The 57,671-nt window shown below is 51.0% G+C and carries 51 protein-coding genes and 2 tRNA genes (2 of these 53 running past the window's edge); 22 read left to right on the forward strand and 31 right to left on the reverse strand.

Features of this window, described 5'->3' with window-relative positions; translation table 11 throughout:
* From JS578_03555 to JS578_03600, 10 genes are all read right to left on the reverse strand, one after another.
* On the reverse strand, positions 1-1,743 hold the 5' portion of the coding sequence (locus JS578_03555; GenBank protein ID QRX64340.1) for a family 20 glycosylhydrolase. Its footprint begins 648 nt before the window's first position; only the first 1,743 of its 2,391 coding nucleotides appear in the window; it begins with the start codon at positions 1,741-1,743; its stop codon lies beyond the left edge, outside the window.
* A 6-nt stretch (positions 1,744-1,749) separates the two neighbouring features.
* Entirely contained in the window at positions 1,750-3,309 is a 1,560-nt protein-coding gene (locus JS578_03560; GenBank protein ID QRX64341.1) for a family 20 glycosylhydrolase, read from the reverse strand.
* A gap of 1 nt (position 3,310) precedes the next feature.
* Positions 3,311-5,194, reverse strand: coding sequence for an alginate lyase family protein (locus JS578_03565; protein QRX64342.1), 1,884 nt, complete (start codon positions 5,192-5,194; stop codon positions 3,311-3,313).
* A 45-nt stretch (positions 5,195-5,239) separates the two neighbouring features.
* Positions 5,240-5,821, reverse strand: coding sequence for a fasciclin domain-containing protein (locus tag JS578_03570; protein QRX64343.1), 582 nt, complete (start codon positions 5,819-5,821; stop codon positions 5,240-5,242).
* Between the two features lie 21 nt (positions 5,822-5,842).
* Complete coding sequence (locus tag JS578_03575; protein ID QRX64344.1) at positions 5,843-7,222, reverse strand: RagB/SusD family nutrient uptake outer membrane protein; 1,380 nt, start codon at positions 7,220-7,222, stop codon at positions 5,843-5,845.
* A 12-nt stretch (positions 7,223-7,234) separates the two neighbouring features.
* Complete coding sequence (locus JS578_03580) at positions 7,235-10,351, reverse strand: TonB-dependent receptor (protein ID QRX64345.1); 3,117 nt, start codon at positions 10,349-10,351, stop codon at positions 7,235-7,237.
* A gap of 162 nt (positions 10,352-10,513) precedes the next feature.
* Positions 10,514-11,305, reverse strand: a complete 792-nt coding sequence (locus JS578_03585; GenBank protein ID QRX64346.1) for a glucosamine-6-phosphate deaminase — start codon at positions 11,303-11,305, stop codon at positions 10,514-10,516.
* Positions 11,286-12,476 (reverse strand): N-acetylglucosamine-6-phosphate deacetylase, encoded by a 1,191-nt coding sequence (gene nagA, locus JS578_03590; GenBank protein ID QRX64347.1) that lies wholly within the window; start codon positions 12,474-12,476, stop codon positions 11,286-11,288. Before nagA ends, JS578_03585 begins: the two co-directional genes overlap by 20 nt.
* A 69-nt stretch (positions 12,477-12,545) precedes the next feature.
* Positions 12,546-13,901, reverse strand: coding sequence for an MFS transporter (locus JS578_03595; GenBank protein ID QRX64348.1), 1,356 nt, complete (start codon positions 13,899-13,901; stop codon positions 12,546-12,548).
* A 147-nt stretch (positions 13,902-14,048) separates the two neighbouring features.
* Entirely contained in the window at positions 14,049-15,197 is a 1,149-nt protein-coding gene (locus tag JS578_03600) for a DNA-binding transcriptional regulator (protein ID QRX64349.1), read from the reverse strand.
* A gap of 311 nt (positions 15,198-15,508) precedes the next feature.
* Here JS578_03600 and JS578_03605 point away from each other — a divergent pair, with 311 nt between their 5' ends.
* Positions 15,509-16,207 carry a hypothetical protein gene (locus JS578_03605; GenBank protein ID QRX64350.1) on the forward strand — a complete coding sequence of 233 codons (699 nt, stop codon included), beginning with the start codon at positions 15,509-15,511 and terminating at the stop codon, positions 16,205-16,207.
* A 65-nt stretch (positions 16,208-16,272) separates the two neighbouring features.
* On the opposite strand, the gene JS578_03610 is transcribed toward JS578_03605, so the two are convergent.
* The 8 genes from JS578_03610 to JS578_03645 form a co-directional block, all read right to left on the reverse strand.
* Positions 16,273-16,635, reverse strand: a complete 363-nt coding sequence (locus JS578_03610) for a hypothetical protein (protein ID QRX64351.1) — start codon at positions 16,633-16,635, stop codon at positions 16,273-16,275.
* Between the two features lie 25 nt (positions 16,636-16,660).
* A complete protein-coding gene (locus tag JS578_03615) occupies positions 16,661-17,617 on the reverse strand; it encodes an HU family DNA-binding protein (protein ID QRX64352.1) in 957 nt (318 codons plus the stop codon).
* 56 nt (positions 17,618-17,673) lie between these two features.
* The gene (gene rimO, locus JS578_03620) at positions 17,674-18,972 is read right to left on the reverse strand and encodes a 30S ribosomal protein S12 methylthiotransferase RimO (protein ID QRX64353.1); all 1,299 of its coding nucleotides are present in this window, start codon (positions 18,970-18,972) and stop codon (positions 17,674-17,676) included.
* A 9-nt stretch (positions 18,973-18,981) separates the two neighbouring features.
* Positions 18,982-19,935, reverse strand: a complete 954-nt coding sequence (gene ftsY / locus JS578_03625; protein ID QRX64354.1) for a signal recognition particle-docking protein FtsY — start codon at positions 19,933-19,935, stop codon at positions 18,982-18,984.
* 152 nt (positions 19,936-20,087) lie between these two features.
* Entirely contained in the window at positions 20,088-20,249 is a 162-nt protein-coding gene (locus tag JS578_03630; GenBank protein QRX64355.1) for a DUF4295 domain-containing protein, read from the reverse strand.
* A 13-nt stretch (positions 20,250-20,262) separates the two neighbouring features.
* Positions 20,263-20,451 carry a 50S ribosomal protein L33 gene (rpmG, locus tag JS578_03635; GenBank protein ID QRX64356.1) on the reverse strand — a complete coding sequence of 63 codons (189 nt, stop codon included), beginning with the start codon at positions 20,449-20,451 and terminating at the stop codon, positions 20,263-20,265.
* Positions 20,452-20,470: 19 nt separating this feature from the next.
* Positions 20,471-20,710, reverse strand: coding sequence for a 50S ribosomal protein L28 (locus tag JS578_03640; protein QRX64357.1), 240 nt, complete (start codon positions 20,708-20,710; stop codon positions 20,471-20,473).
* Between the two features lie 194 nt (positions 20,711-20,904).
* Positions 20,905-21,444 carry a hypothetical protein gene (locus JS578_03645; protein QRX64358.1) on the reverse strand — a complete coding sequence of 180 codons (540 nt, stop codon included), beginning with the start codon at positions 21,442-21,444 and terminating at the stop codon, positions 20,905-20,907.
* Positions 21,445-21,601: 157 nt separating this feature from the next.
* Between JS578_03645 and JS578_03650 the strand changes: the two genes are divergently transcribed.
* The 7 genes from JS578_03650 (at position 21,602) to JS578_03680 (ending at position 25,500) form a co-directional block, all read left to right on the forward strand.
* The gene (locus JS578_03650; GenBank protein QRX64359.1) at positions 21,602-22,306 is read left to right on the forward strand and encodes a tetratricopeptide repeat protein; all 705 of its coding nucleotides are present in this window, start codon (positions 21,602-21,604) and stop codon (positions 22,304-22,306) included.
* 1 nt (position 22,307) lies between these two features.
* A complete protein-coding gene (locus tag JS578_03655; protein ID QRX64360.1) occupies positions 22,308-22,799 on the forward strand; it encodes a 6,7-dimethyl-8-ribityllumazine synthase in 492 nt (163 codons plus the stop codon).
* A gap of 28 nt (positions 22,800-22,827) precedes the next feature.
* Positions 22,828-22,910, forward strand: a tRNA-Tyr gene (locus JS578_03660).
* Positions 22,911-22,967: 57 nt separating this feature from the next.
* Positions 22,968-23,040, forward strand: a tRNA-Gly gene (locus tag JS578_03665).
* A 56-nt stretch (positions 23,041-23,096) separates the two neighbouring features.
* Positions 23,097-23,246 carry a hypothetical protein gene (locus tag JS578_03670; GenBank protein ID QRX64361.1) on the forward strand — a complete coding sequence of 50 codons (150 nt, stop codon included), beginning with the start codon at positions 23,097-23,099 and terminating at the stop codon, positions 23,244-23,246.
* A gap of 73 nt (positions 23,247-23,319) precedes the next feature.
* Entirely contained in the window at positions 23,320-24,231 is a 912-nt protein-coding gene (locus JS578_03675; GenBank protein ID QRX64362.1) for an IS982 family transposase, read from the forward strand.
* Between the two features lie 6 nt (positions 24,232-24,237).
* Positions 24,238-25,500 (forward strand): MATE family efflux transporter, encoded by a 1,263-nt coding sequence (locus tag JS578_03680; protein ID QRX64902.1) that lies wholly within the window; start codon positions 24,238-24,240, stop codon positions 25,498-25,500.
* Here the strand turns inward: JS578_03680 and JS578_03685 are convergent.
* From JS578_03685 to JS578_03725, 9 genes are all read right to left on the reverse strand, one after another.
* Complete coding sequence (locus JS578_03685) at positions 25,494-26,699, reverse strand: alanine dehydrogenase (GenBank protein QRX64363.1); 1,206 nt, start codon at positions 26,697-26,699, stop codon at positions 25,494-25,496. The two genes, JS578_03680 and JS578_03685, sit on opposite strands and share 7 nt — an antisense overlap.
* Positions 26,700-26,703: 4 nt before the next feature.
* Positions 26,704-27,240: a shikimate kinase gene (locus tag JS578_03690; GenBank protein ID QRX64364.1), complete on the reverse strand. Its 537-nt coding sequence runs from the start codon at positions 27,238-27,240 to the stop codon at positions 26,704-26,706.
* 102 nt (positions 27,241-27,342) lie between these two features.
* The gene (cls, locus tag JS578_03695; GenBank protein QRX64365.1) at positions 27,343-28,767 is read right to left on the reverse strand and encodes a cardiolipin synthase; all 1,425 of its coding nucleotides are present in this window, start codon (positions 28,765-28,767) and stop codon (positions 27,343-27,345) included.
* Between the two features lie 2 nt (positions 28,768-28,769).
* Complete coding sequence (rsgA, locus tag JS578_03700; GenBank protein QRX64366.1) at positions 28,770-29,732, reverse strand: ribosome small subunit-dependent GTPase A; 963 nt, start codon at positions 29,730-29,732, stop codon at positions 28,770-28,772.
* On the reverse strand, positions 29,732-30,289 hold the full coding sequence (gene frr / locus JS578_03705; protein ID QRX64367.1) for a ribosome recycling factor: 558 nt from the start codon (positions 30,287-30,289) through the stop codon (positions 29,732-29,734). The genes rsgA and frr overlap by 1 nt, the downstream gene beginning before the upstream one ends.
* 53 nt (positions 30,290-30,342) lie before the next feature.
* Positions 30,343-31,050, reverse strand: coding sequence for a UMP kinase (locus JS578_03710; GenBank protein QRX64368.1), 708 nt, complete (start codon positions 31,048-31,050; stop codon positions 30,343-30,345).
* A 41-nt stretch (positions 31,051-31,091) separates the two neighbouring features.
* On the reverse strand, positions 31,092-31,844 hold the full coding sequence (locus JS578_03715) for a biotin--[acetyl-CoA-carboxylase] ligase (protein QRX64369.1): 753 nt from the start codon (positions 31,842-31,844) through the stop codon (positions 31,092-31,094).
* Positions 31,825-32,190 carry an MmcQ/YjbR family DNA-binding protein gene (locus JS578_03720; GenBank protein QRX64370.1) on the reverse strand — a complete coding sequence of 122 codons (366 nt, stop codon included), beginning with the start codon at positions 32,188-32,190 and terminating at the stop codon, positions 31,825-31,827. Before JS578_03720 ends, JS578_03715 begins: the two co-directional genes overlap by 20 nt.
* Before the next feature lie 13 nt (positions 32,191-32,203).
* The gene (locus JS578_03725; GenBank protein QRX64371.1) at positions 32,204-32,563 is read right to left on the reverse strand and encodes a YraN family protein; all 360 of its coding nucleotides are present in this window, start codon (positions 32,561-32,563) and stop codon (positions 32,204-32,206) included.
* A gap of 167 nt (positions 32,564-32,730) precedes the next feature.
* Between JS578_03725 and JS578_03730 the strand changes: the two genes are divergently transcribed.
* From JS578_03730 to JS578_03750, 5 genes are all read left to right on the forward strand, one after another.
* Entirely contained in the window at positions 32,731-32,955 is a 225-nt protein-coding gene (locus tag JS578_03730) for a hypothetical protein (protein ID QRX64372.1), read from the forward strand.
* 4 nt (positions 32,956-32,959) lie between these two features.
* A complete protein-coding gene (locus JS578_03735; protein QRX64903.1) occupies positions 32,960-33,394 on the forward strand; it encodes a nucleoside deaminase in 435 nt (144 codons plus the stop codon).
* An 85-nt stretch (positions 33,395-33,479) separates the two neighbouring features.
* Positions 33,480-33,881, forward strand: a complete 402-nt coding sequence (locus JS578_03740; protein QRX64373.1) for a hypothetical protein — start codon at positions 33,480-33,482, stop codon at positions 33,879-33,881.
* 66 nt (positions 33,882-33,947) lie between these two features.
* Positions 33,948-34,538, forward strand: a complete 591-nt coding sequence (locus JS578_03745; GenBank protein QRX64374.1) for an HD domain-containing protein — start codon at positions 33,948-33,950, stop codon at positions 34,536-34,538.
* 125 nt (positions 34,539-34,663) lie between these two features.
* Positions 34,664-35,212: an NAD(P)H-dependent oxidoreductase gene (locus tag JS578_03750; GenBank protein ID QRX64375.1), complete on the forward strand. Its 549-nt coding sequence runs from the start codon at positions 34,664-34,666 to the stop codon at positions 35,210-35,212.
* Positions 35,213-35,487: 275 nt separating this feature from the next.
* On the opposite strand, the gene JS578_03755 is transcribed toward JS578_03750, so the two are convergent.
* The gene (locus JS578_03755; protein QRX64376.1) at positions 35,488-36,858 is read right to left on the reverse strand and encodes a Gfo/Idh/MocA family oxidoreductase; all 1,371 of its coding nucleotides are present in this window, start codon (positions 36,856-36,858) and stop codon (positions 35,488-35,490) included.
* A gap of 154 nt (positions 36,859-37,012) precedes the next feature.
* On the opposite strand from JS578_03755, the gene JS578_03760 reads away from it, so the two are divergent.
* Positions 37,013-38,719, forward strand: coding sequence for a sodium:alanine symporter family protein (locus JS578_03760; GenBank protein QRX64377.1), 1,707 nt, complete (start codon positions 37,013-37,015; stop codon positions 38,717-38,719).
* Here the strand turns inward: JS578_03760 and JS578_03765 are convergent.
* The gene (locus JS578_03765) at positions 38,706-39,491 is read right to left on the reverse strand and encodes an SDR family oxidoreductase (GenBank protein QRX64378.1); all 786 of its coding nucleotides are present in this window, start codon (positions 39,489-39,491) and stop codon (positions 38,706-38,708) included. The two genes, JS578_03760 and JS578_03765, sit on opposite strands and share 14 nt — an antisense overlap.
* A gap of 150 nt (positions 39,492-39,641) precedes the next feature.
* Here JS578_03765 and metG point away from each other — a divergent pair, with 150 nt between their 5' ends.
* The 4 genes from metG to JS578_03785 all read left to right on the forward strand — a co-directional run bounded on the left by metG (position 39,642) and on the right by JS578_03785 (position 45,997).
* Positions 39,642-41,684 carry a methionine--tRNA ligase gene (gene metG / locus JS578_03770; protein ID QRX64379.1) on the forward strand — a complete coding sequence of 681 codons (2,043 nt, stop codon included), beginning with the start codon at positions 39,642-39,644 and terminating at the stop codon, positions 41,682-41,684.
* A gap of 84 nt (positions 41,685-41,768) precedes the next feature.
* Complete coding sequence (locus tag JS578_03775) at positions 41,769-42,326, forward strand: hypothetical protein (protein ID QRX64380.1); 558 nt, start codon at positions 41,769-41,771, stop codon at positions 42,324-42,326.
* A gap of 150 nt (positions 42,327-42,476) precedes the next feature.
* Positions 42,477-44,978, forward strand: a complete 2,502-nt coding sequence (locus tag JS578_03780) for a hypothetical protein (protein ID QRX64381.1) — start codon at positions 42,477-42,479, stop codon at positions 44,976-44,978.
* A gap of 35 nt (positions 44,979-45,013) precedes the next feature.
* A complete protein-coding gene (locus tag JS578_03785; GenBank protein ID QRX64904.1) occupies positions 45,014-45,997 on the forward strand; it encodes a metallophosphoesterase family protein in 984 nt (327 codons plus the stop codon).
* Between the two features lie 20 nt (positions 45,998-46,017).
* Here the strand turns inward: JS578_03785 and JS578_03790 are convergent, their stop codons facing one another.
* Complete coding sequence (locus JS578_03790) at positions 46,018-48,894, reverse strand: PD-(D/E)XK nuclease family protein (protein ID QRX64382.1); 2,877 nt, start codon at positions 48,892-48,894, stop codon at positions 46,018-46,020.
* Between the two features lie 152 nt (positions 48,895-49,046).
* Here JS578_03790 and JS578_03795 point away from each other — a divergent pair, with 152 nt between their 5' ends.
* The 4 genes from JS578_03795 (at position 49,047) to JS578_03810 (ending at position 56,286) form a co-directional block, all read left to right on the forward strand.
* A complete protein-coding gene (locus JS578_03795) occupies positions 49,047-49,601 on the forward strand; it encodes an RNA polymerase sigma factor (GenBank protein QRX64383.1) in 555 nt (184 codons plus the stop codon).
* Between the two features lie 116 nt (positions 49,602-49,717).
* Positions 49,718-50,902: a FecR domain-containing protein gene (locus tag JS578_03800; GenBank protein QRX64384.1), complete on the forward strand. Its 1,185-nt coding sequence runs from the start codon at positions 49,718-49,720 to the stop codon at positions 50,900-50,902.
* A 134-nt stretch (positions 50,903-51,036) separates the two neighbouring features.
* Positions 51,037-54,534, forward strand: a complete 3,498-nt coding sequence (locus tag JS578_03805) for a TonB-dependent receptor (protein ID QRX64385.1) — start codon at positions 51,037-51,039, stop codon at positions 54,532-54,534.
* Between the two features lie 15 nt (positions 54,535-54,549).
* Positions 54,550-56,286: a RagB/SusD family nutrient uptake outer membrane protein gene (locus JS578_03810; GenBank protein ID QRX64386.1), complete on the forward strand. Its 1,737-nt coding sequence runs from the start codon at positions 54,550-54,552 to the stop codon at positions 56,284-56,286.
* Between the two features lie 181 nt (positions 56,287-56,467).
* Here JS578_03810 and gdhA read toward each other — a convergent pair whose 3' ends face one another.
* On the reverse strand, positions 56,468-57,671 hold the 3' portion of the coding sequence (gene gdhA, locus JS578_03815) for an NADP-specific glutamate dehydrogenase (protein QRX64387.1). 134 nt of this gene lie beyond the right edge of the window; the window shows 1,204 of its 1,338 coding nt (coding positions 135-1,338); its start codon lies beyond the right edge, outside the window; the stop codon is at positions 56,468-56,470.

The following is a 57,671-nucleotide window of genomic DNA, read 5'->3' on the forward strand; positions in this document are numbered from 1 at the left end:
ATCTTCGGGTGCCACCAATCCTCTGCCGGCCATGTTCGACTGTCCGGCCATGATGAAGATCCAGAGGTTCTTCTTCTCAGGCATCTGTTGCACCGGAACCTGTTGTTTTGGGAAGAACTGGGTGCGTAAATCGGTCGCCATATCTTCTGCATCGAGGTGAAAATGAATCCCCTCCAGGCGCCATCTTTTCTTCATCTCCACAAGCGATTCGCTAAAACGGCTGAACGCTTTACGATCGGCAGGGGTCCACCCTACTTCCGCATAGGCTGCCAAACGGGGAAAAACCTGGTTTTCCATCTGTGCCACGGTGGGGATCCACTCGCTCCACATCTGGGTACCCAGTCCGAGGATCAGGGAGTGATACATGGGGTCCAAGCCTTCCGGGATTGGGTCGAAGTGATATGACCTGGAAAGAGGCAACCGCTCATAGGTATAATCCAGATATGTGTCCCAATGGTTTGAATTCACCACACTGTATCCTTTCTGAACGGCATCACTGATCAGGTTGATGTCTCCTTTCCAGAAATGGACGATGGCAGAGGATGCCAGTTTCTGTTCTACTTTGGTTTCATCATCGCTCCGTTCACCATGGATATCATCGCCCATAATTTCGTTCCATCCCATCATGCGCTTACCGTTGCGGTCGATGAAGTTTGAAATCAGGTTGGTGAAATAGATCTGCAAGTCAACCGGTGAGTACAGATCGTTGGCACGCATGAACTGTTGCACTTTTTCAGACCTCTCCCAAGGGCCGAAGTTCACCTCATCCCCCCCAATGTGGATGATATCACCCGGAAAGAGCGCCATCACCTCTTCCAACACATCCTGCAGGAACTGCACCACCCTTGGATCGGAAATATTGAAAGAATCCTCCATCTTCCCAAAGATCACCGAGACATCGGTTGTGGTGCCCATAGATCCCAGCCAGGGGTAGGCTGCGATGGCCGCCATAGCGTGGCCCGGCATCTCTATTTCGGGTACGATGGTGATGTGCCTGTCGGCAGCATATTGAATGATCTCTTTGATCTCCTCCTGTGTATAAAAACCTTCGTGGGGCACTCCCGTTCTGCCTTCACTGCGTCGGGCCGTTTGCGTATCTTTTCTTTTTGCACCCACCTGGGTAAGAAGGGGATACTTTTTAATCTCAATGCGCCAACCCTGATCGTCCGTCAAGTGCCAGTGAAAGGTGTTCATCTTCAAGCGGGCCAACTCATCCAGCATTTTATAGATTGTTTCTTTACCCTTAAAGTGTCGCGCTTCATCGAGCATGAACGATCGCCATGGAAATCGCGGTTGATCAACAATCTCCACCCTGGCAATCTCTACCGCGTTTCGGCTTGATGATTCAAAATCGACCGGCAACAGTTGCCTGAGCGTCTGTATCCCATAAAAAATACCTGCAGGAGTAGCCGCACGGATGAGGATATCTTCACTGCCGGTTGAAAGCAGATACCCCTCCTCCCCCAATTGAGAGATAGAGGCATCATCGAGCTGCAGCTCGATTGTGGTGCAGGGGATGCCCTGGGGAGCGTTGTTGCTGAACCCTTTCTTCAGAATGTCAGCCAGGTAATTCGCCTCAAACCTGATCGCATCGGCAGCCTCGATGGTGAAGTTAGCCGACAAGGTGAGGTGCCCCTCCCCGGGGGTGATCTGGGCAGGATAAGGGATGATCTGAACCGGTGCAGACGGGGAGGCAAAAAGTATGACCGAGAGAAAAAGGAATATGAGCGTAAACTGTTTCATTTGCAATTATTTTTTACTTACTGCGACCATTCTGTGGTAGGTCTCCACAAGATCCAAGCGGCGAAACTGATTTTGTGCTTCAATTTCACGGTCGTGCAGAAACCCTTTTTGAAGCTTGCAAAACCGGTCGTCCAGCTCTTTTGAATGACGGATCAACGCTTCCATTTGGGGAAGAAGCTCTTTCGCGAGGTCGCGGTTGAAAGTGTCACTGTTGTATATCGCCTTCATCTCTTTGAATTCCAGATAGAACGCACGCAGGTCGATCATCAGCAAGAAGTGTGCGAACTCTTTCAGGTTGCTTTTCGGGGTCAACTGGTAGAGGATCGACCTGGCTTTAGCCGTTTCCTGCTGTAGATCGGCGATTGAGAGGCTCGTCACCGGTTTGCCTTCGCGAATCAACTCCTGAGGGATGAACAACGCCTCCTTGAATCGTTGGCTTTCTTCGCTGGAAAATCCGAACCTGTCAGATGCGTATTGCACGATGAATTCTTCCGGCTGAAGGGGTTCACGCTGTTTCAACGCTTCGGCATAGGAGGCAACCAGTATGCGAAAACCGGATAAAGGATAGTTGTTGCGTATCTGCAACATATCCATCACCTCGTAATTGACATCCCAGGTAAACCCGTACAAGCCGGATGTGGACCAGGAGGTCATCACCATCCCCGTATACCCGGCTTTGCGGGCATAGGGAATGAAATCCCGCTGGTTGTTGAAATGCTTTTCCCATTCGGTCAGATACCAGTTATCGGGATGGCTGCGAATGGCAGGTGACCCCCAGAATTGCAAGCCCTGATTTTGCAGCGCACCGATATCACCGAAGTGATCAGTCTTCCACCCGTAATTCCAATCGATGAAGATGGTCTCCTTGGGCAGTTCGCCTGCCGCATCGGGATGTTTGAGCAGGATATCGGCCCACATCACAGGTGTCTTGCCCATTTCAATGATGATGCCCGTGATCATCTTCATGTAATCGACGAACAACTTCGATTTCCCCTCTTTTGCGGCTTTCAGCGAACAATCGGCACAATGTCCGAGCAGATAGGTCTCATCCCCGCCGATATGAATGTATTGGGAGGGGTGCAAAGAGGCCATGTCGCGGAACAGCTCAGCAAACAGGAGGCTGTCGCCTTCAGTTTCGAGCGGACATATCTGCGAGATATCCTTCCTGTCTTCTTTGAGTTGAGCGTATCGCTCATTCCGCAAGATATACTCCACATGGCCAAAGCACTGTTGCAGGGGAATCACATCGATCCCCAGTGTGTTGCAATGGGCGATGAACTGCTTCACCTCATCGCGGGTATAGGCATATTGGTTGGAAATCACAGCATGATGCTGGTAGGGATAAGAGGCTTCCCATTCCATCACGAGGGTGTTGATACCGAAGTCGGCCAATTCCGTTGCAAAGGCATGCAGCGCCTCTGGGGTCATCACCTGAATGCGCAGATCGAGGTGAAATCCTTTCACATCGAAATCTTTGTGTTGTGCAGCTACACCGGATGGCTGTAATGCAAAAAACAGCAAGATCACAAAGAGTGTTTGGATGTTCAAATGGTGTGTATGTCTCATATTATTGTATGATTTCAAAGGGTTTGTCTGTTTGTTTGCCAAAAGCGGAGAATGGCACCCCTTTTTCATTGGCAAACAACAGGTGAACAGCTTGCTGATGCTTTGTTTTCAGCTGCAGGGCGGCTCCCTTGTCGGAGATGAATTTTTGCAGCATCACCTCCTGCTCATCCTGAGGGGTGAAAAGCATGAAGGAATGGAGGTCACCATCAGCCTTTATGGTATAAGTTGCCATGGGAGCTCTTTCCGTTTTCCCCTTCACGGCGATCAGTCCCTCACTGATTTGAAGATTGTCTACAAGGGTCAGATCTGCAGGAATACAGTGCATGGCTTCCTTGTTGTGGAGTGTGAGAATCTTCTCTCTGCTTACGGAGACATCGGTCCGGTCGAAGTGAAACAGGATCTCGTAGTCATGGCTCCCTACAGCCTTGAAATAATCGTAGAGCACCAGGTATTTTTGGTGCACCAACACCAGTGAGCGGAACCATTCTACCGATCCGTTCACCTCTTCCGATGCAGGGGAATGCATTCGGAGAAAGGTGTAGTCATGCTGTTGCTCAAAATCAACAATCTTGTTGTCGGTTTCTCTCTTGGCAGCCCAGAGGATGTCGGCAGAGGTGGCCGCATCTGATTTCCCGTCAATGATCACCGTGTTGTGTGCCTTCGTAGTCCGGTACCAGGACACAAGAAGGGGGTCATCGTAATTGCAGCAACCGCTGTCGCGCAACAAGGGCCTCCCTTTGTACCAGAAGTTGAAGGCGAGACGTCCGGCATGCATATGCGCACCGATAGACTTTGCAGGGTTGGCCAGCAGATACCAGTCCGCATCATCCCTGACAATCCCGATCTGTGTCTCTGCGAATAACTTGCTTCGGTTTTTTTGAGAAATGGGTTGTGAAAGGAGCGTCGAGAGTGTTGCGACAATCGGTGTTACAGGCATCTCGTAAGAATCATTCACCACAGGCATCGTATCATCGGGTTGTTTCACCATGAGAAGGTATTCCCGCATCTTATAGAGCAGCGATTCAATGCCGGCAGGAAGAGCGATGTTGTTTGCTGTGCAAAGGAGGTACGCATCTCTGAAGATATGAGCTTCAAAGGGATAATAACCAAACATCTGCTCCACGTTGCCCCCATCGGGGTAAAATGCATGGCGGATGTGGTGCTCCAGGATTCTTTGTGCCGTAGAGAGCAGTTCCCCGGCATGGGGCATGCCGGGAAAGAGTGCTCCCACATACAACATTGCCAGCGCACCGTGTGCCTGATGATTGAATTCGTTCAGTTTCTGTTCGCCGAAGTGTTCGAGTAGCACGGAGGAGTGGTTCTGCAGGATATCGGCGATGAACTCTTTATCGTTGCGGGAGAGTTGATCTTCCCCTAAGAAGTAGAGCCATGAGAGGTGGATGCAGCGCCATGCAATCTGCATGTCCGTCCAGTTGTATCTCGTTTTGCCATCTTGCGCTAGTTGAGAATTCTCACGGTACCATAAACGTGTGAATGAAAGCGCATAATCGAGATAATGTTTCTCTTTTGTGAGGTAATAGATTCTGGCAAAACTGGGAATGAAATACAAACGGGCAAGCCAGACACTCTTTTCGAGCTCAAGTTTTTCAAACCGGACCCAATCAATGGGATCGCCATAGACCTGTTGTAGTATTCCGTTTTGAATTTTCTCCACAATCAGAGCATCCTCTTCCGTGTTGAGAATCTCCATCTGGATGAATTTGCCACCCTGATCTTTTGGGATGTAATCGCCCACATCATACTGTCTCAGGTAATGGGTAAACGGAAAGGTACCGGTTTTGTCGCAGAGGTTGTGATCGGCGTTGATCAGATTCTCCTGATGAGGTACAAAAGGATATGCCTTATGGCTTAAGGCATATCCCATTGATCCGGTAAAAATAGTTTTTAAAAATGATCTTTTATCCATAATTTATTGACTCAGAAAGACAACATCATCCACCACGTGTAGGGTGCCATTGGTAGCTTCCAGGTTAGAGGTGATGATGGTCCACTGTTTCTTTGTTCCCTGGTTGATCAGCCCCTGATAATTGGTGCTTCGTGAAAGATACATGACACTACCGTTTTCTGTTTGGTAGGCAATTGGTTCATTCGGGTTCTTGAATTCGTCCGGGTTGGAGAAGTTTACTTTCCCCTTCACCAGATGATACTTCAGTGCACTTTGCAGTTGCTCCACCGGAATCTCCTGAACGGAAGCATACTTGTTGGCGGTGAGATATTTTTTCCAGGCATTGTTTCTGGGCAAAATGTAGGTGTATCCCTTCTCCTGGGAGTAATAATCCTGCATCTCAGCCCTGGTGATCGCTTCAGCCATTGTAGACATGATATCGCTCCTCTCCTGAATAAACTCCCACGCTGTCATATTCAAATTGGGGTTGGTGGGGCTGGGTTGGTACTCGAAGTTGTCTTGAATTTCACAACGGGTGAAAACAGTGATCAACAAGATTGTCATCATTGCCAACCTTATGTGAATGTTGGGTTGTATTTTTTTCATTGGTTCCACGGTTTAAATCTGTTAATTGTAATAGTCGTTTTGCACCAGGTTGGGATTCTTCCGCAAACTGTTGATAGAGATGGGCCATACCAAGTTTCGTTCGTCACTGAGACCGTTGATGGGTTGCATAGTAGCAATAGCTTTACCGGTACGCACCAGGTCAAACCAGCGGTGTCCTTCAAAGCAGAGTTCAATGGAACGCTCATGCAAGATGGCCGTTTCGAGGTCACCATACATCGCTTCTGCAGCGGCAACTGTTTCAAATTCAACCAATCCGGCGCGTCTCCTGATGGTGTTAAGCAACCCAAGAGCTACGAGTTGGTTCTGTTCGCCCCCTTTTTTGTTGAAGGCCTCGGCACGCAACAGCATGATATCTGCCAGACGCATCAACACGATGTTTTGTTTTGAAGGGGTGGGATCTTCGTCGTTGAGGCCCCTGCCCAGAAACTTCCAGATGGCCTTCGGATCGGTCAAGGTCACGTCATAGACATAGTCTATTCTTTTGTCCCCCTCCTCGTAAGAGGATTTGAACTTCTCCGAAGGGGTGAAGATCGCGTAAGAACCAATGGCGTATAATACACGCAGTGAGTTGGTTTCATTTTCATCGTAAGCTACCTCAAATATCGATTCAGCGGAGTAGCTGTTGGTGAAGATCTTACCCCAATCATCCATGTTTGTCACCAGTGCATAAAGCGGGTTGTTCAACACCAGTGAAGATGATCCAATGGCTTCGTCATACTTATGCTGCCACATGTAAACATGAGTGAGCAGTGCATTCGCAGATCCCTTTGTAAACATAATCCTGTCGCGGTCATTTCCGAACTTCTCACGACAGTTCTGTGCGGCATAGGTCAAATCTTCTTCAATGGCTGCAAGCACCAGTTGCTTGTCGGTTCTGGAGATGAAAATATCCTGTTCAATGGATTGATAGGGCTCGAGGATCAGTGGTACATCTCCCCATATTCTCACCAGATAGAAGTATGCCAGGGCTCTGAGCGCACGGGCCTCTCCCACAAGCTGTGTGCCTGTTTCGTTGTCCTCTTCAAAGATCTCAGGAATGTACTTGATGGCATAATTGGCCCGGTTGATCATGTCATAGAGCGACCCCCAATAGGCAGAAGCAATTGATTCGTCCAGGTTGTTCTGCAACAACTGCAAACCTTCACCCGACTGGGCAGTCTGAACATTGTCTGCCCTTCCTTCACCCCAATAGGCGAAGTTGGTTCTGAAAACCGACTGGGCTGCATCGTAAATGCCGTAAACTCCTGCCTGTGCATCGCTTGTAGTCTTGTAAAATCCGTCAGCCGAGAAGCTGCTTATAGGCTCCTTGTCAAGCAGATCACTACAAGAAAAGAACGAAATGGCAAGGATGATGAGCCCTATAAATTTGAAACTTTTCATAGTTGATTCTTTTTAAAAATTAATGTTCAATCCAAATACAAACGTACGGCTGTGTGGGTATGAGCCATCATCTACACCGACACGCAAACCACTGAATGAACTCACATCCGGGTCGTAGGCTGTATAGTGTGTCCAGGTAATGAGGTTCTCTCCCGTAACGTAGAGCTGCAACCCTTCGAGGAAGATTTTATCAGCCATTCTTTTTGGAAGATTGTAGGCCAGGGTTACATTCTTCAATCGCATGTAAGAGCCATCCTCAATCCAACGATCAGAGACACGAAGGTACTCATTTCTCAAAGGGTCGTTTCGAATGGGACGCGGAAAATCAGTGATGTCTCCCTGTTTTCTCCACCGGTGCAATGCATCGGTTGATACGTTGTTGTATGCGAAGACCCAGTTGCGCATCATATTCAGGTTGCTGTATATGTCATTTCCGTACGAGAATTGCAGGAAAAAATTCAGGGTGAAGTTCTTGTAGGCAAAATCATTGTTCAAGCCGCCGGTAAACAGGGGTTGTGCATTCCCGATGATCTGTTTATCCTGGTCGTCGATGATTTTGTCGCCATTCAGGTCATCCCATATGGGATCTCCCCCACGGAATACCTTTCCGTTGGCAGAACCATATTTCACCTGTTGTGTATTGTCCTCATCACGGGCATAGACGCCTAAGAACTTCCAGCCGTAGAATGTGCCAATTGGTTCATCCACCTTCAGGATATGGTATGTACCGTTTTGAATGAAACCATTGGTTAAGATATTCTCCGGGAGGCTGATAATTTTGTTTCTGTTCATCCCGATGTTGAAACTTGTGGACCACCTGAACTTACCGGTTAAGTTCTGTGTGGTTAGCGCAAACTCAAGTCCCCTGTTGCGAATTTCACCAATGTTCTGGCTGATGGAACCAAACCCGGTAGTCTCGGGGATGGGCACATTGAACAAGAGATCGGTGGTATTCTTCTGGTAGGCATCAGCTGTCAGGTAGATGCGTCCGTTGAAAAGTGAAAGGTCAATCCCTGCGTTGTACTGAGTAGTTGTTTCCCAGGAGAGGTTTTTATTGGGCATCGCCGTGGGTGTTGCACCGGAGTAATCGAGGTACTTGGCATTCAAACTGAACTCACCCTGTGACACATAATTGCCGATTGATTCATTCCCGGTCTGTCCCACGCTAAACCTCAGCTTTCCATCCTCGAGGTTCTTCATGTTTTTGAAGAGTGATTCATCGGAGAAGCGCCATGCAAACGATGCAGAGGGGAAAGTACCCCACTTCTTCTCCTTACCAAAGCGGGAGGAGCCGTCAGCTCTCATGGTAGCCTGTAAGAGGTATCTGCCAAGATAATCATAGCCTACACGTCCGAACACCGACATTAGGCTGTGCTCATAGGTTCCATTGACACTCTGGCCCGAAATAGTACCGGCACCATTCAGTGTGCGGATATTGTCGCTGGCAAAGAACTGGCCGTCTAAACCGGTAGTTTCAGTCTTCCATTCCTGCTGGCTAAACCCACCCAGGATTGAAAAGTTATGACGATCCTGAAAGGTACGGTTGTATGTCAAATAGTTTTCGTTGGCCCAGGTAAGATTCTGGGTGGCACGTACTGCACCGGAGTTCCATCCTGCTCTGTAATCAACTGTGGTGGGGTAGAATTCATCCTCTTTCATGGTGATGAAGTCAAGACTCACGTTCGTTTTGAATCGTAAATCCTTGAGAATCTCCCACTCAACATATTGATTTCCGATGATTCTGTTGGTTGTGTTCAAGTGGGTTGCCTCGTTGGCCAACCCCACCGGATTTCTTTTGCCATTGAAATAATTGATGGGTGAGCCATCAGGATAAGTGAGCGAATAGACAGGAGGTCTGACCAGAATGGATTGCACCAAGCTATGGTTTCCGGTACCCCCGGCATTGATTCTGTTGTTCTTACCGTGCGTAAAGGAGACACTGTATCCGGCATTCACTTTCTCCGTAATCTTAAAGTCGGTATTGAGCCTTGATGTGATTCTTTTGTAGTTAGAGTTGAGTAAGATACCATCCTGATCAAGGAAAGAACTGCTTAAAGAATATCTGGCAGCCTGATTCCCTCCGATAACCGATATGCTGGCCTGTTTCTGGAAAGCCGTACGGTACATCACCTCCTGCCAGTCCACATCACCGCTGTTCATGGGGTTAAGTGAGTCAATGGCAGTCCAGTGTGGTTCTGAGGGGTTCACCGCATTGTTGTATGCATCCAGGTTCTTGTAGGTATCAATGATGATGTCTCGCCACTGTGTGGCATTGAGCACACTCAGTTTCCTGGTGATGGTGCTGACACCGGTGTAGAGATTGACGTTGATCTGCGCCTTGCCTTCTTTCCCTCTTTTGGTGGTAATCAACACAACACCGTTCGCAGCTCTTGATCCGTAGATGGCCGTTGAAGAGCCATCCTTGAGGATCTCGATCGATTCGATGTCCTGAGGATTGATGTCGGCCAACGGGTTAAGACCATGTGAGTCGTATCCATTCAACTGAGACAGCGAGTTGGATTCTACCGGCACCCCATCAATCACATAGAGAGGTTCATTCCCGGAGTTCAAGGTAGATTGACCGCGTACCGTTACGGAAATCCCATCACCCGGGGCTCCGGAGTTGGAAACAACCTGTACGCCCGATGCACGCCCCTGGAGGGCAGACATCACATTCTTCACGGGGGTATTTTGCAGGCTTTCATTGCTGATGGTTGAGATGGAACCGGAAATATCTCTTTTTTTCATGCTTCCGTATCCAATCACCACCAGTTCATCGAGCTCACTCACCTCTTCAGTCAGCGTGACAATTAAATTGTTCAAAGGACCATTCACGACATGCTCATAGGGTGTGTAGCCCAGGAACGAGAATTCTAGTCGTGCGCCACTCGACAGGACAGAGATCATAAAATGCCCATCGATATCGGTCACCACACCATTGGTGGTTCCAATTTCTTTTACCGTAGCTCCCGGTATTGGTTCACCCAACTGGTCTGTAACCGTTCCGGAAACCTCAATTTTTTGTTGGTTTATTCCATTGACCTCAGGGGTTACTACCGGTTCATCGGCATAGAGTGAAGTCAGTGCGTGGGTCAACAGCAGCCCTAACAGGAGCAAACCTTTTTTCATTGGTGTCATCTTTAATTTCATAGGTTTCTTTTTTTATTCATTTCAGGTCATAGAAGTTAGATTGGTTTCTTGTTCGATTCTTAAATCATCACAAAGATACCTGCGCATAATTCGTAAAAATTACATAAAAACGTAATTAACCTCTCAAAAAGCGCAATCTTATCACAGATCAATCAACGACGCACTCTCCTTCTCCAGATAAAGGAATGCATTGTTTTTTGTTCTCAAGATGGTGGCCGGGCATGTTTCAGAGATGGGATACTTCAAAGTATTACGGATTGCCTCCGCTTTCAATTTGGTGGGCACAATACAAAACAGATAATCAGCTTTCAGGAGAGAGGGAATCGTAAGTGTAAAGGCTTTTTGAGGCACCTCCTCGAGATGCTTGAAACACTTGTCATTGACCTGCTGCTGACGGCTGGCATGATCCAGATTCACGATTTTCACCGGATAGGGATCATTGAAATCAGCCACCGGAGGATCATTGAAAGCAATGTGGCCGTTTTCGCCGATTCCAAGGCAGACAATGTCTACCTTATACTGATTTAGTTTATTGCCATAGCGATTGCATTCACCTTCAGGATCTGAGGTTGTTCCATCAATGTAATGCACACTTTTAAATGGAACTTTACCGAAGATGCGTTCTTTCAGGAAATTGCCGAACGCCTGAGGGGCATCTTTATCCAAACCAATGTACTCATCCATGTGGAATGCATTGATTCTATCCCAGGAAATGGAGGGGTCCATAACCAGATGTCTCAAAAAATCATCCTGAGAAGGAGCAGCCGCAAAGATCATGTTGACTTCATCCTTCTCCTTCAAAAGCTGTTTGATACAAGATGAGACATCGTTCGCTGCAGCCCTGCCCATTGTCTTTCTATCTTGAAAAACATTCACTTGTAATTGTTCTCTCATGAATGTTGAGAGCGGTGTGTTAGTTTTTGTAAATGACATTTCCTTCTACGATTGTGTGTGAAACATTAATATTCTCATCAAACAGTACCAGATCGGCATCCTTCCCTTTGGAGATTGATCCCTTGTGCTGATCCAGGCGCATGATGCGGGCCGGGGTGAGTGTCATCATGCGCACTGCTTCCACCAGCGGCACCCCGGCGACCTGCATCATGGTCCTTACCAGACGGTCAGTGGTAGCGACACTCCCGGCGAAAGCAGTCCGGTCGGGCAACTTGGCAACCCCATCTTCGATGATCACCCGCTGTCCTTTCTCCAGGCTTCCCAGGATAGACTCCCCGTCGGGCATGCCGGCGCCCCGCATGGAGTCGGTGCAGAGCGCTGTCCTGTCGGGCCCCTTGAACTTGTATACAAACTGCAACAACGATTTGGGAAGATGCACCCCATCGGCAATGATCTCCACATCCATCCCATCGATCAGGTAGGCTGCCTCCACCACGCCGGCATAGCGGAAAGCATTTCTGCGGGTAATGGTGGACATGCCGGAGTAGAGGTGGGTTGCAAGGGTAAAGCCGGCGTCGTATGCATCGAGCACCTCTTCGTAGATGGCATCGGAGTGCGCCACGGCGGTGAGGATATTGTGCTCCCTGAGCACTTTGGCGAATTGGAGCGCTCCCGGCAACTCGGGTGCCAGGCTCCAGCGTACGATATCGTCTGAAGCAGCCATGATGGCGTTGTATTCCTCAGGTTCCGGATTCCTCAGGTACTTGGGATCCTGTGCTCCCCGCTGGTTATAGGCAAAATAGGGGCCTTCGAGATGAAGCCCGAGAAACCTGGCTCCCTTGTTGTTCCGCTTCACCGCCTCCTTGTAGATCTTAAATGTCTTAAAGAGCTCTTCGGTCGTACTGGTTAGCGTTGTCGGCAGCAATGCCGTCGTACCGAACTGGGCATGCGTCTCGGCAGCACCCAGGTAGGCCTCTACCGTGCCATCCATGAAATCATGCCCACCCCCACCATGGGTGTGGATATCGATAAAACCGGATGAGAGATATTTGTTGGTTGCATCGATCACCACATCGGTATCGGCAGGGATAAATGCCCCCTTGTCCGTGATATCGGCAATGATGCCATTTTCGATCACAACAGTCAGGTTATCTACTATCTTGTCCGGGAAAATCACTTTCCCGTTTTGGATGATCAATCGATTTTTCATAAATAAAATTATTTGTGTGCCGGAGGCAATTCACAGGTAGTGAGCCATTGACACCATGAATGGACAATATTAAATGGTTGCGCTCTTCCAGGATTTGATTCGGTAACCCCAGGTGGCATACCATACGATGTAGGCGAAACAGGGAATCAGCACACCGTACGCATGTTTCATCGCCTCAAATGAGGAGAGAGATGCATTCATTTCTACGAATGCGTTGTAGGCAATCGGCATGATCGCGCTACCGCACAACGCCATCACCAGGAAGGCGGAACCAAGGTTGGTATGCTTGCCCAACCCGTTGATTGCCAACGGCCATATGCCGGCATAGAGCAATGCATTGGGCAGCCCCATCATCACGAGATACCAGAGCGAGATGTCGGTGGTCATACCGAATAGGTGAACGGTGCCGGCGGTGGTGATAATCAACACAGAGAGGATCAGGTTAATCAGAGAACTGACCAGAAGGGCATTCCGCTGTTTGATATATTTCGGGATCAATGCGATACCCAGGAAGTAGCCGAAGAAGGTCAACAGCATCGTGTAGGAGGGTATGTTTTGTGCCGGACCGGCAAGGCTTTCTCCCATTGTGCCGGCATACTGGATGCTGGTTCCCAGCGCGATCATCTGAGTACCGATGTGAAAGAACATCGCCAGCACACCCAGGATTAGCGCCGGGTACTGCAGGATATGCTTTTGTGAACTCTCATCCGCTGCAGAGCGTTTGTTTACAACAGAGGGATCCAGCTCAGGCAGCGGAGAGTATCGCACAATGATTCCGAAGAGAAACAGTGCGATGGCCAAGATCAGATAAGGGGTCATCACACCCTTTATCAACGTATCCAGAGTTGCCTCAAGTGATTCACCGGTGTAGACACCGGCTTCAATCTCCTTCATCAACACCCTGTCGGACTCCCTGATGACCACCGCGGCAAAGATCAGGTTGGCAATCACGCCTGCCAGCTTGTTACCGGTACCCACCATGCTCATTCTCTTGGCGGCACTATCGATGGGACCCACGATTGTCACGTAAGGGTTGGCAGCCGATTGCAGAATGGCCAGCCCCACACCCAGCAGGAAGAGCCCAAGCAGAAACAGCTGATAGGTTCTCCAGTAGGCGGCGGGAACAAAAAGTAACGCCCCCAGGGCCATGCACCAGAGTCCATACATCATCCCACGCTTGTATCCAATCTTGTTCAGTAGCATTGAAGAGGGTATCGCCATAATGAGATAAGCGATATAGAAAGCGAAGGTCACCAGATAAGACTGGAAGTTTGATAACTGAAGGGTCAATTGGAAGTAAGGAATCAGGATGGTGTTGACCCATGAAACCAATCCAAATATAAAGAAAAGGAGAGCCAGGATGATCATCGACTTGATCGTGGTACTTTTGTCCTGGACATGAGGAATCGGGTTAGGAGTGTTCATGTGAGCATTATTAAATCATTACAAAGCTATTTCTCTTGGCAATCGATTCTACAAAAATAGCCCACGGAGGATTGAATAATGCTTCAAAAACGTAATCCTGTTTTCAAAAAACGTTCAATTATAAAGAAAGCCATCCCTTATGGTGTTTCAACTCTTTTTCTTGCGGTATTCAGCAGGGGTTGCTCCTTTTATTTTTTTGAAAATTCGGGAGATGTTCTTGCAGTCGTTGAATCCGGACTCTAAAGCCAGATCGAACAGGGTTCGATTGGTAGTTAACAACAAATGGGCAAAATATTCAATTCTGCAGTTAAGTATAAACTGATAGATGGAGGTACCCATCTCCTCTTTGAATTTCACCTCCAGGTTTCGTCTTGAAAAGGGCACCATTTCAGAAAACGCTTCAATTTTAATCTCGGAGGTGAAATGGTCTTCAATGTAATTGACCACTTTTGATATATACTCGTTCGAAATATTGTATTTTTCGGTTGATCTTCTCAGTTCAAATCTTTTGGGTTCAATCACAACGTTAAATGGTTCAAGGCGCTCTCTGTTCATTAATCGATCGATCAATCTACCCACTTCATACCCTCCTTTCTCCACATCGAGCACGATGGAGGAGATGGGGGGATCTGAGAGATTGCAGATCAGTTCGTCGTTGTCAACGCCCAACAGCGATATCTCTTGAGGAATACGGATGTCATTGATCTTACAATTCTCTGAAACCTGGAGCGCAAAACTGTCGTCGCAGGCAAAAAGACCTATCGGTTTGGGGAGCGAAAGCAGCCATTCGTCGAGTCTCAGTAGCGCACTACTCCACTGATCACCATTCAGATTTTCACTCTCAAAATAGTAATAGTTGCCTCCTACCCTTTTCACTTCACGCATGAAACCTTCAGCCCTTTCGCGTGACCAAACGACATCCTTGTTTCCATAGAAGGCAAAATTTCTGAATCGTCTCTTGATAAAAAACCTGGCAGCCATCGTACCGGTACCAATATAATCACCTGTCAGGTTGGAGAAGTAAGGGCTTCGTTCCTTGTAATTTTGCAATACTATAGGTATTCCTAAACTCTCCAGCAAATTGGTTCCTTCATGGTCCCATCTTGCTACAACGGCATCTGCCTTCCAATCTTTCGCCCATTGAATGATCCCCTCTTTTCCGTAGAGTGTTTTATAATAATCTGGCAAACGATAGAATATCCAAGGTCCATGCTCCTTTGAATACTGAATCAACCCCTTGAGTATGCGACGGCTAAACTCACTTGAATAATCAACCAAAAGCAGGATCCTTTTCATGGTGAACACTCAATTAACGTTCTTTATATGGGAATTATCCTCAAATATACAACTAATACCTTATAATATAACTATTCACAAAACAATTGAGTGCAATTCAAGTTAAATTTTTCTTTTCTATGCATGATCTAATGAAATGAGTCAAATAAAATACAAACCGTTGCTGCTTAAATTGTATTTATTAACTGTTATTACAAAAAGATCAATTTATTTTATATTTTTGTGCATATAATGTTGCAATAAAAGTGAGCCTGAAACAGATATTCAATTCATACTGAACCCATCGTTATAACCATTTAAATTTTACGACAATGAAAAACTGTTTGTTTTTAGTTGCAATGACCTTTTTCATGCTGAATGTTCATGCGCAATCATTGAAACTTTCCCGCGACGTTTTTTTACCGGGTGAAGCAATTGAAATTGCGTTTACCGCTCCTACGACCTACGCATCGAATGCCTGGGTTGGAATTATTCCGTCCTCCGTTCCCCACGGGAGTGAAGTCGAAAACGATAAACATGACATTTCCTATGTTTATCTGAGCAAACGAAGTTCGGGAGTGTTGAAATTTACAGCTCCCAAGCAGACTGGCAGATTCGATTTCAGGATGCATGATACAGACAGTAACGGAAAAGAGGTGGCATTAGTGAGTTTCGAGGTGCGCAACCAAATTCCAACCACGGTCACTGTCGTGAAAGAATCGAATGTGGAAAACCCGGTTCTCTGGCTTGATGCGCTTCAGTTTACCCCCGGTCAGGAGATTAAACTGCATTATAAAACCCCCTCGTGGGTAAGGACGAATGCATGGATAGGGATTATTCCGGCTAACATTCCTCACGGAAGTGAAGCTGAAAATGACAGACATGATCTGAAATATCAGTATGTAAAGTCATCCGCTGACGGAGTACTGACTTTCAATGCGCCCTCAAATCCGGGCAACTACAGTTTCAGGATGCACGATTCGGATGCCAATGGAAAGGAAATTTCAAATATCGGATTTACAGTGAAATAACGGGGAAGGTTGCAAGTGGTTTATTTTGAAAAAAATCACCAAACAGGGCAGTCCCAGATTCCGCATCAGGATTGAAAGAGACTGTCGCCTTGCTGTTTTGCGCTTTGGACTGATGCGGGGTCTGCAGCATCAATCCCGTATTGCCGGGTGTCGGGAACGAGCAAGCTGATGCCGGCGGGAACACGATTGGGATCAGGAATGATGTGCTTGTTCTCAAGGTAGATGTAGACCCAGAATTCACGGTTGCCGAAGAGCCTCTCGGCCAGGATGCGCAGCGTTTCGCCCTTGCCCAGACGCACGGTCTCTATCTTTTTTTCAGGGGCAGGAGCTGGCGGCAAAGCTTCCTCCGGGGCTAGCGTATCGGAGGAAAGAATCTCTTGTTCCCGGATGCTGTTTGTTGCAGGTGCGACGACAGCAGGCGACTCCACTATGTTGGCAGCACTCAGCGACTCATCATTCTGTCGTGTCGCGATTGAAAAAAAAAAGCCCGGCAACAACAATTGCCACACCCCCGATGATCGGAACCCAGACAGAGGTACTCTTTCGTCCTCTCTTTGTCCTTCTGCTCCTTTCCACAACTCTTTGCCTGATTGCGTCGTCGGGCAGATCCCGGAGTGATTCGGACAATGGATTGGAAGCGCTCACCTGCGGGGGCTCCGGCTCAACCGGCTCGGCCGTTACGAGAGGCTGTTCCGGTGCTGGAGGATTTGGTGCCTCCTCCGGTTCAGGAAGCGCTTCAGGGAGTGATTCCTGCTCTGCCGTGTGCGGCGTTGGGGTGGCTGACGCCCGCACGATCACGTTGTCACTGCTTTCCGCGATGTTTTCTTCTCCCATATTCACAACGGGCAGTGCATCGAAGGTGATCCCCTCGTTGAGCAGCGTGGGTTCAAAATGGGCGAAATAACTGTTGACGCCCCTGCGCAACAGTTCTGACGGGATGAAAGTGATCAGGAACCGCTCTTCATCATGACTTGTCTCACTGAGCGGCTTGCATTGGAAGGTGCCCAGATGCGGTATTTCAATGCTCTCATCACGAAGAATCGACTCCCTGACCGGCGTGAGCCATTCGCTCTGCAGTCGACCGGCATCTTCGTCGCTAATCTCCGGACGCTTCTTTTTCAGCAGCGAAACGAGGGGAGCCACATCAATCCGATCGTTGTTCAGGGACAACCTGAAATCAAGCTCTACGGCAGGTGGCATCAGGGTTCGCTCACCTGTTTCAGGATTGAGCGAGATATACTCACGTTCTTTATGTGAGATCAGCTGACCCACTCCCGGCAGTGTGAGGGTGCCCGGCTCTGAGAGGTATTCACCCATCACCTCAGCTGTTGCCTGCATCAGCTCATTCACCTTTGTTTCGGTCCAGTCCAAACGATTGGCAAGGATTGATGTTGTCTCGTCGTGTGTCATCTGATTTGATTTGAGGATTCGTTAATTAAGGGATGTGAGGATGTGGGACGTGAGGGTTATTCAATTACATTTCCGAAGAGGTCGAAGGGCAAAGCCGAATCGATCTTCACCTGGTAGAAATCACCGATTGCAAGCTCTTTATCCTTTCCAATCAGTACCTCCCCGTCCACTTCGGGTGAGTCATACTCGGTGCGGCCCACAAAGTAGTCGGGATCTTCGCGGTCGATGATCACCTTCATTGTTTTGCCTACCTTGGCTTCATTCACCGTGAGGGCGATTCCCTCCTGCAGCTCCATGAGCCGTTCCATCCGTTCCTGTTTCACCTCGGCCGGCACATCGTCACTGTAATGCTTGTCGTTGTAGGTATCCTCCTCATGCGAATAGGGGAACGCTCCCAGCCGCTCGAAGCGTGTCTCCTGCACGAAGTCGAGCAGATCGAGGTAATCCTCCTCGGTCTCACCCGGGTGACCCACCATCATGGTGGTGCGCAGGTGGATGCCGGGCACCTCTTCGCGGAAGCGCCTGATCAGGTCGACAGTCTCCTGGCGGGTGATGTTGCGCCGCATGAGCTGCAGCATCTTGTCGCTGCTGTGCTGGAGGGCAATATCAAGGTAACTGCATACATTCTCCCGTTCCCGCATCACGCGTAGCAGATCTGTGGGGAAGTGGGCCGGGTAGGCGTAGTGGAGACGTATCCACTCCGCACCGGGGATGTCGGCCACCCGCTCGATCAGCTCCGGCAGCTTCATGGCGCGGTAACGGTCGAGACCATAGTAGGTAAGGTCCTGCGCGATGAACTGGAACTCCTTCACCCCCTCTTTCACCAGGTGACGGATCTCCTCCTCGATCTCCTCGATGGAACGCGACTTGTACTTTCCGGTGATCAGGGGGATGGAGCAGTAGGAGCAGGTGCGGTCGCACCCCTCCGAGATCTTCACGTAGGCGTAGTGCGGCGGTGTGGAGAGAGAGCGGTCATATTCCAGCTCCTTGTAGTAGGACTTGCCCAGGTCGCTGATCACCCCATTCCATTCGAACTTCCCATAGAAGCGGTCCACCTCCGGTATTTCTGCCGCGAGCTCCTCGCGGTAGCGCTCCGAAAGGCATCCCATCACGTAGAGCTTCTTCAGCTTGTTGCGTTGTTTGGCTTCTGCAAAGGAGAGGATCATGTTGACCGACTCCTCCTTGGCATCACCGATAAAGCCGCAGGTGTTGATGATGGCGATGTCACCATCGGCGTTCTCGGGATCGTGTGTGACGGTGTAGCCGTTGGCCACCAGCTGACGCATCAGCCGTTCCGAGTCGACCAGGTTCTTGGAGCAACCCAGCGTGACCACATCTATCTTGTTCTTGATCATAAATCTTGATTATTCCCCGAAGAGGGAAGCGACAAACTCTTTCCTGCGGAACACCTGCAGGTCTTCAATCCCCTCACCCAGGCCGATGTACTTCACCGGGATGCGGAACTGGTCGGAGATTCCAATCACCACGCCCCCCTTGGCGGTGCCATCGAGCTTGGTGATGGCCAGTGCGGTCACCTCGGTGGCGGCAGTGAAGTGTTTGGCCTGTTCGAAGGCGTTCTGGCCGGTGGAGCCATCGAGCACCAGCAACACCTCGTCCGGTGCATCGGGGATGATCTTGCTCATCACCTGCTTGATCTTGGTCAGCTCGTTCATCAGGCTCACCTTGTTGTGCAGACGCCCCGCGGTATCGATGATCACAACGTCGGCGTTGTGTGCCTTGGCGGAGCTGACCGCATCGAACGCCACGGAGGCGGGATCGGCGCCCATCTTCTGCTTCACCACGGGCACACCTACCCTTTGTCCCCAGATATCGAGCTGCTCCACGGCGGCGGCACGGAAGGTGTCGGCCGCACCAAGGTAGACCGAGAGTCCCTTCTGTTTGAACTGCCAGGCCAGCTTGCCGATGGTGGTGGTCTTCCCCACACCATTCACACCCACCACCATGATCACATAGGGTTTCTTTTCTTGGGGCACGCTGAACTCGGAGAGATCATCGCTGTTGTTCTCGGTGAGCAGCAGCGCAATCTCCTCACGCAGGATGGTGGTAAGCTCGTCGGTGGTCACATACTTGTCGCGGGCTACCCGCTCCTCGATGCGTTCGATGATCTTGAGGGTGGTCTCCACCCCCACGTCGGAGGTGACCAGCACCTCTTCCAGCTGGTCCAGCACATCATCGTCGACCTTCGATTTGCCGGCAACGGCACGGGTGATCTTCGAGAAGAAGCTCTCCTTGGTCTTCTCCAGACCTTTGTCGAGTGTCTCCTTCTTACCCTTGGTGAATCTGTCAAAAAGCCCCATATTGCTGTGGTTGTTTGTTCTAAATCTTACTTCTGAATCTCCTCATTCCGCACCCATGAAAGGATGCGAATCAATTGCAAATCTACGAAATAGTCAATAAAAAACTTCCCTGCGTGGTGGCACAGGGAAGCTTTTACATATTTTTAACGGATTTACTTCGTGAAGTAATCCTTTACCTGGTCGTTCAGGATCATCTCTTCCCTGAAGCTGTAAGCACCGGTCTTGGGCGATTTCACCATCTTGATTACCTTGGTGTGACTGCGTCCGGTGGTTGTATTCTTATCACGGAATCCCGCAACTGCTTTCTTTGCCATAGTTTATCCTGTTTTACTTGATTTCCTTGTGCACCGTCATTTTCTTGAGGACGGGATTGTATTTCTTCAACTCCAACCGTTGGGTGGTGTTCTTTCTGTTCTTGGTGGTGATGTAACGGGAGGTGCCGGGCATGCCGCTCTCCTTGTGCTCGGTACATTCCAGTATGACCTGCACCCTGTTTCCTTTTGCTTTCTTTGCCATTGCTGCTTCTCCTCTTTCGTTATGCGTTTAAAAATCCTTTGGCAGCGGCTTGTTTCAAGGCTGCATCCAGTCCGATCTTGTTAATGGTGCGCAATCCGGATGCCGAGACGTTCAAACTGATCCAGCAATCCTCTTCCACCCAAAAAAATTTCTTCGTGAACAAATTGACGTTGAACCTACGCTTCGTCTTCTTATTGGAGTGCGAAACGTTGTTGCCAACCATTGCTCTTTTTCCTGTTATTTGACAAATCTTAGACATTGCTATATGGTGTATTTGTTGTTTACCTTCTTTTCGGACACAATCTTCCCGACAAATCAGGGCGCAAAATTAAGCATAGTTTTTTAAATTACCAAAGAATTGCGCAAATTAATTTGAATGCAATCAGTCGCTTTTACCACGAATCTGATGGGGACCACCGGTTAATGCGGCACCCTCCGATACCCTCACCCACTTCAAAAGATGGAGTCAACTGCTGACAGGAGGCCGTTCACAGTCTTCAGCGTCTCACCTCGTATCGCCTTTCGCCATTCAGCCTGCTCCCCACCATTGTTGAGAGACTGATCGGTGATGGTTTGTTCGGCAGTATAAACCTTGGGGAAGAAGGAAGAGGCATCCTGTTGGGCCACCTGATAGGAGATGTCGCGGACCACCAGCATACAACCGGCATTGTTCACCGAGAGATCGAGACGGTAACTCATCATCATCTTCTCAGGCTCCAGAAATTGGGCACGATTGCTCACGGTGACCGTACGCGCTTTCTCGTCATAGCGTATGCCTGCCAGCAGTGGATCACCCACAAAAGTTTTCCTGGCCCACTCCTGTAACAGGTTGTATTTCTGATCGGCAGTGAGGTTGTTATTGACAGGAATGAACTGCTCGAAAAGAACTTTGCCGTTCAGGACCGTAACAGTTGTAAAAGCATTGTCGACCTGTCCCATTGTAACAAACAGGGTAGCGACAAATAAGCTGAATGTGATAAAAAATCTCTTCATAATCTTTACAAAACTGTCTATTGGACTGCAAACCTACGAAAAAGATTAAAGCCGACAACCAGAATTACAAAAAAAAACAACCCTTAATATTTTCTTTATCCCCTAAAAACGATTACTTTTGCAACGCGAAAAAACAATGTAACATTTTTCATATCGTATGTCTGCAAAAAAACAGAAAGAATCGCAAGCCGAAAAAAGCTTTGAAAACATCGGTGAGGCGTTGTCCAGTTCCGAACAGTTCCTGGAAAAAAACCAGAAGTCCATATTGACCGGTCTGTTGATCGTGGTGGTGCTGGTGGGTGCTTATCTGGCATATCATTATCTATATAAACTCCCCCGCAACGAAAAGGCTCAAGCAGCCCTCTTCAAGGGAGAGCGTTACTTTCAGGAGGGAGAAGATTCACTGGCGCTCTTTGGCAATGGGAACGACTTCCCCGGCTTCGAAGCAGTGATCTCCCAATACAAGGGTACCCGTTCAGCCGATCTGGCCCACGCCTATGCAGGCATCGCCTATAACCGGATGGGCAACAACGAGAAAGCACTTGAACACCTGAAGAAGTTCAAGGGTGGCGACCTGCTGATCACACCTGCCGTGACAGGTGCCATTGGTGATGTATACATGAACATGGGTGAGAGCGAAAAGGCGATCGACCAGTTTCTCAAAGCGGCAAAAAAGGCTGACGACCGGATGTTGAGCCCCATCTACTACAAGAAGGCGGGGAATGTATATCTGTCGGAGGGAAACTACGACAAGGCGATCGAGATTTTCACACGGATCATGGAGGAGTTTACCAACACCCCTGAAGGGCAGGAAGCCGATAAGTACATCAAGCAGGCAGAATTGCTGAAAGAATCGAACTAAGATGGCTACTGAACTGCAAAACCTCTCCTCATACGATCCCCATACCATTCCGTCAGGCGAAGGGAAAAGGATCGGCATCGTGGTGTCGGAGTGGAACTACTCCGTGACCGGGAGCCTGCTGAACGGCGCGGTGAACACGCTGCGCAAGTTTGGTGTGAGGGAAGAGGACATTGTGGTGGAACATGTACCGGGCAGCTTCGAGCTGACCTATGGTGCGCGGCTGCTGATTGAAAAGGGAGCGGTGGACAGTGTGATTATCCTGGGTTGTGTCATTCAGGGGGAGACCCCCCACTTCACCTTCGTGTGTGAGAGCGTGACACAGGGATGCACCGAGCTGAACCTGCAAAAAGATGTTCCTGTGATCTTTGGTCTGCTGACCACGCTCACACTCGATCAGGCCAGGGCCCGCTCAGGTGGTCGTCACGGCAACAAGGGTGACGAAGCAGCCATCACAGCGTTAAAAATGTTGGCACTTCGTTCCAGATATCAATAATTGTATTATCTTTGCACACGCAAAACATGGGCAGTTACCAGAGTGGCCAAATGGGGCTGACTGTAACTCAGCTGGCTTACGCCTTCGGTGGTTCGAATCCATCACTGCCCACTTTGCTTATTTGATGATGAGCATGTCACCACATCAGCGAATCACCAAATCAATATTGCGGAAGTAGCTCAGTTGATAGAGCATTAGCCTTCCAAGCTGAGGGTCGCGGGTTTGAGCCCCGTCTTCCGCTCTCAAAAGGAAGTAACGAACAGTGTTACTTCCTTTTTTTTTGTACAACAGAACCAAATGAAAGAGTCACCCGTCTTCACCCCCAACATCCGTGACCTGACGCAGGGAAGCATCTTCCGTCAGCTGCTGACACTGGCACTGCCGCTGATGGCCATCAGCTTCATCCAGATGACCTACAAACGTGAGTTCGGGATAAGAAAAGCATAAAAAAAGTTGTGATATAGGGAGATTATTTGTATATTTATAGCTGATAATCAAACAAATAACAAACATCAGCCCTATGATCACAACAGACAAAGTTATTGAAATATTTTGTATTGCCGACGATTTTTGTGCAGAATATGAGAATGAAATTCAGAATCATCAACTTCAAGCCGGGGGTACAACTAAAAGGAGAAACAGGAAAACGCAAATGTCCCAGAGCGAGATTATTGCCGTGATGGTCTGTTTCCACTGCGGAACCTTCCATAATTTCAAGAATTATTACCTGTTTTATATTTGCAAACACATGAAGAGCTATTTTCCAAATGCCGTTTCCTACAACCGTTTTGTCGAGTTGCAACCCAGGGTGATTGTACCTTTCATGCTCTTGCTCAAACTCTTTGGATTTGGTGAATGCACAGGCATTACATATGTGGATAGCACTCCCATTAAAGTATGTCATAACAAGCGTATACACTCGAATAAAGTATTCAGGGATCTGGCACAAAGAGGGAAAAGTACGATGGGCTGGTTTTTTGGATTCAAGCTTCATCTGGTCTGTAACGAAAAGGGTGAATTGCTGAATTTCTCTCTCACAAAAGGCAATGTCGACGATAGAAACCCTGACGTAATCAATGTTCTTACCAAAGATCTTTTCGGTAAACTATATGCAGACAAGGGTTACATCAGCACAAAGCTCTTCGAGATGCTGTTTGACCAGGGTGTTCATTTAGTGACCGGTATACGCTCAAATATGAAAAATTCCCTGATGTCATTCCGCGACAAGATTCTCTTACGCAAAAGATCTGTAATTGAGTCCATCAATGATGAACTGAAGAATATCTGCCAGATAGAACATTCAAGGCATCGTTCCACACATAATTTCATCATGAACATAATTGCTGCATTGGTGGCATATTGTTTCTTTCCCAAAAAGCCTTCAATCAAATTTGAAGTGGAAAAGTCAAGTCAATTAACCATTTGGGGATAATATGTTATCCCGAACTCACGTTACAACCTGGTAGACATCCTCTGGATCGGCCGGCTGGGCAGTCGCTCCGTGGCGGCAGTAGGCTCCATCGGCATGCTGATGTGGATGATGAACTCGGTGGCACTCATCTCGAAGGTGGGAGCCGAGATCTCCATCGGCCAGTCGATCGGCGCACGGCGGCTCGATCATGCCTCCCTCTACGCTTCCCACACCACCACGCTGGCACTGTTGCTGGGGCTCTCCTTCGGCATCCTCTTCATGCTCTTCCCCAACCCCTACGTTTCCTTCTACCGGCTGGAGCACTCCATCGCCATGGAGGCTGCCGGCTACCTGCGGATCATGGCTGTCGGGATCCCGGTGATGTTCCTGATCCTCAACTTCTCAGGCATCTACATCGGATCCGGCAGGAGCGACATCCCCTTCTATTTCAATGCAACCGGTTTGGTGTTCAACATACTGCTGGACCCCCTGATGATCTTCGGGATGGGTCCCATTCCGGCAATGGGTGTGCAGGGGGCAGCGTTGGCCACAGTACTCTCGCAGGGGGTGGTGTTGTTGCTCTTCATCGCTCACCTGAAGCGCAGGAACGGTTTGCTGGGTGGCTTTCGTTTTCTGATCCGTCCCCGCAGGCGGTTCACGATCAACATCCTCAAGCTGGGACTGCCCGTTGCGGCGATGAATGTCTACTTCGCCTTCATCAACATGAACCTGGCCCGCAGCGCATCCCTCTACGGGGGGCATCTGGGGATCACCAGCCAGACCACCGGGGGGCAGATTGAGGGAATCACCTGGAACACCTCCAACGGCTTTGCCACGGCACTGGGCAGCTTCGTGGCACAGAACTTCGCGGCGGGCAAGATGCTGCGAGCCGCTCGTGCCTTTCGCTACACGCTGATGATGATGGGATTGCTGGGAGGAATCGTGTCAGCTGCCTTCATCTTCCGCGGTGAATGGATCTTTTCAATGTTTGTTCCGGAGAGAGAGGCATACATTGCCGGCGGGGATTACCTGATGATTCTCGGCTTCTCGCAGCTCTTCATGATGCTGGAGATCACCACCCAGGGGATCTTCAACGGATTGGGCAAGACATCACCACCGGCCATTGTCAGCATGGTTTTTAACACGCTACGCATTCCGCTGGCACTTTTCCTGGGTGCCCGTATCGGGGTGACAGGCGTCTGGTGGGCCATCTCCATCACCTCCCTCTTCAAGGGGAGTATCCTGCTGATCTGGTACCTGGTGCTGCGAAAGAGACTCACATCTCAATAGCCGTGCAAGAAGATGCCGATGTCGGAGAGGGGGAGGTTGAAATGACCGGCCACATAACGGTTCACCATCTTGCCGGCATAGAGGTAGAAGCCTGCAGCGAAACCGCGGTCGAACCGGGCAAAGTGAGGCACACCCCCGCAGTCACCCATCGCCATGAAGAGGGAGATGAAGAGGTTACTCATCGCGATCGATGCTGAGCGCGCCACACGAGCACTGAGGCTCATCTCACAAAAATGGAGCACCCCAAACTTCTCAAATACTGGAGGATGATCTGCCAGGCAGGCTTCCATAGTGGTTTCAAAACACCCCCCCTGCGCCATGCGCAAATCGATGATCAACGCCCCCTTCTTCATCTCCCTGATCAAATCGGCCGAAATGCGATAGTAATGGCTCTTGTTGATATACTGCATGGCTCCTATCACCACATCGGCAGAGCGAAAGACATTGCGCAGCACGTTTGGTTGCAGCGTGGAGGTGAACAGCGGTGATCCCAGCTCATGACGGATGGTGCGTAACTTTGCCACATCATTGTCGAACACCTTCACGGAGGCACCCAGTGCCAGAGCAGCCCGTGCCGCCATGGTACCCGCCACACCGGCACCGATGATCACCACTTCGGTGGGTGAGATGCCCGGCACACCACCCAGCAGGATTCCTTTCCCGCCATGGGCATTGCTCAGCAGCTCGGCAGCAAGCGTGATGGAGCAGGCGCCCTCAATCTCTGAGATGGCCGTCACAAAAGGAGAGAGTCCGCTCTGGTCGTAGAGCAGCTCATAGGCCAATACGTTGATTCTTTTCTCAGCCATCATCTCCAGGAGGGAGGAAGTGAGCTTGTGCAGATACAGAAACGAGAAAACGGTGCTCCGCGGCCGCATCATCTCCACCTCACCGAGCGTGGGTGGCATGATCTTCAGGATCAGATCGGCCTGAAACACCTCTGCCACGCTTTCCATGATCTCAGCTCCCGCATCAGCATAATAACGGTCGGAGTAATTGATGGGCAGTCCGGCACCGGCCTCAAGCAGCACCCTGTACCCGGAGGATACCATCAGTGCTACCGTTTCGGGCGTAAGCGCCAGCCGCTTCTCGGTCTCATCAATCTCACGCGGGATACCGATCACGGTGGTGAAACCGGGATTTTCTGTTTTTTGGAGTTGCTCCCTGACAAAGAAGGAGGTGCGCTTTAGGGGATCGTACATGGTTTTATCTGCTCCTGTTTTTCAATTGTTCTGCAATGGCATTTACGGTGAGGTGGATCTCTTCCTTTGTGATCATGTGATCGGTGGGAAAGATGATCTGCGCCTTGTTGTAATAACGCTCACGTTCAGCCAAATGTTCCCGGATAAAGGGAATCAGTTCCTCCGGTTTCTTCTTGCTGAGAATGGGTCGTACTGTTTTGGATGCCCGCAACCTTGCTGCCAGCTCCTCCGGTTCGGCTTTGATGTAGACCGTGACACCGGCACGGTTCATCACCTCCATGTTGTGGAAGAAGCAGGGGGCTCCCCCACCGGTAGAAATCAGCACATCTTCAAAGTCGGCCACCTCCAGCAGTGCCTGTTGCTCGATTCTGCGAAATGCCTCCTCCCCTTTTTCATCAAACAGTTCGGAAATTGTCTTGCGGTAATTGTTCTGGATGTGGGCATCAAGGTCGATGAAGGAGAGCGACAGTTTCTGGGCGAGTCGCTTGCCGAGGGTACTCTTGCCGCACCCCATATATCCTATGAGAAATATTCGTTCCATTTTTTAGCAATCAGTTGACTGTTGTCAGTTTTTAAAAACTATACATTAATTTCGTATCAACCTATTAACTTATTAACATCAAACCATGAACCACGAACCTGCTTACAACAGCGGTGCGAAGAGGCGCAGCAGTGATTCCAGAAAACGTCTGCCAATGGGTCTTTTATTCCATTCCCTCAGCGAGACCTGGTCACACGAGCGTTGGTCATCGACAAAGATCTCAGACGCCTGAGCAGCCACTTCACGGTCATAGATGAATGCCTCCACCTCAAAATTCTGCTCGAAGCTACGCATGTCAAAGTTGGCTGAACCAATCAGGGTGAGAGAGCTGTCGAACACCATCAGTTTGGAGTGAAGGAAACCCTCCCGGTAGAGATAGACCTTCACTCCCGACTGCAGCATGTGTGCGATGAAGGAGTGGGAGGCCAGCTGCACCAGGGGCACATCGGATCGTTTTGAGATCATCAGCCGCACATCTACCCCGCGTATGGCAGCTGCCTGTAGGGCATCTGTCATTGATTCAGGCGGGAAAAAATAGGGTGTTTGAATAAATATCGACTTCTCAGCGTTGTAGATGGCTTGCATGATGCCATGCGACAGTTCGTTCTCCTCGCTCACCGGTCCGCTGTTGACGATCTGCATCATGCTGTTGCCGCAGTTGTCGAGCAGGGGAAAATAATTGCGGGAGGTGATTAGTGTTTGTGAGACAAAGAACCAGTCGATCAGGAAGACCGACTGCAGCCCCTGCACCCCTTTCCCTTCAATACGGGCATGGGTATCGCGCCATGCTCCCCATTCCATCCCTCTGATGTAACGGTCTGCGATGTTCATGCCGCCCACATACCCTATTTCACCGTCGATCACGATGATCTTGCGGTGGTTTCGGTAGTTCAGGCGTGAGGTAAGGGAGGGCAGCGTCAGCTTCAGGAAGGGTTCCACCTCGATGCCCGCCATGCGGTACGCTTCGAAATAGGCCTTCCCCGTCTTGCGGGAGCCGAAGCTGTCATAGATGATCCTCACCTCAACACCTTCACGGGCCTTCCGGATCAGGGCATCCTGCAACTGCTTCCCAAGGTCATCGTCTTCCAGCACATAATATTCGATATGGATGTGGCGGCGGGCCCTCCCGATGTCATCAAAGAGGCGTTCGAACTTGAGGGAGGCGTGGGTGAAGAGCTCCACGTCGTTGCCTCCCAGCAGCGGGTTGTAATCCATGCGGCGGAGCAGGTTCACCAGGTTGCCGTATCCCTCCGGGGAGCTCTGTTCAACAGGGGTCTCCATCTCATCCAGAGGCCGTTTTTTCAGCTTGCTGTACATGCGGCGGGAGATGACATGCTTACGGGTGGTATCCTGCCCGAAGATGGCATACCAGATGATGCCGATCACCGGCAGGAAGAGCACCGCCAGCACCCATGCCACCGTCTTGATGGGGTTCCTGTTCTCGGTGATCACCACCACCACGATGCTCACCACCGTAAGCAGGTAGAGAATCTCGAAGAGGGTGATCAGTGTATGGTTCAGGGGCATGGCTACAATCGGTATTTTCCTTCGCTGATGTCTTCCATTATGTTGAGGTAGGAGTGGTAGCGGCTCTCACTGATGGTGTGCGCTTCCACCGCGTTGCGCACGGCACAATCCGGCTCATGGAGGTGGAGGCAGTTGTTGTAACGGCAATGTTTCGATGTGCGGAAGATCTCCGGGAAGTAATGCGACACCTCCGCGGGGACCATGTCGATGGTACCAAACCCCTTGATTCCGGGGGTGTCGATGATGAACCCGCCGTTGGCAAGCTCTATCATCTCCGAATAGGTGGTGGTATGCATCCCTTTCTGGTGATAATCGGAGATGTCACCCACCTTCTGAACGGCATCACCGCGGAGCGTGTTGACGATGGTCGACTTGCCCACGCCGGAGTGACCCGCCAGCAGCACGATCACCCCGCTTGTGAGTGCATCGATCTCCTCCCTGCCCTTGCCGGTGATCATCGAGCTCTCCAGGCAATGATAGCCGATACTGGTGTAGAGGCGGGTGATTCCGCGCAGATACTCCTGATCCGCCTCGTCGTAGAGGTCTATTTTATTGAAAAGAAGAGTCACCGGCACCGAGTAGGCCTCGGCGGTCACCAGAAAGCGGTCGATGAAGACAGTGCTGGTCTCCGGTGAGCGAAGTGTGATGCAAAGCAGTGCCCGGTCGATGTTGGCTGCCAGGATATGCGACTGCTTGGAGAGGTTGGATGCCCTTCGCACAATGTAGTTCTTCCGATCGGCGATATCGGTAATGAAAGCGGTGCCGTCGGGGTTCACATCGAGGCTCACCCGGTCACCCACCACCACGGGACTGGTGCTGCGGATGCCTTTCAGGCGGAAGTTACCCTTGGCGCGGCAGAGCAGGTCGTTGCCCTGCTCATCGCGCACCAGGTAGCTGTTGCCGGTATTCCGGATCACCAAACCACTGCGTCGTGGCAGTCGTTGCTCACCGCAGGCTGATGCCATCAAACGGTCAGTATTTCTTTCTCCTTCTCACCGAACATCTCATCCACCTGCCGGATATACTTGTCGTGCAGCTTCTGCAGTTCGCCTTCACCATCCTTGCCCATGTCCTCGGGCAGGCCCTCTTTCACGGCTTTCTTGATCTCGTCGATCCCTTCGCGGCGGGCATTGCGTATGCTGATCTTCGCATCTTCAGCCTCCTGCTTGGTCTGCTTCACCAGCTGACGGCGCCGCTCCTCAGTCAACGGAGGGATGCCCAGACGAATCACCTCCCCGTTGTTCTCGGGCGTGATGCCCACGTCAGAATCGAGGATTGCTTTCTCCACCACCTTGAGCATCTGTTTCTCCCAGGGTTGCACCATGATGGTCTTGGCGTCGGGGGTGTTCACGGTAGCCACGTTTGACAGCGGCACATGGCTTCCGTAATACTCCACGCGGATACCGTCGAGGATGTGCGGGTTGGCACGTCCTGCGCGGATGCGGGAGAAGGTTTCATCAAGAAACTCGAGGGTCATTTTCATCTTCTCCTCGGCCTCATTTCTGATTGTTGTTGTTTCCATAATTATTAAAAATTGTAATACTGGCAAAAATAGTCAAAACTTTTGAAAGGCTGCTACAAATGGACCAATGTACCGATCTCTTCACCGTCAATCACCCTGTTCAGATTGCCGTAGCTGTCCATGTCGAACACCACGATGGGCAGGTTGTTCTCGCGGCAAAGCGTGGTGGCGGTCAGGTCCATCACCTTCAGTCCCCTTTGGTATATCTCATCGAAAGTGATGCTGCTGAACTTCGTGGCGGTGGGATCCTTCTCCGGGTCGGCAGTGTAGACACCGTCGACACGGGTACCCTTGAACATGGCATCGGCTTCGATCTCTATACCCCTGAGTGCCGACGCTGTGTCGGTGGTAAAGAAGGGATTTCCGGTGCCGCCGGCGATGATTGCAATCTGGCCCTGTTGGAGCGCCTCGATGGCTTTCCATTTGGAGTAAAGCTCGCCCACCGGTTCCATGCGGATGGCGGTGAAAACACGGTTGGGCTGTCCTATCGCGGTGAGGGCCGAGCTGAGGGCCAGGCTGTTGATCACTGTGGCGAGCATCCCCATCTGATCACCCTTCACCCTGTCGAATCCCTTGTCGGTGCCGCTCAGTCCACGGAAGATGTTCCCACCCCCGATCACGATGCCGATCTCAATTCCTTTTCGGGCGGCATCACGAATCTGCGCGGCATAGTCCTCCAGCCGTTTTTCGTCGATACCATACTGTTTCTCACCCATGAGCGACTCACCGCTCAGCTTCAATAAAATCCGTTTGTATTGCATTTTTTATCAGTTATCAGTAATCAGTGTTCAGTGTTCAGTTTTTATTCGACAAATGTGACCTCTTTGAAGGCATAAGTGCGTTTCTCGTCGCTGTCGAGCGTGCGGAGCACCAGGTGGCCGGATGAAAGCACCGTCTCAATTTTCGCTTTGAAAAGACCGGTGCTGTCTTCAAACCAGTAATAGTCGTTCACCCTGTAGAGGTCGAGCATGTATTCATCCTCGATGGCGGTTGTCAGTCCCTCCTGCAGGTCCCTGTAGAGCAGGAAGAACTCACGCATAAACAGCTCCAGCAGATGCTCCCTGTCATGCAGCGTTCCTGTGATCTGCCGCAGCGAAACAGGGTTTGTCAATTCGATGGGAAAAATCTGCTGGTTGACGTTGAGACCGATGCCGATTACCGTGTTGCGGATCTCCTTCTCCTGGATGTCATTCTCGATGAGGATGCCGGCAATCTTCTTTTCTTTCCAGTAGATGTCATTGGGCCATTTGATGCGGATGTCATCGGTGAAGGAATCGAGCAGGTTCTTGAGCGCCAGCGAGGTGATGCGTGACAGGATGAACGATTCGTTGGCCGGCAGTTGACGCGGGTAGATCAGCAGGCTGAAGAGGAGGTTGTCGCCCCTGCCGGAGTACCAGCTGTTGCCCATCTGGCCTCGTCCCCCTGTCTGGTAATCGGCGATCACCAGCGAACCCTCCTCGGGATGCTCCTCCCTTACCAGTTGTTTCAGGTAACGATTGGTGGAGTCGGTCTCCTCCAGACGGATGATCCGTCGTTCATTGCTCAGTTGTTCCATAATAATCCTCCTGTTTCTTTTTGGGTAGTTTGCGAATCACCTGCTCCACGGAGTGATCGATCCATCGCTTCAGCTCATCGTCACCCATGTCACCATCGAGCCAGATTCGGTTCCAATAGGTTTTGTTCATGTGAAAGGCACTCTCCACGCTGGTGTACGCTTCACGCAGCTGCAATGCCTTTTCAGGATCACATTTCAGGCTGATGCTGAAACGCTCCTCATCGGTGGGTATCAGGGCAAACATCTTGCCCATCACCTTCATCACGATGGTCACCTCGTCGAAGGGGGTCGTTGCCTCGGCACCCTTCACCGAGAGGCAATAGTCATACAGTGCTTCAATATCCATCACAGCTGTTGTTCTAAAACGCCCTGAAAGCATCTTCAATGTGCTCAAGTTCACAACGGTCACCCTCCCAGATGATGGCAACGATATCGAACCGCGCCGGCAAGTCAATCCGGTGAATGAGCAGATATTGATGGGCAGCCTTGATCATCCGCTGCATGCGTTGCGTGCCAACAAAGCTCTGGGGATCGCCCCACTGCTCCGAGGCGCGGGTCTTCACCTCCACAAAAACAACATACTCCCCGTGGGTGGTGATGATGTCGATCTCATACCCGTGCAGCCGCCAGTTTTTATCGAGGATGTGATGTCCTTTCGACTCCAGATAGCTCACCGCAGCTGCCTCCCCTTTATGTCCCAGTTCGTTGTGTTGCGCCATTGCTTTTGGGCTTAAAAGCCCATAAATGTTGTAAAAATACAAATTTAGGAGTGAAAAAGTTCCTTTTGGTGGAAATATTTTGTTTTTTTGCATCAGCAAAGGGAAAGCGTTTCAGATGTGATCCAAAACCGATCTGTAACGGAAGGAAATCGAATGGAAGTTATTTGATGGGCACAAAAAAATACAAGTTACAGGGAAAGGTGAAGCCGCGTGTCAGGAAGGCGGTCTTCATGCTCAGCGACGAAGAGCATAGCCTCATTCAGTTCTATCTGAAGAAATACAAGATCACAAACCGTTCCCGCTGGTATCGTGAGACCGTCTTGAACCATATCCTCAAAAACATGGAACAGGACTACCCCACCCTCTTTGAAGAAAACGAAATGCGACGCTAAGATGATACTGGACGACAACTACTTCATGCGACAGGCATTGCTCGAAGCACAAAAGGCGTTCGATCAGGATGAGGTGCCGGTGGGTGCCGTGGTGGTATCGGGACAGCGCATCATTGCCCGCGCCCACAACCTCACCGAGATGCTCAACGATGTGACGGCGCATGCCGAGATGCAGGCCATCACCGCGGCGGCAAACATACTGGGCGGCAAGTACCTGACCGACTGCACGCTCTACGTCACCGTGGAGCCCTGCCCCATGTGTGCCGGTGCGCTACGATGGGCCCAGCTGTCGCGCCTTGTTTACGGCGCTACGGATGAGAAGAGGGGCTACACGACCATCACAGCAGAGATGCTTCATCCGAAGACACAGGTCACCGCAGGCGTGATGGCCGATGAATGTGGTGAGCTGATGAGACAATTCTTCGCCCGAAGGCGTTAAATTATCAAAAACGGGCACAACTTTATCCGGATAGCGGCCTCATATTGCACTGCAACCATTATATTTGAGGATTAAATCACACGCTATGAAACGATTCATCCTTGCAGCCTTTTTGGTTGGTCTGTCTGTTGTGAATTTGAAATCACAGCAACACGAACAGTATCAACTACCGTGGGACAGCATCCCCCGAAAGCTACCCCCTTTCCGTATGGAGGGCACCGACACGCTCCGTTTCAATCCGGGAGATACCATTCCTCTACCCTTTTGGAACCAATATCTGGAACAACAGAAATCAGAAAAGGAGTTGGTAATAAAGTCACCACTGGATGGGATGCCCATCGTGGTACCGCCAGGCCACACTTTTCACATGATTATCACCAGGCCCGACACCACATTTCACTATCATTCGCGCAACCTTGGCAAAGAGGAGAAAAATCCGCTTCGGGCGAGGAAGCTTCCCGGAATAAAAAAGTTGCCACAACGGTAAACGATTTCTCCTCAAATCTGTTTAACAATGACCCTACCACACAACAAGTGAATTGAAACAGATCCTATGGAGAAAAGACTCAAACAACAGATTGAATTTATCCTGGAGGCAGACAAACTCAAAAAGGTAATCCGCCGCAACTGGCTTGCCGACGACAGTCGAAAGGAGAATACGGCAGAGCACACCTGGCACTCTATTCTGGCAGCCATGCTCTTCTTTGAGTATGCCGACAACAAGGAAGAGCTGGACCTGCTGCAGATCATCCGGATGATCACCCTGCACGACCTCGTGGAGATTGAGGCAGGTGACACCTTCATTTTCGACAAAGAGGCATACCGGGATAAGTTCAACCGTGAGAACCAGGCGGCCAAGAAGCTCTTCACCATGCTCCCCTACAACCAGGGAAAAGAGTATTACGAACTGTGGCTGGAATTTGAGAAAGAGGAAACAGCAAACGCAATCTTCGCAGCTGCCGTCGACAAGATCATGCCGGTGCTGCTGAACACCTACAGCAAGGGTACCAGCTGGCGCGAGGCAGGCATCACCGGTGAGCGTGTGTATGAGACGCTGCGCTCCATTGAAAAGGGACCCGCGAAAATACGGGAGCTGTTGTCTGAGCTGGTAGAGAAAGCCCGCGAGAAGGGCAACCTGGCATAAATGGCTCATCGATATTTGTGATCAATGTGATCAAACAAAAAGGGTCACTTGCACGTTATATTCTAAAACAAGGGCACTTAATGACCCTACAGAAGAAAATAACCAACAAATACAAAACCGATAAAATGAGCAAAAGGAAAATTGCGGTACTGGTAGGCAGTCTGCGCAAGGAATCTGTGAACCGGAAACTGGCCAACTCGTTGGCAAAACTGGCACCCGAATCGCTGGAACTGGAAATCGTGGAGATTGGTCAGCTGGCACACTACAACGAAGATCTGGATGAAAATCCGCCGGCCGAGTGGGTTGCATTCCGCGAAAAGATTGGTGCGGCAGACGGATTTCTCTTTGTCACTCCCGAATACAACAGAACCTTCTCAGGGGTGATCAAAAATGCACTCGACGTGGCATCACGCCCCTACGGGCAGAGCAAGTGGGGCGGCAAGCCGGGCGCCATCGTGAGCAGCTCCATGAGCGGCATGGGAGGTGAAGGAGCCAACCTGGCACTTCGTCAGCCGATGGTCTTCCTCAACATCTACATGATGCAGCAGCCGGAAGCCTACGTGGCCAACAGCTGGGAACTGTTCGACGAACAAAACAACCTGAAGAGCGACGACACCCGTGCGTTCCTGCAAAACTGGGTGAACGCCTTCGCAGAGTGGGTAAATAAGTTTTAGGTGATCAAAAAGATCGCGTCCTGCGATCGGGATGGTCCCCTTTACCAACTTGAGGGGCCATCTTTTTTATGCAACAAAGAGGCCGTCTCATTTGAAATGATGAGACGGCCTTTTTCTGTTTGAAATTTTCTTTTAGGATAACCCTATTTCAAAACGAGATAGGGGACTTGGTGCCTCTAGCCTTATTGCACCCTTATTGCACCCTTATTACCACTCCAATAATTATGGGAGTGGATATAAGGTTGCAATAAGTTTAGAATATAGAAGTGGGCACCCTAAACCTTGGGAAGTTTCCAGGGATCGCGATAGTTTGCTTTGATGAGCCGGTTGGCTTCCAGGTTGTCGAACGTGCCGGTCTCGTTGTCCCAATGCAGTGCCTTCCCCACACGAGAGGAGATATTGGCCATGTGGCTCAGCTTGGCCACCTCGGCACCGATGGCGATATCAGCGTTGGGTAACTTGCGGCTGCGCATGCAGTCGAGCATGTTACCCGCGTGCAGGTAAAGCCCCTTACCGGTGCCACCTCTCTTCTCCAGCGCCTCCATGCGGAGGGTATTGGGTTTCCTTTCACTGTCGCATGGATAGCAGTAGGGGAAAGAGCGGCTGTTGATGGCCTGTTCGGGCACCACCTCCCACCCGCTGCGGGTAAGGATCAGGGTTCCGTTTTCACCGAAGAAGGCAACCCCTTCGCGCAGTCCGAAGAGACCGTTGCCGATGCCGCAGGCATGATCCCAGATGATGTTGAAGTCGGGATAACGGTAGGTAGCCATCAGGGTATCGGGGGTCTCCATCGCATCGTCGGGATATCCGAACTTACCACCGGCACCATAGACATAGGAGGGGAGTCCCACGTTCATTCCCTTCATTGCATAGTCCAGCAGGTGCACCCCCCAGTCGGCCATCAAGCCTCCGGCGTAATCCCAGAAGAAGCGGAAGTTGTAATGGAAGCGGTTCTGGTTGAATGCTCTTTTGGGAGCCGGCCCCAGCCACATGTCGTAATCGACCCCCTGCGGCACCTCGCTGTCGGGGACCACCGGCAGGGTCCACTTGCTGGTCTGGTAGGCCCACACCTTCACGGTGCGCACCCGTCCCAGGTTGCCGCTTTGCACGTAGGCTGCCGCCTCGTCCCAGTGGGGATCGCTGCGCTGCCACTGACCCACCTGCACGATGCGGTCGTACTTGCGGGCGGCGCGCACCATCAGGTCGCACTCCTCGATGGTGTTGGCCAGCGGCTTCTCCACGTAAACATCCATCCCCGCTTCACAGGCAGCCACCTCCTGCAGGCAGTGCCAGTGATCGGGAGTGCCGATGATTACCATGTCCACATCCTTGTTGTCAATCACCCTGCGCCAGTCCTTCACCAATTGGGGCGGACGTTTCCCGGTCATCTCCTCCAGTTCGGAGGCCCGCTGATAAAGGAATTGATCATCCACATCGCACATGGAGATGCACTCGGTGCCGGGGTATTGCAGGAAAGCCTTGAGGTTGCTCCATCCCTGGTTGCGACAGCCGATAAGACCAATTTTAATTTTATCACCGGGGGCATTGTTCCCGTAAAGCGAATTGAATGGTTGCCCCATCAGAGGAGCCAGGCCCAGTCCTGTAGCAGAGATTGCAGATTTCTTCAAGAAGTTGCGTCTATCCATCTTTTTGATTGTTTTTTTGGTATGATTCATGACAAAGATAAGAAAGATTGCTCAATTTTTGACCGGATAATGAGGGTTCTTTAGCTCATTTCTAACAGGATTTTTCTATATTTGTCCGCGACAGGCAGAATATAAATCGAAACAGCGCTTACAGATGCAACGTCTCAACGATTTTTTTAACCTCCTCCATCAATACATCGGCGGTCATCATTGGTTTGTTTTTCTACTATTGGGTACGGGTATCTTTTTCACCCTCTACCTGGGGTTTCCACAGATACGCTATTTCAGGCATGCCCTGCGCATCGTCAGGGGCAAGTATGACAAGAAGGGTGACAAGGGTGATACTTCCCACTTCCAGGCGCTGGCTACGGCACTTTCGGGGACCGTGGGCACGGGTAACATCGCCGGGGTGGCACTGGCCGTGCACCTGGGTGGACCGGCCGCCCTCTTCTGGATGCTGGTGACAGCGTTTCTGGGGATGTGTACCAAGTTCGTGGAGGTGACCCTCTCGCACAAGTACCGCGACTTCGATGAGAAGGGAATGGTAACGGGTGGCCCCATGTATTACATGAAAAAAAGGCTTAACATATCGTTTAAGAACGGTAAACAGCTTAAAACAGGTTACTGGCTGGGAGGATTTTTCGCCATGGCCACCATCCTCTCCTCCTTTGGTACCGGCAGTCTCCCCCAGATCAACAGCATCTCCAACTCCCTCTTTGCCACATTCGGCCTCAATCACATGGTCACCGGAGCCATTCTGTCGCTGTTGCTGGCGCTTATCATCATTGGCGGCATCAAACGCATCGCAAAAGTCACTGCCACGCTGGTACCCTTCATGGCGGTCATCTATTTTCTGGGAGCCATCGCGGTGATTCTCTACAACTATCAGCAGATCATCCCCTCCTTCCTCTCTATCTTCAGCGACCTCTTCACCGGCACTGCTGCCGTGGGTGGTTTCCTGGGTGCCGGATTCGCATTTGCATTCAACAACGGTGTCAACCGGGGTCTCTTTTCCAACGAGGCGGGACAGGGCTCCGCACCCATCGCGCATGCTGCCGCCAAGGCACATGAACCGGTCTCCGAGGGGATGGTGGCAATCCTGGAACCCTTCATCGATACCATTATCATCTGTTTCCTCACAGGGCTGGTGCTCCTCTCATCAGGGGTCTGGAATGAGAAGCTGCCCAACCAGTTCCAGAAGACCGACATCGAGGTGCTGGCAGGCAGCTATGACAACCGGAATGCAGCAGATGTGAAACTGTTGGAGGGTCATCTGGGCAACAGTAGCCGCCTGGCACTGTTCAACGGGAAGCTGATAGTTGAAGAAGGAGTCATATCGGAGTCGGTATCGGTGCTCCATGCCCGCTCACTGGCCGAAGAGGTAAAAGTAGCTCAAAACGGTGTTCCCTACAGCGGCGCGTTGATGGTGAATGAGGGGAAAGTGACACAGACAGAGAGCGACATCACCTTCTCCGGCAACTCCCTAGTTCACAGCGCACCCCTCACTGCTACCGCATTCACCCGCAGCTTCCTGGGTGATTTCGGGAAATACATTGTTGCCATCGGATTGCTGCTCTTCGCCTTCTCCACCGCCATTGCCTGGTCCTATTATGGCGACCGGGCAGTCACCTACCTGGTAGGTGCCAGGTATGTGATGCTCTACCGGATCATCTTCGTAGCCGGCTTCTTCGTGGCCTCCTTCACTGACACCACCATCATCTGGAACCTGTCACTGCTCACCGTCACCTTTATGGCAATCCCGAACCTGATCGGATTGCTGTTGTTACACCGGGAGGTGAAGGGAAGCATCCGCGATTATTGGGCAGGTTTCCGGGATGAATATCCCCCTAAAGACCGCTGAGCAGTCCCCCGTCGATCTGCAGGGTGGTGCCGGTCACCGAACGCGCTTGATCGGAACAGAGGTAACAGACCAGGTCGCCCAGCTCCTGCGGATCCATGTAGCGGTTGTGCGGAAAGGCGGCGATTGCCTTCGCCTCGTAAGCCTCCACAGACATACCCTCCTCACGCGCCCTTACCTCCATGAGTTGCGTCACACGGTCGGTACGAAAGTAGCCCGGTGCCACGTTATTGATGGTGACTCCCTTCGCGATCAACTCCTTGCTGATGGTTTTGGCATAGCTGGCTACCGCCGTACGGAAGATATTGGAAAGCACCATGTTGGCTGCCGGTTCCTTCACGGTGATGGAGGTGATGTTGATGATGCGTCCCCACCCTTTTCGCTCCATGTAGGGCAAACAGAGGCCTATCATCCGGATGTTGTACTTCAGCACACTCTCGTAGGCATCATCCAGGTCCGACTCGCTCAGCTCGCGGAAGTTGCCCGGCCTGGGGCCGCCGGAGTTGTTCACCAGGATGTCCACCCCACCGAACCGATCCACCGTCTCCCGCACAATCCGTTCGTTGTCGTCGCGACTGGCCATATCGGCAGCGAGAGCCAGCACCTGCACCCCGAGCGCTTCAACCTCCCGCTGCGCCTCCAATAGTGACTCACTGTTGCGAGCGCACAGCACGATGTTAACACCCTCGCCTGCCAGGGCAAAGGCACATGCTTTGCCCAGTCCTTTGCTGCCGCCACCGATGATGGCGGTCTTTCCCTTCAGATTGAAATCCATAACGTTTGCTTTTACTGCGTCTATAACAGATGAAAAAGAGGAGATGTTTTCCCGAAGGTGACTTTTCCCGCACGGCTACAATGATATTTCCTCAGACAAACAGTTAAAAGCACAATTTTTCTTACCTTTGCAGCCTATTTAGAAAGATATATGTCCAGACAATTTTCACGCACACTGATCACATCGGCACTGCCCTATGCCAACGGGCCGGTGCACATCGGCCACCTGGCAGGCGTATACGTTCCTGCCGATATCTATGCACGTTACCTCCGCCTGAAAGGGGAAGAGGTCCTCTTCATCGGAGGCTCTGACGAACATGGCATCCCCATCACCATCAAGGCAAGGAAAGAGGGGGTCACCCCGCAGGATATCGTGGACCGCTACCACGGAATGATCAGCAAGTCGTTCGAGCAGTTCGGCATCACCTTCGACATATACTCTCGTACAACTTCAGAGATACATAAAAAGACCGCCTCCGACTTCTTCCGGACCCTCTACGACAAAGGGGAGTTCACCGAACTGGAGAGCGAACAGTATTACGATGAGGAGGCGGATCAGTACCTCGCAGACCGGTACATCACCGGCAGCTGCCCCCACTGCGGCAACGAGAACGCGTATGGCGACCAGTGCGAGCAGTGCGGCACCTCATTAAGTCCCACCGAGCTGATCAACCCCAAGTCGGCCCTCAGCGGCAGCGTGCCGGTGATGCGAACGACGAAGCACTGGTACCTGCCGCTGGACAAGCATGAGGCATGGCTCCGCCAGTGGATCCTGGAGGATCACAAGGAGTGGCGCAGCAATGTCTACGGGCAGTGCAAGTCGTGGCTCGACCTGGGCCTGCAGCCCCGTGCGGTGAGTCGCGACCTCGATTGGGGGGTGCCGGTACCGGTGGAGGGTGCCGAGGGGAAGGTGCTCTACGTCTGGTTCGATGCCCCCATCGGTTACATCTCCAACACGCGGGAGCTGCTGCCCGACAGCTGGGAGAAGTGGTGGAAGCAGGAGGACACCAAACTGGTGCATTTCATCGGCAAGGACAACATCGTCTTCCACTGCATCGTCTTCCCCGCCATGCTGAAGGCGGAGGGCTCCTTCATCCTGCCCGACAACGTCCCTTCCAACGAGTTCCTCAACCTGGAGGGAGACAAGATCTCCACCTCCCGCAACTGGGCCGTATGGCTGCATGAATATCTGGAGGAGTTCCCCGGCAAGCAGGATGTGCTGCGTTACGTGCTCACCGCCAATGCACCGGAGACGAAAGACAACGACTTCACCTGGAAAGATTACCAGGCACGCAACAACAACGAACTGGTAGCGGTGCTTGGCAACTTCGTGAACCGTGCACTGGTGCTCACACAGAAATATTTTGACAATAAGGTACCGGCGGCAGGAGAGCTGACCGACTACGACCGGGAGACCATCGCTGCAGCGGCAAAGGTAAAAGATGAAGTGGAAAAGTTGCTTGAGACCTACCATTTCCGGGATGCACAACGCGAAGCGATGAACCTGGCCCGCATCGGCAACAAGTACCTGGCCGACTGTGAGCCCTGGAAGACCGCCAAGAGCGACATGGAGCGCACCGCCACCATCCTACACATCGCCCTGCAGATCACTGCCAACCTCTCCATCGTCTGCGAGCCGTTCCTCCCCTTCTCGGCGGAAAGACTGCGCACCTTCCTCCAGACAGAGAAGCTGCCGTGGGAGCAGCTGGGTTGTTTCGACCTGCTGCCTGAAGGCCACCCGCTGGGCAAAGCGGAACTGCTGTTCGAAAAGATTGAGGACGAAACCATCGAACTACAGGTTCAGAAGCTGCTGGATACGAAGAAAGCCAACGAGGCGGAAGCTTACCGGGCGAAGCCGGTGAAGGAGAACATCCAGTTCGACACCTTTGAGAAGCTCGACATCCGCGTGGGTACGGTGCTGGAGTGCGAGAAGGTGCCCAAGGCGGACAAGTTGCTGCGCTTCCTGCTTGACGACGGTCTGGAGAAACGTACCATCCTCTCCGGCATTGCCGCCCACTACCCCAACCCACAGGAGCTGGTGGGACGACAGGTATGCTTCATCGCCAACCTGGAGCCGCGCAAACTGCGGGGCATCCTCTCGGAGGGTATGATCCTCTCGGCGGAGAACAGTGACGGCACGCTGGCACTGGTATCCCCCACCAAAGAGGTGCTTCCCGGCAGTCCGGTAGTGTAAGACCTTATTTTTTCGGTGAAATGTGCAACATTTTTATCGTTTCTCCGTCTTAATAGTAAGTATCACTCAAAATCGATGAATCGCATGAAGAAACAATTGCTGCTGGTGGCTGCCCTGATGGTCGGCCTGACCGCCTTCTCACAGAAGACGCACCGCGTTGCGGGATGGAAGATCACCCGTGACATACCCCAAAACGAGTTCAAACTGAACCTGGGCACCACCATCTTCGGCTCCTTCCCTGAGCTCAGCTACGAACGGATACTGAACACCGACATCAGCGTGGGGGCCTCACTGGGTGTCGCACTCGACACCGATATTTACCCCACCCATGTGCTGTTCACCCCCTATTTCCGCTGGTTCTTCGGCGGCAATTCGGAGAACCTGCAGAAGGTTGGTGCAGGCTTCTTCATCGAAGCCAACGGGGGGCTCTTCACCCGCTCGGACGACGAGCTCTTCTATGAGAACGGGGTGTATGGCTCCCGCGAGGAGACAGCTACCGGTGCCGGCCTGGGACTGGCTGTAGGGTGGAAGTACCTGACCCGCAACAACTGGGTGGGTGAGTTCTACTTCGGCGGGGGTCGCGACTTCGTGAACGACGGTGCCTATCCCCGCATGGGGCTCACCATTGGCAGGCGTTTCTAAGAGGTAAACCGACAAGATAAAAGAATGGGAGAAATATGTTTTCTCCCATTCTTTTTTGTGCAGGCATCAGAATCGACCCATCACGGCATCTTTTTCCGGGAATAAAAACGTAAATTTGTGGCTGAAGTGATAAACCGAAAATAAAAGATAATGAAAGCATCCGCCGACTTCAGGAAAATCCTCCCCGATCTGATCGTGATCCTGCTCTTCGTGGTGATCTCCTTCCTCTACTTTGCACCCGCCGTGATTGATGGCAGGGTGATCGCCCAGCACGACTCCCTGGCCGCCATCGGGCAGGGGCAGGAGCAGCGCGACTACATGGAGCGGCATGATGGGGAGCGCACCCGCTGGAACATCTCCATGTTCAGCGGCATGCCCTCCTATCAGATGAGTCCCACCTACGACTCCACGAAGCCACAGGACCTGGCAAAGAAGGCCTATTCTCTCTTTCTGCCCAACTATGTAACCCTGCTCTTCATCATGCTGCTGGGCTTCTACATCCTGATGCGCGCCTTTCGTGCCTCACCGCTGGTGAGTGCGCTGGGAGCAGTGGTGTGGGCATTCTCCTCCTACTTTTTCATTCTGATAGCGGCAGGTCACATCTGGAAGTTTATCACCCTGGCCTATATCCCGCCCACGATCGCGGGACTGGTTTACATCTACCGGAAGAAATATTTATTGGGCGGACTGCTCTTCATGCTCTTCACCGCTTTCCAGATCTCGGCCAACCACATCCAGATGAGCTATTACTTCCTTTTCGTGATGCTCTTCATGGTGATCGCCTTTGGCGTGGATGCCCTCCGGAAGAAGGAGCTGCCCGATTTCATGAAAGCAACGGGTGTACTGCTGATCGCCGGTCTGATTGGTGTGGCTGCCAATGCCAGCAACCTCTACCACACCTACGACTATTCGAAAGAGACCATGCGCGGCAAGTCGGAGCTGACCCACCACGGAGAACAGCATACCGGCGATGGCCTGGAGCGTGATTACATCACCGCCTGGAGCTATGGCATCGGTGAGACCTGGACGCTGCTGGTGCCCAACACCAAGGGAGGAGCCTCTGTGCCGCTCGCAGCGAACGAACGAGCCATGGCCAAGGCACGCCCAGAATACCGGGAGCTATACGCCCAGATCGGACAATACTGGGGTGATCAGCCCGGCACCTCGGGTCCGGTTTACGTGGGTGCCTTCGTGCTGATGCTCTTCATCCTGGGTCTTTTCATAGTGAAGGGACCCCTCAAGTGGGCGCTGCTGGCCGGCACCCTCTTCTCCATCCTGCTCTCCTGGGGGAAGAACATGATGGGGCTGACCGATTTCTTCATCGATCACGTGCCGATGTACAACAAGTTCCGCGCTGTCTCCTCCATCCTGGTGATCGCCGAGTTCTGCATTCCTTTGTTGTCGGCACTGACCATCAAGGAGATTGTGCAAAAACCGGAGCTGTTGAAAAACAATATCAGAGCGCTCACTGTCAGCCTGGGACTCACCGGCGGGATTGCCCTGCTGTTCGCACTGTTACCGAAGCTTTTCTTCTCCTCTTTTGTCCCCGTCACCGAGATGCAGGCGCTGCAGTCGCTCCCGCCCGAGCACATCCAACCCATCCTGGCCAACCTCACCGATATGCGGGTGGCCCTCTTCACCGCCGATGCCTGGCGCAGCTTTTTCATCGTGGCAATCGGAACCGCAGCCCTCTGGCTCTACATGGAGAAGAAGATCAGGGGGGAATGGATGGTTGCTGCCATCCTGCTGCTCTCGCTGATTGACCTGTGGGGTGTGAACAAGCGATACCTGAGCGACGACGATTTTGTGGCTCCGACACAGACCCAGCAACAGTTCACGCTGACGCCTGCCGATCAGGTGATCCTGCAGGACAGCACCCTCTACTACCGGGTACTGAACATGGCAACCAGTACCTTCAACGACGGGGTCACACCCTATCATCACAAGGTGATTGGCGGCTACCATGCCGCCAAGCTGCGGCGCTACCAGGATCTGATTGACCGCCACCTCACACCGGAGATGGGAGCACTGCAACAGGCCATCATCGGCAGCGGCGGTACGCTCGACTCAGTGAATGCCGATTCGTTCAAGGTTTTGAACATGTTGAACACACGCTGGGTGATTATGCCGGCACAGGGTGGTGGGACACTGCCGGTGCTGAACCCCCATGCCATGGGCAACGCCTGGTTTGTCGATGAAATTCGGTTCACAGAGAGTGCCGATGAAGAGATCGAAACAGTAGGCATGCTTGATTTGCACCACACAGCGGTAGCAGACAAAAAATTCGAGCCGTTGCTGAAGGGTCTGCAGGTGACCCCTGCCGACAGTGCCTCAACCATCCGACTCCTGGAATATGATTCCGACTACCTCGTTTATGAGGCAGATGCGAAGAAAGATGAGATGGCTGTGTTCTCCGAGATTTACTATCCAAAAGGATGGCAGATCACCATTGACGGTGAGCCGGCAGAGATGCTGCGGGTAAATTACACACTTCGCGGCATGGTGATTCCGGAAGGGAAACAGATCATCACCTTCCGGTTCGATCCGCAAAGCATCCGTGTGACCGATCGCATTGCCTACGCGGCGCTGCTCATCATGCTGTTGACAGCTGTTTATCTACTATTGAACAACGTGAAGCGAAAAAAAAGTTGAAACCAACCTTATCAATGATGATGAAGAATCAAATTATGGGACTGCTGGTCACCCTTTTCGCCCTTCTTTCCACTTCGCTGCATGCCCAGAAACTATCATTCAACGAAGAGGGCACCTTTAAGATCGTACAGTTCACCGACATGCATTACGAGCACGGGAACGCCAATTCCGACACGACGCTGCTGCTGTTATCGCGGGTGTTGGATGCTGAGAAACCGGATATGGCTGTTTTTACCGGAGACATTGTCACCGGTCCCGTACAGGAAGGATGGCATGCCATCATGAAACATGTTGAGGAGAGGAAGATCCCATTTGCCGTAACCCTTGGCAACCATGATCACGAACAGGGTGTCACGCGGGAAGAGATCGCCCGAATCGTTACTTCCAGTTCCTACAACCTCAACACTCCTGCGGGAAGTGTTACGGGTAGAGTGATGGACAATGTGATTCCCATCTACGGCAGCAAGGATAAATTGAAGGAGAGTGCACTGGTCTATTGTTTTGATTCGGGAGCCTACTCCACAGTGGATGGTGTGAAAGGCTACGGCTGGCTCACCACGGATCAGATTGAGTGGTACAAACGGCAGAGTCTTCATTATACCGTCAGGAATAATTTCCAGCCGTTGCCGGCACTGGCTTATTTTCATATCCCCTTACCCGAGTACCGACTGGCATTCAATGAGGAGACAAATGTGCGATATGGAGTAAGGCTGGAAGCCGAGTGTTCTCCTGACCTCAACTCGGGCATGTTCCTGGCGATGCGTGAGATGCGTGATGTGATGGCTACGTTTACAGGCCACGATCACGTGAATAATTATATCGTGAACTATTATGATATCGCTCTGGCCTATGGCTGTTTCAGTGGCTGGAGGACCACCTACACACCAGCAATGAACGGCGTGAGGGTCGTGGTGCTCAAAGAAAACGAGCGGGCGTTCGACACCTGGCTGCATCTGCTGGATGGAACCATACAGGATCGTGTGACCTATCCCGCCGGTTTTACCAGCACAGAAAAGTAAATCCCCCAGGAAGCATCCTTCTACCTGTTACACAACTCTTTAAATGCGCACCACTCGCAGATCTTCTCGTTGTCGGTTTGCGTAAAAGGTATGTCAGGATTGAAAATTTCTTCCATCAGCGCATCAAAGTGCTGCCGAAACTCCGGCAACAGGAGGGAGAAATCGTTGACGGGTTGCGTGCCATAACGGACCACTGGATCAAACTGGTCGTAGACGGAACGCAGGTAATAGAGGGCCGGAGAGATACGTTCACCGGGGTTCTCCTGCAGGTAAAAAAGAGCATAGATCAGCGCCTGCAGTATCTGATAGGGACGGTTGGCCTTCGATGCATCAAAAAGCCTCGCCATCTCCTTGAAGCCGGTTTCCCCCTTACCGGTTTTGTAATCGATGATCCTAAGCGACTCACCTACCCGGTCGACGCGGTCTATGCTCCCCTTGAAGCTTACCTCCAGCTGGTCACTCACCCGATAGGAGCTCTTGAAACGATATTCTGAAGCAATGTAGGTGAAGGGGGTAAACTGCTTGTCAAATTTCAAGGTTTGCTTCACATAGCTCTTCAGGATCTCACCAATGAGGTAATGCTGTCCCTCCAGGGGACGGGGATTTGCTTCATCCCGAAAATAGTAACGAGCAAATGCGTTTTCCAGAATATTGTTGAGGAGTGCTTCATCCTTCGTGAGGGAGTTAAGCACATCAGGGGTGACGACCTTCCCCATGTAGCGGTTGTAGAGTGTCTCCATCAGCCGGTGAAAAATGGAACCGAACACATCAGCCTCCACGCTCTCCTCAATGGTATCTTCTTCTGAGAGCCCTTCCAAAGCAGTGAAGTAAAACTGCAGCGGACAGTTGACATAGTTGTTCAACAGCGAGGCTGAAAACGACCGTTCATTGCCGGCACGGAATGCATCCAGTTTACGCATCACCTCGTCACTCTTGGCTACCATCACAGGAGGCACCTTGGGAGCAGACACATCATAGGTAGCCACCCGCTCTGTGATCTGAAAGGCATCGTGATAGAGATATTTCATCTGATAGAAGTAGCGGCTCACTTCACCGGTCTGCATCTCCTCTCCCGTTCTTGTATCATAAAGCAGAAAGATCCGCCTGGCACGACTGATCATCCTGTAAAAGTGATAAGCGTAGGTGCTGTCCTGTTGCTCATAGGTAGGCAGCCCAAAGCCTTTGCGGAGCGAATAGGGTATGTACGAAGTGGTTGCATTCTTCTGTGGAAAGACCCCCTCATTCATTGAGAGGATGATCAGGTTCTCAAAATCGAGTGCCCGGGTCTCCAGCACCCCCATCACCTGTAACCCTGAGAGTGGTTCACCGCTGAAAGCTACGCTGATGCCGCGTGCCAGATTTCTCAGCAGACGAAAACAGGTTTCAATCGTCATCTGCTCCACCTCACGCAGTCGGTCCTGCAGGCGGGTAACCGTCTTGTAATACTGCACGATGAATTCTCTCTCCAGATCGATGGAACGACTGCTGTCATCAGACTGATCTTCAGCGTGCTTCTCGCCGGTAAGGTGTTGATAAAGATAAATGAAAATCGATTTGAGATAATCGGGGATCTCCTCCCAACGGCTAACAGGAGTGAAAACCATCTGTAACAGGGGATGAGGAGGGATTTCAGAACGAGGCACCACGATACGGTTGTATTTGAGAATATGGTCCAGCAACTGTTCCGTTTCTACCTGCGCTGACGACGATATGAGCGGATGTCTCAACAGAGCTTTCACATAGCGGTGAAAGAAGGCCGTTTCACCCTTGAGACTGCGCAGGTTCTGTTGCAACAGAGCGACCTGTTCCACAAGGCTAGCCACTGAAGCGTGTGTCAATCCGTAGCCCATGGTCACGTTGATCTTTCCGAACTCCCGGGGAATGGAGTAGAGTACCGGCAGCAGTAGGTTCTCGTCGGGTAGAACGATGGCGGTATTGATGGCTTCATCAGGGTCGGGAATCCGACCGGAGGCTGCCAGTTCTGAAAGTATCCGGGTTACATGTCTTGCCTGACCCACACCGGAGGAGATGCCGACCAACTCAACCTGCGGCTTCACGCACTCCTGATCAACAAAAGGCAGTTGATGTTTTGAGGGAAAACGTAGCAAGTTCTCCTTCACCCGAAAGGAAGCGCGATTAGACTCCTCCTGCACGAGCGGTGAATCATAGTCCCAATAAAAATCGGCCACCCCTCTGTTGCGCAAGTGCTCCATCAGCACAGTCTCTGCAGGAGTAAGTGCATTCAGCCCCACGAACACAACCCCTCCGTTGTCGGGGGCATCAATATCACCTCTTTTGGCTCGTTCGGCAACCTCGCGGAACATCATCCCCTCATAGGCAACACCTTTCGCTTTGAGACTGTCTCTGAATGAGCTGTACAAATCATACAAAATCTTCCATGTTTGATGGAACCGCTCTTTGGTTTCATTTCCCTCAATTGGCATAAAATGGTTCCAGAAGCGGCGAATGGCCATGATCTGCTCCTCGGTAAGATGAGAAAGGTCATCATCGAGTGAACGGTAATCATGCACGTTTCGGTAGAGTTGCCGTGCATCAGCCAGGTATTTGTCGGTGTCGTCAAAATCGTTGAGCAGCATCTCACCCCAATAGAGAAAATCATCGAAAGACTCTTCCGAACGGCTGATTTCACGGTACCTGTTATAGAGAGTCACCAGCATCTCAATGCGATCGGCAGACCGGTAGGGGGAGAGGGATGTAAATAATTCACTGATGGTGATCACCCGTGGAGAGAATAGAGGCTTCCCGGCAATCTCTGCCAGATATTTCTGGAAGAAAACACCTGCACGGCGGTTGGGAAAGACAAAGGTCTCCTTATAGAGTTCGTTACCCCTCATCTGATGAAATAGAGCGGCCACCTGGGTTAAAAAAGGGATCATAGACAACAGCAAATAAAGTTAAAGGTGATTGGCTTAGATGCAAATGTATGAATAATTTACCGAAGCGAGATGTTATAATTTTCCAAAATCATGCCATTTTTCATTTAAATTAAACTAACTTGCATCTTTTTCAGCAGAGACTGTGTGACCCTATGCCAGTAGTTCAATTCGCAAATATCTCTTCTACCTACAAAGACCACCTGGATGCATTGTATGCATACGCACTTCATATGGGATTCGATGAGCAGACCGCCATGGATGCCATCCATGATCTGTTCTACAAGCTCTGTCTGCGTGAACCCACCATCGACAAATATGAGAACCTCCGTTTTTATCTGTTCCGGTCCCTCCGCAACAGGTTGATTGATATTCATCGTTCACGGCGCGAATTCACCGCTTTGGAAGTAAATGAGGAATGGGATGCTGCCGCCCCCCCCTTTCACCTTGAGGTTACTGTGGAGGATATGATGATTCTGGAGGAAGAAAAGGAAGCAATACGGAGGAAAGTTGAAAATGTGCTCGATGGTCTGACCCATCGCCAGCGTGAAATCATCTTCCTGCGATACATTCACGAATACAGTTACGAAGAGATTGCCGTGATCATGGAGATCTCGGTAGAATCGTGCCGAAACCTCCTCAGCAGGACCATCACACGTTTGAAGGAATCACACTTACCCCTTTGGCTCATCATTTTTCTCCTGCATTGAACGTTAAAAATTAAGGAGAAACCAAAACTTTTTTCGAATAATGATGATATAATACCCATGTCATCGTTTATCTTGTAAACAGTTCTTAACACAAACCCTGTTTTTGATTGATATTTATGAGTGACAATAGAGCGGAAAGAGCTCCTGTACGATACCTGACTGACGAGAAGTTCATCACGTGGATGCTTTGTCCCACGGATGAACTTGACACCTATTGGCAGCGATTCACAGAAGAGAATCCGGAAGAGAAGGCAGAACTATTGAGGGCTAAAGCTCTGTTCAGAAAGGTGAAACTCTCCTCATACAAATTGGATGAGACCACAAAAGCGAAGGCGGTTGCACGGTTGGAAAAGTCACTCCTCGACTATCAGCGAAAAAAGAAAGTGCGCAGGACGCTCATCATGACAGTCGGCACCGCAGCTGCCATACTGTTGTTGATTTTCTTACAACAGGATATGTTTCGACAGTCCGATCGCTTTTCTGACAGGTCAATCGATTATTACGTGGGTAGTGAGCTGGAATCGAAAGAGATTCAACTCTTCACCGGCAACCGGACTACCAGCTTTGAAGAAAACATCGATATAACCATCAGCAACGATCAGCGCATAGCGGTCAAAAAAGAGAGCAGCACCGATGCGGATGAGATCTCCACTGAACGTAACAGCATCAACCGTTTGGTAGTACCCCACGGCAAACGTTCAAAAGTAATGTTGCCTGACGGCACACAGATATGGCTTAACGCCGGTTCCACACTCGTATTCCCCTCTGCCTTCGATAAAAAGACACGTGAGGTGAAGCTGAGGGGAGAGATGTATGCAGAGGTGGCACATGATCCCGACCGTCCCTTCCTGGTGAAGACCGACGAACTCGATCTGAAAGTCTACGGAACAGATTTCAATCTTTCAGCATACGAGGATGCAGATCCCTGGGTGGTGCTTGTAGAGGGGAGCGTTGGCGTAAAAACGGCAGGGGGCAACGAGATGAAATTAGCGCCCAATGAGCGGATTGTGCGCAACCAGAATGGACTGCTGGAAAAAAGCAGGGTAGACGTCAGTTCCTTCGTGAGTTGGAAAGATGGGTACCTCGCTTATCAGGAGACCCCTATTGCTGAGGTCCTGAAACAGATAGAGCGGTATTACAATCTCTCTTTCAACCTCGACGACCATGTATCCCTGCAGGGGGTGACCTGCAGTGGCAAAATCATCCTCACTGATAACCTTGACAACGTGTTGACTGCCTTGACGCTGATTTCCGACACACGTTATCATCGGGAGAACAAATCAATTTACATTTATGAATAGTAGAACATTTAAAGCATAATGCCTATGAAATGAAACAAAATGGAAATGAAAAATGAAGCCGAACGATAGTGCGAATATCGTCCGGCAAGGATTCTAATTACCGTGTTTATCAATAATTAAAACAGAACAAAGATATGAATAAAAACTCTATTGCAGGCGAGCGACCTGTCAATAATCTTAAACGTGCGTTTAAAATCATGAAAGCGACATTTATCATGCTATTCTTTAGCATTCTTTATCTTCAAGCCTCAACAGGGTACGCTCAAGAGACTGAGTTGACGCTTGACCTGAAATCGACTACCATCCAAAAGGTTTTCAAAGAGATTGAAAATAAAAGCGACTTCCGTTTTCTCTTTGCAGGAAACACCGCAGAGATGATGGATAAACGTGTCGATTTGTCTGTGAAGGCTGAACACATCGATGAGATCCTCGACAGGGTTTTGTCTGAAACGACCCTTACATACAAGATTCTCGACAATCAGATCGTGGTCTTCAGGGATGCAACAAAAAGTACCGCTCCTGCCGATGCAGCTTCAAACAGTGATGCTGCACAACAGAAGAGGGAAATCAGAGGCCGCATCACCACAGCTGATGGTGAGACCGTGATTGGGGCCAACATTGTAGAGATGGGAACCACCAACGGTACCATTACCGACACCAACGGTGAATTTGTGATGGAGGTGGCCGAAGGAGCCGTGATCCACATCTCCTACATCGGTTTCCTGGAACAGGATATCAATACCAGCGGAGCAAACTTCTTCGAGGTTGTGCTGCTGGAAGACACCCAGGCACTTGAAGACCTGGTGGTGGTAGGTTATGGTGTACAAAAGAAAAAACTTGTTACCGGTGCCAACGTCTCGGTAGGAGGTGAAACATTGGAAAGACAGCATTCAATCAATGCACTCGAGGCAATGCAGGCCTATGCACCCGGTGTGAACATCACCCAAGCCTCCGGTATGCCTGGCTCAGGATTCCAGGTGAACATCCGCGGGTTGGGTACCATTGGTAACTCCGCTCCCTTATACGTGATTGACGGTGTGGCCGGCGGTGACATCAACACGTTGAACCCCTCTGACATCGAATCGATCGACGTTTTGAAAGATGCAGCCTCTGCAGCAATCTATGGTGCCCGTGCTGCCAATGGTGTGATCCTGGTCACCACCAAAACCGGTCGCAAGGGACGCATCGAAGTCAGCTACGACGGCTACTATGGTACGCAGAACGTGGCAAAGATGCCCGACCTGCTCAATGCCAAACAATATATGGAGATCTACAACGAAGAACGTGTAATCGCGCAGAACAATCCTGCGGCTGCAATTGACTTCTCCGACAAAATTCCGGGTCTCTATCAGCAGATCATGAGTGGTCAGTGGGAAGGCACCGACTGGATGGAAGAGATCCGCAATGAAAATGCACCCATCCAAAACCACGCTTTCAATCTTTCCGGCGGTTCAGACCAGTCGCTTTTCTCCCTGGGGTTCTCTTACACCTCCCAGGAAGGTGTTCTCGGCAAGCCGGTAGAGCCGCACAGCGACCGTTATACGGTACGTCTGAACAGCGACCACGTGATCCTGAAGAAAAACGGACTGGATGTGATCAAAGTAGGTGAAACCTTCAACTACAGTTATCGCAAACGCTCCGGTATCGCCATTGGCGGGATGTATTACAACGATATCCGCAACATGCTGACCGGCAGCCCGCTGGTACCGGCCTACAATGAGCAGGGTGAATTTTACGCCCGTGATGATGTGAGAGCTTCCGGCATTGAAGGCCTCTCTTCACGTCTTTACAACCCACTAGCCCAGATGGCACTCAACAGGGGGATGAACGAAACACACAACTACAACATCAACAGTAATGCCTACCTGGAGATCCAGCCGATCAAGGACCTGGTCTTCAGAAGCAGTTTTGGTTATCGGATGTTTGCCGACACCTACAGAAGTTATCAGCCCGACTATGACCTGGCTGGTGATGCAACCCTCAGTCCCGGACGCATTGCGCAATCTGGTGGCAGCGGATACAGCTGGACCCTTGACAACACGATCAATTATAAGTTCAACACCAATGATCATAACTTCGACGTCCTGGTGGGACAATCGGTAGAAAAGATTGGTTTTGGTACGAACATGAATGTGACCAATGCTTATCCGACATTCCAGGGCTACAAGCATGCCTACCTCAGCAATACAGACGGACTCACCTCAGGTGTAACAAGCATCTCCGGCGGACCGCACAGACAGGAAGCGCTGGCCTCCTTCTTCGGCAGAATCAACTATGACTACCGTGAGAAGTATTTGCTTACATTGGTAATGCGCGCTGATGGATCCTCCAACTTTGCCAAAGACAACCAGTGGGGTTATTTCCCCTCCATTTCTGCCGGTTGGGTACTGACAGAAGAGGAATTCCTGGCCGACAATGAGGTGATGAACTTCCTGAAGCTGCGTGCCAGCTGGGGACAAAACGGGAATCATGACATCGATCCGTTCCAGTACCTGAGTTTGATTGCTTTTAACGCCGAGAACAACTACCGCTTCGGAGGCGACCGCAACAAGTTGCAACTGGGCGGTTTCCCCTCTATACTTCCCAACCCCGACGTGGCATGGGAGACATCGGAACAGCTCAACTTAGGACTCGATGCTTACTTCTTTAACTCCAGGCTGCAGACCTCGTTCGATTACTATACCAAGACCACCCGCGACTGGTTGTTGCGTCAACCGGTAGCCGATGTACAGGGACCGCAGGGTGCCTTCGTCAACGCCGGTGACATCGAGAACAAGGGTTTTGAATTGGGTCTTAAATGGAACGACAACATCGGTGAACTCACCTACGGAGCACATTTCAACCTCACACGCAATGAGAACAAGGTAACCCGCATGGGTGAAAACAATGGTATCATTGAGAGCAACTACAATGTCATCTCACAGGGCACTGATCCGGTATGGCGTGTAGAGGAGGGATATCCTGTAGGCTACTTCTACGGCTACAAGACCGAAGGGGTCTTCCAGAATGCGCAGCAAATCAGCAGCTGGAGCAAAGGATTCCTGCAGAGTGACCCACAGCCGGGTGACCTGATCTTCTCCGACACCAACGGTGACAACCAGGTGACACCTGATGACAAGACCCTGATTGGCAATCCCCATCCCAAGTTCCGCACCGGTTTCGGCATCAACCTGGGATACAAGGGATTTGACTTTGCCATCACCGGTAAGGGATCCTTCGGACATCAGATCCTGAAATCCTACCGTTCTCATGCTGACAATGAGTTCCACAACTACACCACCGATATTCTGGGACGCTGGACAGGCGAAGGTACTTCCAACAAACTACCGCGCATGACAGCAGGTAACGGTGTCAACCGCATGAATGTATCGGACCTCTATATCGAAGATGGAGACTTTGTAAGGATCCAGGACATCACACTGGGGTATGATTTCAAAAATCTCTTCCCGAAAATGCCTTTCGGACAGGCACGTTTCTATGTTACCGGACGCAACCTGTTTACGTTCACAAACTACTCCGGCATGGACCCGGAAGTGGGATACGGCGACGAGCAGCCCTTCGTATCGGGCATTGATCTGGGCTTCTACCCTGCCCCATCGAGTATCCTTGTAGGAGTCAATCTGAAATTTTAAAACACATCGATGATTATGAAAAAAATACTATATATTATCCTATTTGCACTGATCTTTACCGGCTGCGAAGATTTCCTGAATTATGATCCGCTGACAGACAAAACCTCTGCCAACTTCCCGGGCACAAGCGAAGAGGTGATGCAGATGATGGCCGGTATCTACACCACCATGAACAATGAGCATCAGCTCACCGACATGAGTTACCTCTTTGTATGCGAGGTAGCCAGTGATGAAAAGCTGGGTGGCGGTGGCGTGAACGATGTGAAAGCACAGGCGTATGAAGCCTTCATGTATTCCGATCCCGACATGCTCAACCATAACTGGGAGACTACATACGAAGGCATCCACCGTGCCAATTTCGCCATCGAGAAACTGGAAACACTGGCAGACGGAATCCTCTCGGAGGAGGATAAGAATCAGTTCAAGGGAGAAGCACTCTTCCTCCGCGCATTCTTCTACCACCGCCTGGCCACACTCTACGGTAGTGTACCACTGAAAATCACCACCGAGATGGCTGATCTGGGAGGAGCATCTCCCGAGGAGATCTTCGGACAGATTGCATCAGACCTCAAAGCTGCTGTAAGCCTGCTGCCAAGCAAACCCTATTCCAACACCACAGAAGGACATGTCACCCGCTGGGCCGCTCAGGCGATGATGGCAAGGGTCTGGTTGTTCTATACCGGTTTTTACCAGAAGGGAGATCTGCCGCTGGCCGAAGGTGGTAGTGTGACAAAACAGGAAGTGATCGGCATGTTGAGCGATTGTATCACCAACAGCGGTCATACCCTGGTGGGTGATTATCACGAGTTGTGGCCCTACACCAACGAACTGACTATCCAGGACTACCCCTACATTCAGGACTACATGTCTGAAACGGGTAAGACGCTGAAATATGCAAGTGACAATGGAGCACGCAACCCTGAAACACTCTTCGCACTGAAGTTCTCCAATTTTGCCGACTGGGATATCCGCAGGGGTTATGCCAACCAGTATCAGCTATACTTCGCACTGCGCGGCCTGCAGTCGCTGGCCAATACCTATCCCTTTGCCGGTGGCTGGGGACAGGGCAACTCGATACCAAAACCTGTAGTGGATCAGTGGCTGGCAGATGAGCCGAATGACCCGAGACTCTGGGCCTCTGTGCTCGACATTGAAGCCGAGCTACCCAACTATGCCAAGGGTCAGTGGGACTTCGTACTGGAGAGCAATTACTGGGGTAAGAAATACAACGGTATCTCCGCCCGTGATGGCAACAAATACTACAACGACTACAGTGTACTCATGTATAACAATAAGGACAATCAGCAGCTGTCACATGGTGACGACCTGATATTCATCCGCTTTGCCGATGTATTGCTCATGATGTCTGAGTTGAGTGAAGACGCCCAGTACATGAACCGCGTGCGTCTGCGTGCCGGTTTGGAAGAGAAGCCCTATTCGCTGGAAAACATCCAGAAGGAACGCCGCTATGAGCTTGCCTTCGAAGGCCTCCGCTGGAACGACATGCGCCGCTGGGGTGATGCGTATACCAAGACAGCTCTTGAATCACAGATTGGTGCTCCAATTTACAACTACGGCAACGCAGCGGTATACAACGGAGTCATCAAGAACATGAATTACAGCTCCCGCTACGACGAAACCAAGGGATTCTACCCCATTCCACAGTCACAGATCAACCTCTCCAACGGCATTTTGGAACAGGTTGCAGGCTATGGCGATGGCAAGGGACTTTACCCCGGTTTCAGTAATTAAAACATAGCGATCCCGCTTTTGCGGTTTCGTTATTCATTCGCTGCTTTGTTAGTAGAGGCTGTCTCAAAACTGAGGCAGTCTCTCTTTTGTATGCAGCACTCATCAGCAAAGCATATAAAAAACCGCGGAGATTGCTCCCCGCGGTAAGTAATGGTTTTTTCAAAAAAAGTACTGATCTGTATCAAACAACTCCCTGGGCCATCATGGCGTCGGCAACCTTCATGAAGCCGGCGATGTTGGCACCTTTCACGTAGTTGATATACTTACCGTTGCGCCCGTGGGCAACGCACTGTTCGTGGATGTCGCTCATGATCTGATGCAGCCACTTATCCACCTCCTCGTTGCTCCAGGAGATGTGCATGGCGTTCTGTGTCATCTCCAGCCCGGAGCAAGCTACACCGCCCGCATTTACCGCCTTGCCCGGAGCGAAAAGCATCTCATTCTCCAGGAAGAAGTCGACAGCCTCTGCCGTACATCCCATGTTGGAAACCTCAGCCACCAATGTCACACCGTTGGCTTTCAGCTGACGCGCGTCATCCAGGTTGAGTTCATTCTGGATGGCACAGGGCAATGCAATATCAACTTTGCATTCCCATGGCTTTTTGTCAGGGAAGAAGACCGCTCCGGGGAATTCATCTGCATAGGGTGCCACCACATCGTTACCGCTGTTACGCAGCTCAAGCATAAAATCAATTTTCTCCTGCGTGTTGATTCCCTCTTCATCGTAGATGTAACCGTCGGGGCCGGAAATGGTCACCACCTTCGCCCCAAGTTCAGTAGCCTTGGTGACAGCACCCCAGGCAACATTGCCGAAGCCGGAGACGGCAACGGTCTTGCCCATCAGGCTGATCTGATGTGCAGCACACATTTTGTCCACGAAATAGAGAGCTCCGAAACCGGTTGCCTCAGGCCGCAATCGTGAACCGCCAAACGACATCCCCTTTCCGGTAAAGGTTCCTGTATGCTCACGAGCCAGTTTCTTGTACATGCCGAACATGTAGCCCACCTCACGACCGCCCACACCAATATCGCCTGCCGGCACGTCGGTATCGGGGCCGATGTTCCGCCACAACTCCATCACGAAAGCCTGGCAGAAACGCATGATCTCAGCCTGTGAACGTCCTCTGGTGGAGAAATCGGAACCTCCCTTGCCGCCACCCATCGGGAGCGTGGTGAGTGCATTCTTGAAGGTCTGTTCAAATCCTAGAAACTTGAGTGAGGAGAGGGTCACGGAAGAGTGGAAGCGAATCCCTCCTTTGTAGGGTCCGATGGCACCGTTGAACTGTACGCGGTAACCGATGTTTACCTGTACTTTCCCGTTGTCATCGACCCAGGGCACCCTGAAGGTAAATATTCGGTCGGGCTCCACGATCCGTTCAATGATG

The organism is Dysgonomonadaceae bacterium zrk40 (assembly GCA_016916535.1).
Taxonomy (GTDB): domain Bacteria; phylum Bacteroidota; class Bacteroidia; order Bacteroidales; family Dysgonomonadaceae; genus Proteiniphilum.

Excerpts from the sequence above, each read along its gene's own strand:
- JS578_03560 (QRX64341.1), bottom strand. The coding sequence starts at position 3,309 with ATGAGACATACACACCATTTGAACATCCAAACACTCTTTGTGATCTTG.
- JS578_03565 (QRX64342.1), bottom strand. The coding sequence starts at position 5,194 with ATGGGATATGCCTTAAGCCATAAGGCATATCCTTTTGTACCTCATCAG.
- JS578_03570 (QRX64343.1), bottom strand. The coding sequence starts at position 5,821 with ATGAAAAAAATACAACCCAACATTCACATAAGGTTGGCAATGATGACA.
- JS578_03575 (QRX64344.1), bottom strand. The coding sequence starts at position 7,222 with ATGAAAAGTTTCAAATTTATAGGGCTCATCATCCTTGCCATTTCGTTC.
- JS578_03580 (QRX64345.1), bottom strand. The coding sequence starts at position 10,351 with ATGAAAAAAGGTTTGCTCCTGTTAGGGCTGCTGTTGACCCACGCACTG.
- JS578_03585 (QRX64346.1), bottom strand. The coding sequence starts at position 11,305 with ATGTCATTTACAAAAACTAACACACCGCTCTCAACATTCATGAGAGAA.
- nagA (QRX64347.1), bottom strand. The coding sequence starts at position 12,476 with ATGAAAAATCGATTGATCATCCAAAACGGGAAAGTGATTTTCCCGGAC.
- JS578_03595 (QRX64348.1), bottom strand. The coding sequence starts at position 13,901 with ATGAACACTCCTAACCCGATTCCTCATGTCCAGGACAAAAGTACCACG.
- JS578_03600 (QRX64349.1), bottom strand. The coding sequence starts at position 15,197 with ATGAAAAGGATCCTGCTTTTGGTTGATTATTCAAGTGAGTTTAGCCGT.
- JS578_03605 (QRX64350.1), top strand. The coding sequence starts at position 15,509 with ATGAAAAACTGTTTGTTTTTAGTTGCAATGACCTTTTTCATGCTGAAT.
- JS578_03615 (QRX64352.1), bottom strand. The coding sequence starts at position 17,617 with ATGACACACGACGAGACAACATCAATCCTTGCCAATCGTTTGGACTGG.
- rimO (QRX64353.1), bottom strand. The coding sequence starts at position 18,972 with ATGATCAAGAACAAGATAGATGTGGTCACGCTGGGTTGCTCCAAGAAC.
- ftsY (QRX64354.1), bottom strand. The coding sequence starts at position 19,935 with ATGGGGCTTTTTGACAGATTCACCAAGGGTAAGAAGGAGACACTCGAC.
- JS578_03630 (QRX64355.1), bottom strand. The coding sequence starts at position 20,249 with ATGGCAAAGAAAGCAGTTGCGGGATTCCGTGATAAGAATACAACCACC.
- rpmG (QRX64356.1), bottom strand. The coding sequence starts at position 20,451 with ATGGCAAAGAAAGCAAAAGGAAACAGGGTGCAGGTCATACTGGAATGT.
- JS578_03640 (QRX64357.1), bottom strand. The coding sequence starts at position 20,710 with ATGTCTAAGATTTGTCAAATAACAGGAAAAAGAGCAATGGTTGGCAAC.
- JS578_03645 (QRX64358.1), bottom strand. The coding sequence starts at position 21,444 with ATGAAGAGATTTTTTATCACATTCAGCTTATTTGTCGCTACCCTGTTT.
- JS578_03650 (QRX64359.1), top strand. The coding sequence starts at position 21,602 with ATGTCTGCAAAAAAACAGAAAGAATCGCAAGCCGAAAAAAGCTTTGAA.
- JS578_03655 (QRX64360.1), top strand. The coding sequence starts at position 22,308 with ATGGCTACTGAACTGCAAAACCTCTCCTCATACGATCCCCATACCATT.
- JS578_03670 (QRX64361.1), top strand. The coding sequence starts at position 23,097 with ATGAAAGAGTCACCCGTCTTCACCCCCAACATCCGTGACCTGACGCAG.
- JS578_03675 (QRX64362.1), top strand. The coding sequence starts at position 23,320 with ATGATCACAACAGACAAAGTTATTGAAATATTTTGTATTGCCGACGAT.
- JS578_03685 (QRX64363.1), bottom strand. The coding sequence starts at position 26,699 with ATGTACGATCCCCTAAAGCGCACCTCCTTCTTTGTCAGGGAGCAACTC.
- JS578_03690 (QRX64364.1), bottom strand. The coding sequence starts at position 27,240 with ATGGAACGAATATTTCTCATAGGATATATGGGGTGCGGCAAGAGTACC.
- cls (QRX64365.1), bottom strand. The coding sequence starts at position 28,767 with ATGCCCCTGAACCATACACTGATCACCCTCTTCGAGATTCTCTACCTG.
- rsgA (QRX64366.1), bottom strand. The coding sequence starts at position 29,732 with ATGGCATCAGCCTGCGGTGAGCAACGACTGCCACGACGCAGTGGTTTG.
- frr (QRX64367.1), bottom strand. The coding sequence starts at position 30,289 with ATGGAAACAACAACAATCAGAAATGAGGCCGAGGAGAAGATGAAAATG.
- JS578_03710 (QRX64368.1), bottom strand. The coding sequence starts at position 31,050 with ATGCAATACAAACGGATTTTATTGAAGCTGAGCGGTGAGTCGCTCATG.
- JS578_03715 (QRX64369.1), bottom strand. The coding sequence starts at position 31,844 with ATGGAACAACTGAGCAATGAACGACGGATCATCCGTCTGGAGGAGACC.
- JS578_03720 (QRX64370.1), bottom strand. The coding sequence starts at position 32,190 with ATGGATATTGAAGCACTGTATGACTATTGCCTCTCGGTGAAGGGTGCC.
- JS578_03725 (QRX64371.1), bottom strand. The coding sequence starts at position 32,563 with ATGGCGCAACACAACGAACTGGGACATAAAGGGGAGGCAGCTGCGGTG.
- JS578_03730 (QRX64372.1), top strand. The coding sequence starts at position 32,731 with ATGGGCACAAAAAAATACAAGTTACAGGGAAAGGTGAAGCCGCGTGTC.
- JS578_03740 (QRX64373.1), top strand. The coding sequence starts at position 33,480 with ATGAAACGATTCATCCTTGCAGCCTTTTTGGTTGGTCTGTCTGTTGTG.
- JS578_03745 (QRX64374.1), top strand. The coding sequence starts at position 33,948 with ATGGAGAAAAGACTCAAACAACAGATTGAATTTATCCTGGAGGCAGAC.
- JS578_03750 (QRX64375.1), top strand. The coding sequence starts at position 34,664 with ATGAGCAAAAGGAAAATTGCGGTACTGGTAGGCAGTCTGCGCAAGGAA.
- JS578_03755 (QRX64376.1), bottom strand. The coding sequence starts at position 36,858 with ATGGATAGACGCAACTTCTTGAAGAAATCTGCAATCTCTGCTACAGGA.
- JS578_03760 (QRX64377.1), top strand. The coding sequence starts at position 37,013 with ATGCAACGTCTCAACGATTTTTTTAACCTCCTCCATCAATACATCGGC.
- JS578_03765 (QRX64378.1), bottom strand. The coding sequence starts at position 39,491 with ATGGATTTCAATCTGAAGGGAAAGACCGCCATCATCGGTGGCGGCAGC.
- metG (QRX64379.1), top strand. The coding sequence starts at position 39,642 with ATGTCCAGACAATTTTCACGCACACTGATCACATCGGCACTGCCCTAT.
- JS578_03775 (QRX64380.1), top strand. The coding sequence starts at position 41,769 with ATGAAGAAACAATTGCTGCTGGTGGCTGCCCTGATGGTCGGCCTGACC.
- JS578_03780 (QRX64381.1), top strand. The coding sequence starts at position 42,477 with ATGAAAGCATCCGCCGACTTCAGGAAAATCCTCCCCGATCTGATCGTG.
- JS578_03785 (QRX64904.1), top strand. The coding sequence starts at position 45,014 with ATGGGACTGCTGGTCACCCTTTTCGCCCTTCTTTCCACTTCGCTGCAT.
- JS578_03790 (QRX64382.1), bottom strand. The coding sequence starts at position 48,894 with ATGATCCCTTTTTTAACCCAGGTGGCCGCTCTATTTCATCAGATGAGG.
- JS578_03795 (QRX64383.1), top strand. The coding sequence starts at position 49,047 with ATGCCAGTAGTTCAATTCGCAAATATCTCTTCTACCTACAAAGACCAC.
- JS578_03800 (QRX64384.1), top strand. The coding sequence starts at position 49,718 with ATGAGTGACAATAGAGCGGAAAGAGCTCCTGTACGATACCTGACTGAC.
- JS578_03805 (QRX64385.1), top strand. The coding sequence starts at position 51,037 with ATGAATAAAAACTCTATTGCAGGCGAGCGACCTGTCAATAATCTTAAA.
- JS578_03810 (QRX64386.1), top strand. The coding sequence starts at position 54,550 with ATGAAAAAAATACTATATATTATCCTATTTGCACTGATCTTTACCGGC.